The organism is uncultured Nonlabens sp., from assembly GCF_947495285.1.
GTDB lineage: Bacteria > Bacteroidota > Bacteroidia > Flavobacteriales > Flavobacteriaceae > Nonlabens.
In genome coordinates this window covers 1-57671 of sequence record NZ_CANLXZ010000014.1, presented here as the reverse complement: position 1 = coordinate 57671, position 57671 = coordinate 1, and the positions used below count along the sequence as shown (strand labels likewise).

The 57671-nt window shown below is 34.0% G+C and carries 58 protein-coding genes (1 of these 58 running past the window's edge); 21 read left to right on the top strand and 37 right to left on the bottom strand.

Features of this window, described 5'->3' with window-relative positions; genetic code table 11:
• The 3 genes from Q0838_RS07680 to Q0838_RS07670 all read left to right on the top strand — a co-directional run.
• Positions 1 to 1289, top strand: the 3' portion of a protein-coding gene (locus Q0838_RS07680; protein WP_298953070.1) for a nucleoside-diphosphate sugar epimerase/dehydratase. It extends 661 nt beyond the left edge of the window; the window shows 1289 of its 1950 coding nt (coding positions 662-1950); its start codon lies off the left edge, out of view; its stop codon occupies positions 1287 to 1289.
• A 141-nt stretch (positions 1290 to 1430) separates the two neighbouring features.
• The gene (locus Q0838_RS07675) at positions 1431 to 2087 is read left to right on the top strand and encodes a polysaccharide biosynthesis/export family protein (RefSeq protein ID WP_298953067.1); all 657 of its coding nucleotides are present in this window, start codon (positions 1431 to 1433) and stop codon (positions 2085 to 2087) included.
• Between the two features lie 3 nt (positions 2088 to 2090).
• Positions 2091 to 4499 carry a tyrosine-protein kinase family protein gene (locus tag Q0838_RS07670; RefSeq protein ID WP_298953065.1) on the top strand — a complete coding sequence of 803 codons (2409 nt, stop codon included), beginning with the start codon at positions 2091 to 2093 and terminating at the stop codon, positions 4497 to 4499.
• Between the two features lie 12 nt (positions 4500 to 4511).
• On the opposite strand, the gene Q0838_RS07665 is transcribed toward Q0838_RS07670, so the two are convergent.
• The 14 genes from Q0838_RS07665 to Q0838_RS14380 form a co-directional block, all read right to left on the bottom strand.
• Positions 4512 to 5249, bottom strand: coding sequence for a CpsB/CapC family capsule biosynthesis tyrosine phosphatase (locus Q0838_RS07665; RefSeq protein ID WP_298953062.1), 738 nt, complete (start codon positions 5247 to 5249; stop codon positions 4512 to 4514).
• 3 nt (positions 5250 to 5252) lie between these two features.
• A complete protein-coding gene (locus Q0838_RS07660; protein WP_298953060.1) occupies positions 5253 to 6635 on the bottom strand; it encodes a tetratricopeptide repeat protein in 1383 nt (460 codons plus the stop codon).
• A gap of 108 nt (positions 6636 to 6743) precedes the next feature.
• Positions 6744 to 7928: an aspartate aminotransferase family protein gene (locus tag Q0838_RS07655; RefSeq protein ID WP_298953058.1), complete on the bottom strand. Its 1185-nt coding sequence runs from the start codon at positions 7926 to 7928 to the stop codon at positions 6744 to 6746.
• Positions 7918 to 9618, bottom strand: coding sequence for an OstA-like protein (locus tag Q0838_RS07650; RefSeq protein ID WP_298953056.1), 1701 nt, complete (start codon positions 9616 to 9618; stop codon positions 7918 to 7920). Before Q0838_RS07650 ends, Q0838_RS07655 begins: the two co-directional genes overlap by 11 nt.
• A gap of 527 nt (positions 9619 to 10145) precedes the next feature.
• The gene (locus Q0838_RS07645; protein WP_298953055.1) at positions 10146 to 10910 is read right to left on the bottom strand and encodes a hypothetical protein; all 765 of its coding nucleotides are present in this window, start codon (positions 10908 to 10910) and stop codon (positions 10146 to 10148) included.
• Positions 10907 to 11140 carry a DUF6095 family protein gene (locus tag Q0838_RS07640; protein WP_298953053.1) on the bottom strand — a complete coding sequence of 78 codons (234 nt, stop codon included), beginning with the start codon at positions 11138 to 11140 and terminating at the stop codon, positions 10907 to 10909. Before Q0838_RS07640 ends, Q0838_RS07645 begins: the two co-directional genes overlap by 4 nt.
• A 4-nt stretch (positions 11141 to 11144) precedes the next feature.
• On the bottom strand, positions 11145 to 11960 hold the full coding sequence (gene murQ / locus Q0838_RS07635) for an N-acetylmuramic acid 6-phosphate etherase (RefSeq protein WP_298953051.1): 816 nt from the start codon (positions 11958 to 11960) through the stop codon (positions 11145 to 11147).
• Between the two features lie 41 nt (positions 11961 to 12001).
• Complete coding sequence (ribB, locus tag Q0838_RS07630) at positions 12002 to 13150, bottom strand: 3,4-dihydroxy-2-butanone-4-phosphate synthase (RefSeq protein ID WP_298953049.1); 1149 nt, start codon at positions 13148 to 13150, stop codon at positions 12002 to 12004.
• A gap of 77 nt (positions 13151 to 13227) precedes the next feature.
• Entirely contained in the window at positions 13228 to 14670 is a 1443-nt protein-coding gene (locus tag Q0838_RS07625) for an LptF/LptG family permease (RefSeq protein ID WP_298953047.1), read from the bottom strand.
• 1 nt (position 14671) lies between these two features.
• Positions 14672 to 15316 carry an outer membrane lipoprotein carrier protein LolA gene (locus Q0838_RS07620; RefSeq protein WP_298953046.1) on the bottom strand — a complete coding sequence of 215 codons (645 nt, stop codon included), beginning with the start codon at positions 15314 to 15316 and terminating at the stop codon, positions 14672 to 14674.
• Positions 15317 to 15325: 9 nt separating this feature from the next.
• Positions 15326 to 17776 (bottom strand): DNA translocase FtsK, encoded by a 2451-nt coding sequence (locus tag Q0838_RS07615; protein ID WP_298953044.1) that lies wholly within the window; start codon positions 17774 to 17776, stop codon positions 15326 to 15328.
• A 101-nt stretch (positions 17777 to 17877) separates the two neighbouring features.
• Complete coding sequence (locus Q0838_RS07610) at positions 17878 to 18255, bottom strand: diacylglycerol kinase family protein (RefSeq protein ID WP_298953040.1); 378 nt, start codon at positions 18253 to 18255, stop codon at positions 17878 to 17880.
• Positions 18256 to 18756, bottom strand: coding sequence for a thiol peroxidase (tpx, locus tag Q0838_RS07605; protein WP_298953037.1), 501 nt, complete (start codon positions 18754 to 18756; stop codon positions 18256 to 18258).
• Positions 18757 to 18822: 66 nt separating this feature from the next.
• Positions 18823 to 19275, bottom strand: coding sequence for a cytochrome c (locus Q0838_RS14380; protein ID WP_366942031.1), 453 nt, complete (start codon positions 19273 to 19275; stop codon positions 18823 to 18825).
• A gap of 166 nt (positions 19276 to 19441) precedes the next feature.
• On the opposite strand from Q0838_RS14380, the gene Q0838_RS07595 reads away from it, so the two are divergent.
• Positions 19442 to 20380: a hydrogen peroxide-inducible genes activator gene (locus Q0838_RS07595; protein WP_298953034.1), complete on the top strand. Its 939-nt coding sequence runs from the start codon at positions 19442 to 19444 to the stop codon at positions 20378 to 20380.
• Between the two features lie 85 nt (positions 20381 to 20465).
• On the opposite strand, the gene Q0838_RS07590 is transcribed toward Q0838_RS07595, so the two are convergent.
• The 3 genes from Q0838_RS07590 to holA all read right to left on the bottom strand — a co-directional run bounded on the left by Q0838_RS07590 (position 20466) and on the right by holA (position 22931).
• Positions 20466 to 20663 (bottom strand): hypothetical protein, encoded by a 198-nt coding sequence (locus Q0838_RS07590; protein WP_298953031.1) that lies wholly within the window; start codon positions 20661 to 20663, stop codon positions 20466 to 20468.
• 211 nt (positions 20664 to 20874) lie between these two features.
• On the bottom strand, positions 20875 to 21924 hold the full coding sequence (menA, locus tag Q0838_RS07585; RefSeq protein WP_298953028.1) for a 1,4-dihydroxy-2-naphthoate octaprenyltransferase: 1050 nt from the start codon (positions 21922 to 21924) through the stop codon (positions 20875 to 20877).
• On the bottom strand, positions 21924 to 22931 hold the full coding sequence (gene holA, locus Q0838_RS07580; protein WP_298953025.1) for a DNA polymerase III subunit delta: 1008 nt from the start codon (positions 22929 to 22931) through the stop codon (positions 21924 to 21926). The genes menA and holA overlap by 1 nt, the downstream gene beginning before the upstream one ends.
• 33 nt (positions 22932 to 22964) lie before the next feature.
• Here holA and Q0838_RS07575 point away from each other — a divergent pair, with 33 nt between their 5' ends.
• The 3 genes from Q0838_RS07575 (at position 22965) to Q0838_RS07565 (ending at position 25395) form a co-directional block, all read left to right on the top strand.
• Positions 22965 to 23411 (top strand): type I restriction enzyme HsdR N-terminal domain-containing protein, encoded by a 447-nt coding sequence (locus Q0838_RS07575; protein ID WP_298953022.1) that lies wholly within the window; start codon positions 22965 to 22967, stop codon positions 23409 to 23411.
• Complete coding sequence (locus Q0838_RS07570) at positions 23408 to 24418, top strand: glycosyltransferase family 2 protein (protein ID WP_298953020.1); 1011 nt, start codon at positions 23408 to 23410, stop codon at positions 24416 to 24418. The genes Q0838_RS07575 and Q0838_RS07570 overlap by 4 nt, the downstream gene beginning before the upstream one ends.
• Positions 24419 to 24504: 86 nt before the next feature.
• On the top strand, positions 24505 to 25395 hold the full coding sequence (locus tag Q0838_RS07565) for an OmpA family protein (RefSeq protein ID WP_298953017.1): 891 nt from the start codon (positions 24505 to 24507) through the stop codon (positions 25393 to 25395).
• 90 nt (positions 25396 to 25485) lie between these two features.
• Here the strand turns inward: Q0838_RS07565 and Q0838_RS07560 are convergent, their stop codons facing one another.
• Both Q0838_RS07560 and Q0838_RS07555 read right to left on the bottom strand, forming a co-directional pair.
• Positions 25486 to 26583, bottom strand: a complete 1098-nt coding sequence (locus Q0838_RS07560; RefSeq protein ID WP_298953014.1) for a serine hydrolase — start codon at positions 26581 to 26583, stop codon at positions 25486 to 25488.
• A gap of 121 nt (positions 26584 to 26704) precedes the next feature.
• Positions 26705 to 27328, bottom strand: coding sequence for a short-chain dehydrogenase (locus Q0838_RS07555; protein WP_298953011.1), 624 nt, complete (start codon positions 27326 to 27328; stop codon positions 26705 to 26707).
• A gap of 147 nt (positions 27329 to 27475) precedes the next feature.
• Here Q0838_RS07555 and Q0838_RS07550 point away from each other — a divergent pair, with 147 nt between their 5' ends.
• Positions 27476 to 29026 carry a DEAD/DEAH box helicase family protein gene (locus Q0838_RS07550; protein WP_298953008.1) on the top strand — a complete coding sequence of 517 codons (1551 nt, stop codon included), beginning with the start codon at positions 27476 to 27478 and terminating at the stop codon, positions 29024 to 29026.
• 74 nt (positions 29027 to 29100) lie between these two features.
• On the opposite strand, the gene Q0838_RS07545 is transcribed toward Q0838_RS07550, so the two are convergent.
• The 5 genes from Q0838_RS07545 to Q0838_RS07525 all read right to left on the bottom strand — a co-directional run bounded on the left by Q0838_RS07545 (position 29101) and on the right by Q0838_RS07525 (position 32698).
• A complete protein-coding gene (locus Q0838_RS07545; RefSeq protein ID WP_298953005.1) occupies positions 29101 to 29448 on the bottom strand; it encodes a hypothetical protein in 348 nt (115 codons plus the stop codon).
• 65 nt (positions 29449 to 29513) lie between these two features.
• The gene (locus Q0838_RS07540; protein ID WP_298953147.1) at positions 29514 to 30470 is read right to left on the bottom strand and encodes a M28 family metallopeptidase; all 957 of its coding nucleotides are present in this window, start codon (positions 30468 to 30470) and stop codon (positions 29514 to 29516) included.
• Positions 30471 to 30592: 122 nt separating this feature from the next.
• Positions 30593 to 31411 (bottom strand): carboxypeptidase-like regulatory domain-containing protein, encoded by an 819-nt coding sequence (locus Q0838_RS07535; protein WP_298953002.1) that lies wholly within the window; start codon positions 31409 to 31411, stop codon positions 30593 to 30595.
• 61 nt (positions 31412 to 31472) lie between these two features.
• Positions 31473 to 32051 (bottom strand): non-canonical purine NTP diphosphatase, encoded by a 579-nt coding sequence (locus Q0838_RS07530; RefSeq protein ID WP_298952999.1) that lies wholly within the window; start codon positions 32049 to 32051, stop codon positions 31473 to 31475.
• A 2-nt stretch (positions 32052 to 32053) separates the two neighbouring features.
• Positions 32054 to 32698 (bottom strand): esterase, encoded by a 645-nt coding sequence (locus Q0838_RS07525; RefSeq protein WP_298952996.1) that lies wholly within the window; start codon positions 32696 to 32698, stop codon positions 32054 to 32056.
• Between the two features lie 35 nt (positions 32699 to 32733).
• Here Q0838_RS07525 and Q0838_RS07520 point away from each other — a divergent pair, with 35 nt between their 5' ends.
• From Q0838_RS07520 to Q0838_RS07505, 4 genes are all read left to right on the top strand, one after another.
• A complete protein-coding gene (locus Q0838_RS07520; protein WP_298952993.1) occupies positions 32734 to 33147 on the top strand; it encodes a hotdog fold thioesterase in 414 nt (137 codons plus the stop codon).
• A gap of 30 nt (positions 33148 to 33177) precedes the next feature.
• A complete protein-coding gene (locus Q0838_RS07515) occupies positions 33178 to 34221 on the top strand; it encodes an isochorismate synthase (RefSeq protein ID WP_298952991.1) in 1044 nt (347 codons plus the stop codon).
• Between the two features lie 570 nt (positions 34222 to 34791).
• Positions 34792 to 36462, top strand: a complete 1671-nt coding sequence (gene menD, locus Q0838_RS07510; RefSeq protein ID WP_298952988.1) for a 2-succinyl-5-enolpyruvyl-6-hydroxy-3-cyclohexene-1-carboxylic-acid synthase — start codon at positions 34792 to 34794, stop codon at positions 36460 to 36462.
• A 64-nt stretch (positions 36463 to 36526) separates the two neighbouring features.
• Positions 36527 to 36862 carry a DUF2853 family protein gene (locus tag Q0838_RS07505; protein ID WP_298952985.1) on the top strand — a complete coding sequence of 112 codons (336 nt, stop codon included), beginning with the start codon at positions 36527 to 36529 and terminating at the stop codon, positions 36860 to 36862.
• Positions 36863 to 36917: 55 nt separating this feature from the next.
• Here the strand turns inward: Q0838_RS07505 and Q0838_RS07500 are convergent, their stop codons facing one another.
• The 4 genes from Q0838_RS07500 to Q0838_RS07485 form a co-directional block, all read right to left on the bottom strand.
• The gene (locus Q0838_RS07500) at positions 36918 to 37982 is read right to left on the bottom strand and encodes a hypothetical protein (protein ID WP_298952982.1); all 1065 of its coding nucleotides are present in this window, start codon (positions 37980 to 37982) and stop codon (positions 36918 to 36920) included.
• Entirely contained in the window at positions 37982 to 38416 is a 435-nt protein-coding gene (locus Q0838_RS07495; protein ID WP_298952979.1) for a cytochrome c, read from the bottom strand. Before Q0838_RS07495 ends, Q0838_RS07500 begins: the two co-directional genes overlap by 1 nt.
• A 129-nt stretch (positions 38417 to 38545) precedes the next feature.
• The gene (locus tag Q0838_RS07490) at positions 38546 to 39721 is read right to left on the bottom strand and encodes a PQQ-dependent sugar dehydrogenase (RefSeq protein ID WP_298952976.1); all 1176 of its coding nucleotides are present in this window, start codon (positions 39719 to 39721) and stop codon (positions 38546 to 38548) included.
• A gap of 192 nt (positions 39722 to 39913) precedes the next feature.
• The gene (locus Q0838_RS07485; protein WP_298952973.1) at positions 39914 to 40036 is read right to left on the bottom strand and encodes a hypothetical protein; all 123 of its coding nucleotides are present in this window, start codon (positions 40034 to 40036) and stop codon (positions 39914 to 39916) included.
• A 679-nt stretch (positions 40037 to 40715) separates the two neighbouring features.
• Here Q0838_RS07485 and Q0838_RS07480 point away from each other — a divergent pair.
• The 3 genes from Q0838_RS07480 (at position 40716) to Q0838_RS07470 (ending at position 43960) form a co-directional block, all read left to right on the top strand.
• On the top strand, positions 40716 to 41486 hold the full coding sequence (locus Q0838_RS07480) for a hypothetical protein (RefSeq protein ID WP_298952971.1): 771 nt from the start codon (positions 40716 to 40718) through the stop codon (positions 41484 to 41486).
• A 524-nt stretch (positions 41487 to 42010) separates the two neighbouring features.
• Positions 42011 to 43456: an aminotransferase class V-fold PLP-dependent enzyme gene (locus tag Q0838_RS07475; protein ID WP_298952968.1), complete on the top strand. Its 1446-nt coding sequence runs from the start codon at positions 42011 to 42013 to the stop codon at positions 43454 to 43456.
• A 132-nt stretch (positions 43457 to 43588) separates the two neighbouring features.
• On the top strand, positions 43589 to 43960 hold the full coding sequence (locus Q0838_RS07470) for a DoxX family protein (RefSeq protein WP_298952965.1): 372 nt from the start codon (positions 43589 to 43591) through the stop codon (positions 43958 to 43960).
• Here Q0838_RS07470 and Q0838_RS07465 read toward each other — a convergent pair.
• The 3 genes from Q0838_RS07465 to Q0838_RS07455 form a co-directional block, all read right to left on the bottom strand.
• On the bottom strand, positions 43957 to 44304 hold the full coding sequence (locus tag Q0838_RS07465; RefSeq protein ID WP_298952962.1) for a DoxX family protein: 348 nt from the start codon (positions 44302 to 44304) through the stop codon (positions 43957 to 43959). The two genes, Q0838_RS07470 and Q0838_RS07465, sit on opposite strands and share 4 nt — an antisense overlap.
• Before the next feature lie 302 nt (positions 44305 to 44606).
• On the bottom strand, positions 44607 to 45851 hold the full coding sequence (locus tag Q0838_RS07460) for a M48 family metallopeptidase (protein ID WP_298952960.1): 1245 nt from the start codon (positions 45849 to 45851) through the stop codon (positions 44607 to 44609).
• An 18-nt stretch (positions 45852 to 45869) separates the two neighbouring features.
• Entirely contained in the window at positions 45870 to 46685 is an 816-nt protein-coding gene (locus Q0838_RS07455; protein ID WP_298952957.1) for a TrmH family RNA methyltransferase, read from the bottom strand.
• Between the two features lie 60 nt (positions 46686 to 46745).
• Here Q0838_RS07455 and Q0838_RS07450 point away from each other — a divergent pair, with 60 nt between their 5' ends.
• Positions 46746 to 47147, top strand: coding sequence for a hotdog domain-containing protein (locus Q0838_RS07450; protein WP_298952954.1), 402 nt, complete (start codon positions 46746 to 46748; stop codon positions 47145 to 47147).
• 1 nt (position 47148) lies between these two features.
• Here the strand turns inward: Q0838_RS07450 and Q0838_RS07445 are convergent, their stop codons facing one another.
• Both Q0838_RS07445 and Q0838_RS07440 read right to left on the bottom strand, forming a co-directional pair.
• Positions 47149 to 47439, bottom strand: a complete 291-nt coding sequence (locus Q0838_RS07445) for a DUF3817 domain-containing protein (RefSeq protein WP_298952951.1) — start codon at positions 47437 to 47439, stop codon at positions 47149 to 47151.
• 1 nt (position 47440) lies between these two features.
• Positions 47441 to 48358 carry a mechanosensitive ion channel family protein gene (locus tag Q0838_RS07440; protein ID WP_298952948.1) on the bottom strand — a complete coding sequence of 306 codons (918 nt, stop codon included), beginning with the start codon at positions 48356 to 48358 and terminating at the stop codon, positions 47441 to 47443.
• Positions 48359 to 48457: 99 nt separating this feature from the next.
• Here Q0838_RS07440 and Q0838_RS07435 point away from each other — a divergent pair, with 99 nt between their 5' ends.
• Entirely contained in the window at positions 48458 to 49705 is a 1248-nt protein-coding gene (locus Q0838_RS07435) for an NAD(P)/FAD-dependent oxidoreductase (protein ID WP_298952946.1), read from the top strand.
• Between the two features lie 90 nt (positions 49706 to 49795).
• Here Q0838_RS07435 and ald read toward each other — a convergent pair whose 3' ends face one another.
• From ald to fumC, 4 genes are all read right to left on the bottom strand, one after another.
• Positions 49796 to 50884 carry an alanine dehydrogenase gene (gene ald / locus Q0838_RS07430; RefSeq protein ID WP_298952943.1) on the bottom strand — a complete coding sequence of 363 codons (1089 nt, stop codon included), beginning with the start codon at positions 50882 to 50884 and terminating at the stop codon, positions 49796 to 49798.
• A gap of 153 nt (positions 50885 to 51037) precedes the next feature.
• Entirely contained in the window at positions 51038 to 51520 is a 483-nt protein-coding gene (locus Q0838_RS07425; RefSeq protein ID WP_298952940.1) for a hypothetical protein, read from the bottom strand.
• Positions 51521 to 51542: 22 nt separating this feature from the next.
• On the bottom strand, positions 51543 to 52511 hold the full coding sequence (locus Q0838_RS07420; protein WP_298952937.1) for a hypothetical protein: 969 nt from the start codon (positions 52509 to 52511) through the stop codon (positions 51543 to 51545).
• Positions 52512 to 52810: 299 nt separating this feature from the next.
• Positions 52811 to 54205: a class II fumarate hydratase gene (gene fumC, locus Q0838_RS07415; protein ID WP_298952934.1), complete on the bottom strand. Its 1395-nt coding sequence runs from the start codon at positions 54203 to 54205 to the stop codon at positions 52811 to 52813.
• A 244-nt stretch (positions 54206 to 54449) separates the two neighbouring features.
• Between fumC and Q0838_RS07410 the strand changes: the two genes are divergently transcribed.
• The 4 genes from Q0838_RS07410 (at position 54450) to Q0838_RS07395 (ending at position 57498) form a co-directional block, all read left to right on the top strand.
• Positions 54450 to 54620: a hypothetical protein gene (locus tag Q0838_RS07410; protein WP_298952932.1), complete on the top strand. Its 171-nt coding sequence runs from the start codon at positions 54450 to 54452 to the stop codon at positions 54618 to 54620.
• A 511-nt stretch (positions 54621 to 55131) separates the two neighbouring features.
• The gene (locus Q0838_RS07405) at positions 55132 to 56097 is read left to right on the top strand and encodes a hypothetical protein (protein WP_298952931.1); all 966 of its coding nucleotides are present in this window, start codon (positions 55132 to 55134) and stop codon (positions 56095 to 56097) included.
• Positions 56098 to 56226: 129 nt separating this feature from the next.
• On the top strand, positions 56227 to 56964 hold the full coding sequence (locus tag Q0838_RS07400) for a YebC/PmpR family DNA-binding transcriptional regulator (protein ID WP_298952928.1): 738 nt from the start codon (positions 56227 to 56229) through the stop codon (positions 56962 to 56964).
• A gap of 156 nt (positions 56965 to 57120) precedes the next feature.
• Positions 57121 to 57498, top strand: a complete 378-nt coding sequence (locus Q0838_RS07395; RefSeq protein ID WP_298952925.1) for a LysM peptidoglycan-binding domain-containing protein — start codon at positions 57121 to 57123, stop codon at positions 57496 to 57498.
• The last annotated feature ends 173 nt before the right edge of the window (positions 57499 to 57671 follow it).

The following is a 57671-nucleotide window of genomic DNA, read 5'->3' as shown; positions in this document are numbered from 1 at the left end:
AATTTTATGATAAAATAGCACCTATGAAGGTGAATGGGCTTATTATTGCTGGTTCTCAATTATCTATATCTCAAAAAAATGAGCTGGTAGATAAAGCACTAGCAAATGATTTGAAAATTTTTAATGTTCCCGATATTACACAGTGGACAGATAAGGAAGATGTTAGTACAAAGATCAAAGAGATTCAGATAGAAGACCTCTTAGAAAGAGAGGCAATTGACCTCGATGACACACAGATTTCTAATTATCTAGAAGATAGAGTTGTCTTGATTACAGGTGGAGCAGGTTCTATAGGAAGTGAGATCGTAAGACAAGTTTCTGGTTATAATCCTAAGTGTGTATTGATATTAGATCAGGCAGAGTCTCCCTTATATGATCTAGAGTTAGAATTAAAGGAAAAGTTTCCTGCTATTTCTTATAAGTTTATCCTCGCAGATGTAAGGCGCAGTGAAAGACTGGAAAGAGTTTTTGAAGCAAATAATATCTCAGTTGTTTTTCATGCAGCGGCATATAAACATGTTCCTATGATTGAATCTAATCCTAGAGAAGCCGTGTTTGTAAATATATTAGGTACGGTTAATCTGGCTAACCTTGCAGTAAGTAAAGGAATAGATCGATTTGTAATGGTGAGTACAGATAAGGCTGTGAACCCAACAAATGTTATGGGAGCTAGTAAAAGAGCAGCAGAGATTTATGTACAGTCGCTTCAACAGCATTCTAATGGAAATACTAAATTTATTACAACAAGATTTGGTAATGTATTAGGCTCTAATGGATCTGTAATTCCTTACTTTAAAAAGCAAATAGAAAGTGGTGGGCCTGTTACCGTGACTCATCAAGATATTATTAGGTATTTCATGACTATACCAGAAGCGTGTCAACTAGTGTTGCAAGCAGGTACCATGGGTAATGGTGGTGAGATATTTGTATTTGATATGGGTAAGCCAGTCCGTATTATGGATCTTGCAGAGCGTATGATTAAATTATCAGGCTTTAAACCATATGATGAGATTGATATAAAAATAATAGGCTTGAGACCTGGTGAGAAATTATATGAAGAATTGTTAGGTGATAATTCTAAAACCTTACCGACACATCATCAAAAAATTATGATTGCTAAAGATGAGCCTTACGGTTATGAAAATGTCACTCGATATTTAAAAGAAATTGAAATAGCAACTCACGATTTCAATGATGATGCAGTAGTTATGAAAATTAAGCAAATGGTACCTGAATTTATTAGTAAAAACAGCGTGTTTGAATTGCTAGACAAGAAAGTGGAATTATAGAATTAAGTATCCTACAAAATGAAAAATATTTTAATTAAATTATCCTTAATATCGTTTTTTTTTACATTAGCAACGTCTTGTGTATCAAAGAGTAAGATATTATATGTTCAAGATATTGACTCTGCGTTGACTCAAAGAGAATTGAATTACGAATCTGTAATAAAAAAGGATGATATTCTTAGGATCATTGTGACTAGTGAGAATATGAAACTTGTACAGCCTTTTAATCAAGTAGTGAACCCAACGTCTACTAATGATTTGACTATCAATTCTCAAAATAAGCTTTTGGGCTACTTAGTGGACAACGATGGCGCTATTTCTTTTCCTTTATTAGGTAATATTACCGCTGCTGGGGTGAGCCGTAAAGATTTAACAGCTACTATTCAGAATAGATTGAGAGCAGAATATGTCAAGGACGCTACAGTAGATTTAAGAATTGTTAATTTTAAGATCACTGTATTAGGTGAAGTGACAAGACCAGGAAACTATAATTTTGATTATAACCGCATTACTTTACTTCAAGCTATAGGTATGGCTGGAGATTTAACTATTTATGGTAATAGAAATAGTGTTACTGTTTTAAGAGATGTAGATGGTGTTCAAAAAGTTCACAAATTAGATCTTACAAAATCTGATTTTATAGATTCAGAATATTATTATCTTCAGCAAAATGATGTGATCATTGTAGAGCCTAATAATGCACAAGTACAAGCAGCAGGTTTTAATAGAAATGCATCTCTTTACGTTTCAGTGGCATCAGTATTGCTATCATTAATAGTTATCCTTTCAAGAAATTAATTTATGAGTACTACAAATGTGGAGTCTAACCAGGCTCTTTCTCTCAAAGATCAGATCAATCAGTATTTAAGATATTGGCCATGGTTTATCATCAGTGTTTTTATCTTTTTATTATTAGGTTTTGTTTATTTGAGATATGCAAATAAAGAGTACGTCGCATCAACAAAAATCTTAATTAAGGACACTCAAAACGGTGGCGGTTTATCTGAGCTTTCTGCCCTTGGGGATATTGATGTTTTGGGTGGCTCTTTTAATACGGTAGAAAACGAGATAGAAATTTTAAACTCTAATAGGTTAATTAACGATGTAGTTTCTAATCTAGATTTAAATATAGTTTATACACGCTCTGGAAATATCAAGTCTACTAATATTTACAAGAACAGTCCTATAAAATTATCTTTATTAAACGATTCCTTACCTGTTGCAATTACCGAGTCTATAGATTTAATGCTTAGATATGTAGATGAAACTAAGTTTGAGATAAAATTCTTTGATGATTTAAATTATGTAACCCATGATTATGGAGCATCATTTAAATTGAATGACTTAAATTTATTAGTAGTACCAGATTTTGACCACTCTAGAGGTGCTTCTCGAGCTGATAGAATAAAAGATAAAAGCTGGAGTGACCTGTTAGTTGTAATTAAGCCGATTAACGATGTTACCAAATCCCTTAAATCTAAATTAAATATCTCTAAAACTGACAAAAGAGGTAGTGTTTTAGAAATTACTTTAGTAGATCCAGTAAAGGAAAAAGCTGAAGACATTTTAAATAATTTGGTTTCGGTATTCAATGAAGATGCTATAAAAGATAAGAATCAAGTTGCTCAAAATACAGCCCAGTTCATTGATGAGCGTCTTGCCGATATTCAAAAAGATCTTGATAGTTTAGAGCGTGGTATACAAACTTTTAAGACTACTGAGAAATTAACTGATCTAGTAGCTGAGTCTGCTCTGAATTTACAAGCTTCTGCAGGTATAACTAGAGAATTAATTGAATCTAAGACTCAATTAGAGATCGCTAGATTAATTAAGAATAAATTAGATAAAGAAGAATATGATTTTATACCTGAAAATATTGGTTTACAAAATCTAAATATTCAACAAGCGTCTTCTAGTTATAATTCTTTAGTCCAAGAATATAAAAGATATAAAGATAATGCAACTGCCGATAACCCTATACTCATACGCTTAAAAGATGAAATTGATAGCTTAAAATCTGCTATTCTTTTATCTCTTAACAATACTATCAATTCTATCGAGATTCAAAAACAAAGTCTGACTAGAGAATTAGGGTCTGTTTCTGGTAAAATATCTAATGTTCCTGAAAACGAGAGAATAGCTAGGTATATCGCAAGAGACAGGGAAGTTGTTGAAGCTATTTATTTATTATTAAACGAGAAGAAAGAAACTACAGCTATTTCTTTGGCAGTTACCGCGCCTAAGGCAAAAATTGTAGATTTTGCCCTGGCATCTAAAGACCCTGTATCACCTAAACCAAAGATTATTTATCTAGCGATGCTACTTATAGGTTTTATTCTACCTGGTGCTATTATCTATACAAGATCTATTTTTTATAATAAAATAGAGTCTAGAAATGATGTAGAGAGAGGATTACCTAATACTAATATACTAGGTGAAGTGCCTAAATTAGATAAAGATACTCTTGATTATATTATTCCTAATGATAGATCTATCTTAGCAGAGTCTTTTAGAATCATAAGGACTAACCTTCAATATAAGTTGAATGCTATAAATAATGATGGGACTAAAATCATTTTGGTAACTTCTACTATTAAGGGAGAAGGGAAAACACTTGTTTCTTATAATGTTTCTAATACTTTTGCCTACACTGGTAAAAAGGTGTTGCTTATAGGTGGCGATATTAGAAACCCACAATTACATAGATACTTACCTAATGTTTCTAAAAGAACAAAAGGAGTTACAGAATATCTTACAAATAATCAGCTGACTGTAAAAGAGCTGGCTATGACTTCTAAGGTAAATTCTAACCTCGATATTATTCTCTCTGGTGCTATACCACCTAATCCAGCTGAATTATGGATGCAGGATAGAACTAAAGAATTGTTTGAAGAAGCTAAGTCGCTGTACGATCTTGTTATTATTGATAGTGCACCTACCATATTGGTAACAGATACTTTGTTGATTAATAAATATGCTGATGTTACTACTTATGTAACTAGAGCAAACTATACAGACACCTCGTTATTAGAATTTGTAGCTGACACTATCGAAGATGGTAAATTAAGTAACGTAGCGGTAGTTGTAAATAACGTTAAGCTCGCTAACTTCGGTTATGGTAATAAGTATGGATATGCATATGGAGAAGAGAAGAAAACGTGGTGGGATCTCATTAAAAAGAAGTTCTCTAAAGGAAAATCTTTTGAATAAGACTTTCCTATTTTATAGATTAAATATGAGCTTGTGGTTTTCCACAAGCTTTTTTATTGAATCTACTTGATTTTTTTTAATCTTTATGCTCTTTATTTTTTCTAAATGAGATGGCTTGTGTGCGTCTGTTCCTATAAATTCATACATTCCTTTATCTAGAAGTGATTTTGCTTTTTGAAAAGAATCTTCTCCATAGTGTTCTGTTAGAGAAAGCAAGTTGAGTTGTAATTCAAATCCTCTAGATTTTAAATCTTTATAGGCACCTATAGAGGTGATATACCTATACCTCTCTGGATGTGCAAGTATAGGTTTCAGACCTTTTTGACACATTTTAAAGACCAGCTCTTCTAGATTATTAGGTTTTTGAAAATAGGATAACTCTGTCAGGATATAATTATTATGAAGGCATAAATAATTATTAGTATCAATTAGGTTGTCAAATTCACCATCCATCATGTACTCTGAAGCAGCAGAAATGATAAAATCTCTATGATTACTTGCCTCTAATTCTAGTTTGATTTGATTAAATTTTTCAATAATCCCATTTGAGTCGTTCCCATAATAATCTTCCATGGTATGAGGTGTTGCGATACAACCTTTAAAACCTAACTCCTTAAACCCACCTATCATTTCTAACGTTGTTTCTAGATCTTTTGATCCGTCATCTATGCCTGGTAGGATATGATTGTGAATATCTACAAGGTCTTCTAAGAAATCGACTAAAAAAACAGATTTGTTAAAGAAAAACATAATTTAATTATTTATTAATTTTTGAACATCAAGAAGCTGGTATTCATTTGGAAATAGCTCTTCTAGAATAGTTTTGTATTCCGCATTATTTTTTAAGGCGTTTTGTAAATGAAATTTCCCTTTTATTAAATCACCGCTTTTTAAATAAAGGCCAGCGATTCTGTAAAGAAGTCCTGCTTCTTGTGGATAAAATTCTAATCCATTTTCCACATTAATTATTGCGGTATCTAACTCACCTAATAATAGTAGAAGGTCACATCTATCAATCCATGTAGATAGTTCATAATTGCCTAATTCAATAGCTTTCTTGAAACCGTATTCTGCCTCTTCCATAAAATTGAGCCTTCTATTTATAGCAGCATACCTTGTCCAATACATAGCGTTGTCACTGTCTACTTCTGTTGCTTTTTCAATATAAATTAATGCTTTTTGAAAATCGAGACGTTGGGTATAAAAATTTACTATGGCTAACCATCCTTTATCTAGTAAAGGATCCTCTCTAACAGTTTCTTTAAAATAATGAATTGCTTTTTCATCTACGCCTAGTTTTTCAAAGCATTTACCTAATCGCAGGTAAGCAAATGATGTTGGGTCATCTAATTTTAAAGTGATTTGATAATTTTCTATGGCTTCATTATATCTTCCTAGTTTTTCAAGAACCTTTCCTTTTTCTAGATAAGCACCCACAAAATGATCGTCTGATATGATCGCAAATTCAAAAGCAGCTAGTGATTTCTCATACATTTTTATGTCAAAATATTGTTTGCCTACCTGGTGCCAGGCTACTTCACTATAAGGATTTTTATTTAAAAATAAATTTAAAAAATCGATAGCCTGTTGATGTTCTTGTAAAAAATCAAAACAATAAATGATGTTGTAAAGAGCAGAGTAATCTGTATCATCTAGCTCAAGACATTTCATAAAATTACTCTTTGCGTTAGAATAATCTTCTGTAAAAAGAAATTCCATCCCTATAAGATTATAAACATCTGCCTGATCGAGTGTTAAATCTAGAGCTATTTTAAGTAGATCTATTGCTTTATCGTGTCTTTCTGTTTTAGAATAAATATTAGCTTTTTGTATGTAAACCTCTGCATTTTGTGGATCTAACTCGAGTAGTTCATTAAGAACCTCTACTGCTTGAGAATATTGATCATCAAAAATATACATCTCTGCTTTGAATAGTTTCAAGTTTGTAGAAGATGGGTGCTGCGATATACCTAGACTTATCGCTTTGCGGGCTAGAACCATTTTTCCTTCATCAAGGTAATGTTCTATTATCTCTTCAAATTCTCCACTGTCAAAGAATCCAACTTCATTGGACTTTAACATGAGTTCAAACTTTTTTATGCTCAAACCTTCATCACCATTTAAATCAAAATGCATATATAGAATATTAAAAATTCTTGTTTTACTAAGTTCTTTATTTTTTCCAAATTATAGGATAGAACAAGATTTCTCTTGTCAACACCTTATAAACAGAGTTTTTTAGGGTTAATGGGGATAGAAGTTTTCAGTAACTTCTATTAGTGTTTTACAGGCAAATTCTATTTCTGAATTTGTTATAGTATACGGCGGCGTGATTCTTATAGCACGCTTTTCAAATAATAGCAAGAAAAAAATCACACCACGATTTCTACATTCATTCACTATTTGAGTCGTGAACTTATCATCGGGCAATAGGGCTATAAGCATGAGACCTTTGCCTCTTATTTCCTTAATGTTTTTATTGTTTAAGCTTTCGCGAAAGCGTAACTCTTTATCCAACATTTGTGACATATACCCACTATTTTCTATTTCATGTAACGTCGCTAGTGCGGCTGAGGCGATTACAGGATGTCCTCCAAAGGTGGTAATGTGCCCTAACATAGGAGCGTTAGTAAATTGTGCCATGTGTTCTTTACTGGCCGTTAATGCACCGATAGGAAGGCCTCCTGCGAGACCTTTTCCAGTCACGACTATATCTGGTACGATGTTTAATTGAGTGAAGTAAAACATGCTACCTGTACGGCCTATACCAGGTTGTATCTCGTCTATAATGAGCAGGGTGTTTGTTGCTTTACAGCGTTTACTTAGTTCTTGTGCCCATATTTTACTAGGTATTTTAAAGCCAGCACCTCCTTGAATACTTTCTATAATTACAGCTGCGGTATTTTCATTGATCTTCTTTAAATCTGGAAGGCAATTAAAATTGATATGTGATATACCTGGAAGTAAAGGTCTGAAGGGTGCTTTGCGCTCTTCAAAATCCATAAGACTCAGAGATCCTAATGTATTACCATGATAGGCGTTTCTCATGGCGATGACTTGAGATTTTCCAGTTACTTTGCGCGCTAGTTTTATAGCAGCTTCTATCGCTTCGGTTCCACTATTTACGAGATAAGTAGTTTCTAATGGATCTGGTAGGAGAGAGGCTAGTTTTTTACACAATAATACTGCTGGTTCTTGAGCATACTCTCCATAAACCATGACATGCATATATTGATCTACCTGTTTTTTTATAGCTTTTACAACGGCAGGGTGACAATGTCCTAATGGTAGCGCACTTACACCTGCAACCATATCTAAATACTTCTTACCAGTTTTATCATAGATGTAATTCCCTTTTGCACTAGATATTTCTATTCCAGGTGCATAAGGTGTGGTTTGTGCTTGGTATTTATAAAAATCATCCTTCATTTTCTTTCTCTTCCTTTATAGCATCAGGAGTATCTGTAGACCTGGTTTTAAGATCTTCTTCTTTTAATCTTGAGTTTTTATTGATATTAAATGGTGTTTCTTTTTTAAAGAAATCTTCTTCAATATCTGGTAATGGTATCCCTTGAATAGGGGTTAAAATAGGTTTAGGTTTATCCTTAAAAAGGTCTTCTTTTGATATTATTTTTTCATCGCCTCGCCATTTTAAACCTCTTAAGGTTCGCACGTTTTCAGGTAATTCTTCTGGAGGATATGTTTTATCGTCAGGATTATCATAATTTGTGATAATGGTCATTTCTTTATTTTCAAAAAGAATCTCCATTCTACCACTTGTACCTTTGTTTATACCTATCAATTCTTTTTTTTCATTACGAGAATAGATCAAATTTTCAACATTCTTGTTAATTTTAATTATTTCTAAATGACTAGAATCATTGAATTTACCAATAAGTTCTTTTCCTTTGATTTGATTAAAACCACCGCTGCTGCTATCTTGATCTACTATAAACGCATTATTAAAAACGTATAAACTGTCTAATCGTTCTGTTAAGGTATTGCTTTGAATGTGAATACTATCTCCTGTCATCTGACTTTTTCCATTCCACAATATAGGTTTAGTAATCATCTTAGTAAGTCCAGTTCTTTGCCTAGTTACTATGGAGTCACATTTACCACTTAAATTACTTTTGTATAGACGTACATCATAAAAACCTCTTACCATTCTATCATTTTCTGGACCAGTGACCATGAGTCTATCTGCGTGTATATAAACACTATCTTGATCTTGAATAGAAATAGCAACGGCTCTTTTAGTTATAAAGACAGAATCTTTTGCTCGATACACTTCTGCATAGTGTCCTTTAATTACAGATTTATTAATGGTGTCAGTTACCACGATGTTGTTTGTTGCACTAGCAAATGACCTACCGCGGTTAAAATAAAGACTATCTCCTTTTACTGTCCTATTGTTATAATCTATTCTAGAATTCTTTATAAAGTATCCCTCGTCATTTCTAGTGTCATAAAAACCTCTTTCACAATATACGGTGCTTGTTTTACTTGTAATCGTAGAAGGTCCATACATTTTACTATGTCCAGTGTCTGTATAGAAGTTAAGATGATTGCTATCTATTTTATACTCTGGATTTGTTACAGTCACATCATCTAGAAACTGATAACGTTTTTCTTTAATAAAATAGCGCCCGATCCTACTTTTTAATGTACTTGCGGTATCTTTTACAGTACCGCCGCTTCTGTAGTAAGCCTGTTGCTTTATACGGTTAAAGAATAGGGTATCTGTTTTAAGTGTTGTTTCTGGATTTCTCATAAAAACATTACCACTCGCAAAAGCGAGTTGTGAAGTACCATTGTACTCAGCATATTCAGAGTTCATTTTTATAGAATCTCCTTGATGTATTTGAACGTTTCTAAATATTCTTATAAAATTATCTTTTTGATATAACACGGCTCGGTCACACCACATTTCTAAGCCTTTGTGTTGCACGTACACTTGTTTTCTACCGTTGCCAGAATAAATTACTGCACCAGGAAAAAGGTCTTCATTAATTTCTCTTAGGCCACCTGTTACATTAATTAAGGAATCATTTACCGTCTGTTGAGCAATAGAAAAATATGAAAGTGATATAAATATAAAGAAAAGAAGTTTTTTCAAGATAATGATTTTAGTGAGGTCAAAATTACAAAAATGCATCATGCTTTAACTAAACGTTTCTTCATAGATTAATTATATTATAAACAAATATAAAGTCTCTTTACTTAAGGGCGGTTTTAAGGTTGCATTAGTATTAAATCTATAAAATCTAACAGTAGTTATGCTTAAAGATGACTCCTTATCCAGTATTGTTTTTAAAGATATATTTTTTAGATACCTCTGTGTTAATAAAATGACTGTACTCTGGAGCACTATGTGTCTTAATATTTTTACTAGTGCTACTAAAGTTATAATGTCTTTAAATTAAAAACATAGAGATAGTTTTAAGTATATTGATTTATTGAGTTAGTCATTAATTAAGGTGCATGTGATTTTGATAATCAAATGATCAAACCCTATTTTGTTGTAGAATCATTAAAAACTATATATCTTAAAAGTCTTAAATTATGTGTAATACCTCAAGTACGCGCTGGAAAACAACGATAACAATTAGGGAACCATATTTTTTAGTGAATAACTTAATCCAGTTATTCAACCAGCCAGGTCAATTCAGTATTTGTTAAATCTTCTGTAGATAATTGAGTTGCTGCAATCACAGTTGTACCAGTAGAACTATTCTTTAAAGAAAGTACCTCATATTTTATTAAATTCCATCCTTCCTGAATTTCTAATTTGTAAGAATCTATTTTAGAGTAAATTTCATTACTGCCATCTTCAAAAAAGTTTTCTGACTTTTTTTCCCCACTTATAGAGATAGGACCTTTAGCATAAATGTAGTAATAGTTATGTCCTTTTTCTGGGGTAGCGTTATTTTTACCTACTGTATAGTTTACAAAGTTTTTACTAGAGCCTGCAAACAAATAATGAGTTTTGTCTAGTGATAAAACTTCAAATCTAAAGAACTTACCAGCATAGGCTATTAGTTCTTCCTTTCCAGTAAAATCTAAATCGTTTGCATTAGGAAAACAATCTAGTGCAGTAGTGAATTGTAAATTATATTCTGCCGTAGGAGATGAGTTGTAGGTGTTAAAGGAATTGTGTGTTATTACATCAAAATCTTGCGGTAGATCTATTTTAAAATTACCGTTTTTTGATATTTTACCGCCTATTATAGGGTCTACAAAATACCCCATAATGTTAATCTTACCACTTATACCTTCTGGATTACTTGCTTTTCCTTGAATAGATACTATTTCTTTTTTATTATTTTCTAGATTATTTTCTTCTTTTGCAGTTGTTTTACAGCTGCTTATTAAAATAAGAAAAGCTAGTAATAGGAGTCTCTTAATCATCTAGTTTTATTTGATTTAAACATAGAGTCTAATATGAGATTAATTCCTTGAAATATAAATAATACGGCTACTATTGCAAATGCTATTCCTGGCATCAAATAAATAATAGGATGTTCAGATCCTGCGCCTATATATATAAGTATAGGGCCAGCAAAAAGAAAAAGTACGCTAATAGCCAGTTTTTTTACCCCTTTACCTAAAATCTTTCTATCTGTAGATTTTTGTGACATAATATTAACAAATTCCTTGATTCTCTATAGCGCTTCTTACACTACCATGATCGATTAATAATTTTCTAGCAATTTCATAACCTGCCCCAGTCGCTTGCATAATCATGCGTGTACCGCGGTCTACTAGTTTATCGTTACTTAACTGCATGTCTACCATTTTATTACCCTTAACATGGCCTAATTGAATCATAACGCTAGTGCTAACCATGTTAAGAATCATTTTTTGTGCAGTACCAGCTTTCATTCTACTACTGCCAGTAATGAACTCTGGACCTACTATCACTGCTACAGGATGGGTGGCAACTTTATCTAGTGGGCTGCCTGGGTTACACGTAATACATCCTGTAGTTATTCCCATTTTATTACAAGTTTCTAGACCGCCTATAACATATGGAGTAGTACCGCTAGCGGCTATTCCTATAACCACATCTTTTGTTGTTATTTGATAGTTTTCTAGATCTTTAAAAGCTTGTTTTTCATCGTCTTCGGCATTTTCTACTGCTTTTCTAATTGCGGTATCACCTCCAGCGATTATACCGATGATTTTATCATAAGAAACGCCGAATGTAGGAGGGCACTCACTAGCGTCTAGTATGCCTAATCTACCACTAGTTCCTGCACCTATATAAAAAAGCCTGCCACCAGATTTCATTTTTGAAACAATTTCTATTACTAGTGATTCAATAAGTGGTATTACTTTTTTAACAGCTATAGCTACTATTTGATCTTGTTCATTAATACTACGTAATAACTCTCCAGCATTCATCTTTTCTAAATGATTGTAATGAGAATCTTGCTCTGTTATTTTATTAAAATCCATGATGTAGGTCTCGCTTTCGCGAAAGCGGTTTTTTAATTAATCTAATAAGAAATGGTATCCATGATTTCTAGACCATAGCCTATGATTCCTATGCGTTTACTCTGCTCAGAATTAGTCATTAACTTAATTTTTGTAATCTCTAAGTCATGAAGTATTTGCGCGCCTATTCCATAATCTTTATTGTCTAGATTACGTCTAGGGGCTTTAATACCACCGTTCTCTTGTAGGTCTTTGAGCTCTTCTAATCTACCTAGCATATTTTCTGGTTCAAACTGCTGGTTAATAAATACTATGGCACCTTTTCCTTCTTTATTTAATTGATCAAACATTGCGTCTATTTTCCTATCTGCATCGCTAGTTAGGGTAGAGAATAGGTCATTGTTCACCTGCGTAGAATTCATGCGTGTGAGAACGGTTTCATCATTTTTCCAATTACCTAGAGTAAGCGCTATATGTATTTGATCATTAGTGGTTTGTTGATAGGCACGCATGCGGTATTCTCCAAAACGTGTTTTTAACATAAAGTCTTCTTTCTTTACGATAAGACTATCGTGTTTCATTCTATAGGCAACTAGATCTTCTATAGAAACTAATTTGAGATTGTGTTTTTTTGCTACTTCTATTAATTGTGGTAGACGTGCCATGCTACCATCTTCATTCATAATCTCTACTATAAAACCTGCAGGTTCATGACCAGCAAGTCTTGCAAAATCGATAGCCGCCTCTGTATGTCCAGTTCTTCTTAATACACCGCCATCTTTGGCTTTAAGAGGGAAAATATGTCCAGGTTTACTTAAGTCGTGTGGTTGTGTGTTTTTATCAATAATCGCTTGTAGTGTTAAAGCTCTATCTCCAGCACTTATTCCTGTGGTAACACCGTGACCTCTTAAATCTACTGAAACGGTAAAAGCTGTTTCCATAGGGTCAGAATTATTTACTACCATCATGGCTAGATCTAGTTCTTTACATCTAGATGCGGTAATCGGTGCGCAAATTAATCCACGCCCATGTGTGGCCATAAAGTTTACTAATTCTGGTGTTGCAGATCTAGCGCTTGCAACAAAGTCACCCTCGTTCTCACGATTTTCATCATCTACAACTATAATGGCTTTACCATTTTTTATATCTTCTATTGCATCTTCTATGCGGTCTAATTGAAAGGTAGGAGTGGCTTTTTCTTGAGTAATCATAAGGAATAATTGATTTTAAAAAAAACATCTTAAATACGATTAATTAAGTATTTGAGACTTCCTTACAAAGATAATGATTAAGCTGTAGGGTAAGGAGATTTTGGGCGTTTTTTAAACTTTGAGAATAGCTTCTTAAAGCTAAATTCATTACTAAAGATACCTTGATCTGTGGTAGCTCTGTAGGTAAGATAGATACCTATAGGGAATAGAATAAATGTACTCATCCATGCACCTAACCAGGCAGGGAAAGCACCTTCGCTAGCTGCTTTTTCTGAAAAAATACCTATGAAGTGATAGGTTAAAAAGAATAAGGTAGCAATTACTAGTGGCAGTCCCATCCCGCCTTTTCTTATAATTGCACCTAGTGGAGCACCTATAAAGAATAGTATAATACAGGCTATACCTAAAACGTATTTTTTATGAATTTCTATTTCATGCTTTGCAAGTCTAGATGCTTCTCCTTTGATTTGTTTTTCTCTATTTTTTACTGCTGCTTTCTGGCTGCGTACTTTACTTAGTGCTACATCTAACGCTCTGCGCTGGTCAAATATTTTTAAGCTGGCTAGTAAATCCTGTGGATTCTCTTTAATAGTGTCTAATGCCACAGAGCGGTCCATAGTGCTAGGAGCCCATTTTCTGTGCTGGTTAGTTCTATATATTTTATAATTATTAGTAAGCGCGAGGGAGAAAGTGTCTATGCGATTGTAAAGCTCATTGATTTTAAGCATTCTATGATTATCGGTCACAGACTCATTATCTATATCTACTTTATTAAATTTAGACACATCTATATTTAAAGAATATTCTTTAAACTCTGTTTTAACAAATGGTGACGTCTTTGCTTTTCTATGTTCTGTAATAAAAAGATCTTCATAATAGTTACCGTCTTGTAAAACTAGTTGAATGATATTAGACTTTAAAGAACTTTTTAATTCTCCCTTTTTACTTTTAATAACGGTATAATTACCATTCTTCTTAGGATTCTTTTTATGGATTATGACGTCAGTTAAAAACTCACCGTTTTCTCCAGACTTTTTTCCTACTTTAATATTAATCTCTCCTAGTTGGTTAAACGTTCCCTGGCCTATGGCCATGGCAGGTTTCATTTTTGCAATGTTACCGCGCAGATTTCTTTGTTTAAAATATCCCCATGGAATTACAGAATTTGCAAATAAGAAAGAAGTGATTCCTATACCTAGAATTACAAAGGTCAGGGAGCGCATAGCGCGCTGCAGTGAAATCCCATTAGATTTCATAGCGGCAAATTCATAATTCTCAGCCATCTTCCCAAAAACTAATATAGCGGCTAGTAGCACGCTTAATGGTAATGCAATAGGAACGGCAACAGGGGTAGAGTAGTATAAAAATTTTGCAATAGTTATTACATCGAGATCTTTACCAGCTAGTTCTTTTATGTATAACCATATTGCTTGCAGGATTAGAATAAACATTAACACAATAAAGACGCTTAAAAACGTCTTTATGTATTGGCTTAATATGTATCGATCTAATATTTTCAATTTAGTTCATCTCTTGAATCAACCAGTTTTTATACTGATTTTTATCAAAGGTAAAAGAATTCTTAGGTAAAGGCTCATTAGTCTTTAAAGACTTTAATGTAAAAGTAGCTATCGTTCCAGAGTTTTCAGTAATAATAGCTTTGTAGATATGTTTTGTGTTAACATCTATACCTAACAAAACGTTCTTATATTCAGAATTTGATTTTATAGGAGTAAGTTTTATGAATTGTATTTTTCTACCACCTTCATTTTGTACGATGTCCCATTTTTTAGAATATCCTTTTTCATAAAAAGTAAGGATGTTAGATGGTGTGATCATTTGATTCCCGTCATTACTTACCTTAGAAATAGTCACTTCTTCATCTTCAGTGTTGACAGCATACTGCTTTGTACCATCAAATATATACGTAGTGCCTAGAAAATTTACATGATACTTTTCTCCAACTAGCTTTGCATCACCTTGCACATCCATATCTGTGCTAGTTTTAGAGTTTTTAAAATTACCTTTATAGGTAAATGATACATTTTTGTATGATTTGAATTTTTCTGCTACTTCACTTAATAATTTATCAGCTTTAGTATCCTGTGCTGTTGCGGTTTGCGCTAAAGCAAAAATCATAAAAATAGAAAGGAAATAATTTTTCATTATACTTATTTATTTGTTTTGTTCTTCGTTTAAAAATACTTCTAGAGACGCGAGATCTGGTATTAAAACCTGTCTCGCTTTACTGCCTTCAAATCCTCCTACTATACCAGCGGCTTCTAGTTGGTCTATAATTCTACCAGCACGATTGTAACCTAGTTTCAATTTGCGCTGTAATAAAGAGGCACTACCTTGTTGAGCAATAACTATTATTTCAGCGGCTTCTCTAAACTTAGCATCTCTCTCGTCTATGTTATTATCAATACTCGTGCCACCATCTTCACCTACATATTCTGGTAAAATATGTGCATCAGGATATGCTTTTTGATTACCTATAAAGTCGGTTATTTTTTCTACTTCTGGTGTGTCAACAAATGCGCATTGTATACGTATTAACTCGTTTCCAGCGGTATAAAGCATGTCTCCACGACCTATTAACTGGTCTGCACCACCACTATCTAGAATGGTACGAGAATCGACTTTTTGCATTACCCTAAAAGAAATACGCGCCGGGAAGTTAGCCTTAATCATACCGGTAATAACGTTTACAGATGGACGCTGTGTTGCGATAATCAAGTGAATACCTATGGCACGCGCTAGTTGTGCTAGTCTAGCGATAGGTGTTTCTACCTCTTTACCTGCGGTCATGATTAAATCGGCAAATTCATCTACTACCAGAACTATATAAGGTAGAAATTTGTGACCATTTGCAGGGTTTAACTTCCTAGCTTTAAACTTTGCATTATATTCCTTTAAGTTACGGCACATGGCATCTTTAAGAATATCATATCGTTGATCCATCTCGATACACAAACTGTTTAAGGTGTTAATCACCTTAGAATTGTCTGTGATGATGGCGTCTTCACTATCGGGCAATTTTGCTAGATAATGACGTTCTATTTTGTTAAATAAAGTAAGTTCTACCTTTTTAGGGTCTACTAGAACAAATTTAACCTCAGCAGGATGCTTAGAGTATAGTAGAGAGGTAAGAATAGCATTTAGCCCAACCGATTTACCTTGTCCTGTTGCTCCAGCCATAAGTAGGTGAGGCATTTTTGCAAGGTCCACGACAAAGGTCTCGTTAGATATAGTTTTACCAAATGCGATAGGTAATTCCATCTCGGCATTTTGAAACTTAGGAGATGCCACCACAGATCTCATCGATACTATAGACGGATTCTGGTTAGGAACCTCTATACCTATTGTTCCTTTTCCTGGTATAGGGGCGATAATACGTATACCTAATGCGGCTAGAGATAAAGCGATATCATCTTCTAGGTTTTTAATTTTTGAAATACGTATTCCTGCCTCAGGTACTATTTCATATAGGGTGACAGTAGGTCCTACCGTGGCACTTATTTTTGCAATACCTATTTTATAATTCTTAAGAGTTTCTACAATGCGGTCTTTATTAGCCTGTAACTCTTCCTCATTTATAGTGATCGTTTTACCTTTAGTATAATCCTTTAATAGATCTAGAGGTGGAAACCTGAAATTACTTAACTCTAAAGTAGGATCAAATTCTCCAAAATCTTCTACTAATTTATTTGCTTTATTATCGATTACCTCTTCCTCATCTAGCGTTTGCTCGATTTCCATTCCTATGTCATTCTCATCCTTAGGAGCGACAACCTTCTTTGCAACAGGTTCTGGGATAGTTTCTTCTTCTGTCACGGTGACCTGCATATCATTGCTTAACAGGCTTGCATTAGTTTTAGGCTCTTCTGTCAGGTGACCGGTGGTATTATTTACCTTTTGAGTAGGAGCGCCCTCTATAGTGGCTTTTTTCCAATCGCTTTCCTCGTCTGTAGTTTCTATATTTTCAAAACCTTCTTTAACCTCAATAGCTTTTTTAGAAAAATAAGCAGATATTAATTCTGGTGTTAGTTTAAGTCTTAAAACCACATAAACTATGGCTATAAAAAACATCACAAGAATAGCGCCTAATAAGCCTAAATAGTCTTGTAAAAAATCATTTAATTCATAACCTACTTTACCGCCTAGCAGCGCACTAGTATTGTGAAAAAACCCTAAAAAGATAGATAGCCAGAGCATTAATAATAATCCCCAGAACCATAGATTAGATATTCGCTTTCGCGAAAGCGAAAACACATTATCACCAGTTGCAAATAAAAATATTCCAGAGATTATGGTTAGAACTGAGATAGAAAATGAAGGGATACCAAATCCTTTATAAACAAAAGTATGTCCTAGCCATGCGCCTAACTGGCTTATCCAGTTCTTAGTCTGTGTGCTACGGCTACCTAATTCTACCAGTACACTTTGATCTTGTGCGCCAGTGAATAAATAAGACATAAAAGAAAAAAGCAGTAATAAACCTACTACTATTAGTGCGCTCCCTGCGATTACCTCTTGTAATCTATTGAGCTTTAAATTAGGTAGCTGGAATGGTTTACTTGCCTTTGCAGTAGTTTTCTTAGATGTTGTTTTTTTACGAGCCATGTAGGATAGTGAACGAGCAAAAATAAGAATATTGCACGGTAATAGTATAACACATTTAACTTGATTGTTAACAGTGGTGATTTATCCTTTTAAAACTGCTATTAATTAAACAAGGCAACGAGGTAAGGAATGTAAATAATCCCGCCTACAATGGTAGAAGCGATGGCAGTAATTACTACTGCACCAGCGGCTATATCCTTAATATGACCTATTTTTTCATGAAAATCTGGATGAATAAAATCTGCAATAGCCTCTGCAGTGGTGTTCATGCCTTCTAGTCCCATAATAAGTCCTATACACAAGGTTTGAGCAATCCACTGGGTCGCGGTAATATTAAAATAAAAGCCAGCAATAGTCATAATTATGGCTATTGCGGCTTGTACTTGTATGCTGGCTTCTGTTTTTATAAGGATAACAGCGCCTTTTAGGGCATATCCTATGGCTTTACATCTACCGATAATAAATTTTGATGCACTCAATTATAATAATGTTTTAAGCGCAGCAAGATAGTTAGGTTCGTCTGCAATTTCAGGAACTTGTTCATTATAAATTACTTTTCCTTCTTCATTAAGAACAACTACTGCTCTAGAATGAAAACCAGAAAGTGGTCCAGAAGTCATAGTAAGTCCATAGTCGTTACCAAATGCACCGTCTAATACATCGCTTAAATTTTCTACATTTTCTAGTCCTTCATCACTTGCAAAACGTTTTTGTGCAAAAGGTGTATCTCTAGAAATACATAAAACCGCAGTGTTATCTAACTCTGTAGCTCTTTTATTAAAATTCTTTACAGATGTTGCACAAACGTCAGTATCTATACTAGGGAAAATGTTGAGTACCACACGTTTTCCTTTATAATCATTTAAAGAAGCCTCAGATAGGTCTGCCTTTTTAAGTTTAAAATTTGGTGCTTTTGATCCTACTTCTGGTAGTGAACCACTGGTAGAAATCTCGCTGCCTCCTATAGTAATAGTTGCCATGTTTTTTATTTATTAATTAAGATGATAAAGTTACAATTTACCTAACTATGCTATATGAATGTCTTGTTAATTCTTAGAAGATTCTACATAATCTAGAATAGCATCTATATCTTGTGTAGTTAGATGGGGAAAAGAATTCATACTGGTCTGATTGTATTGCTTATATAAAGCAACTGCTTGTGCATCTCCAGATTTTATAAGTCCTGTGCTATTAGTAATCCATTTGTAAAGCCATTCTTTTTCATAACGATCTGTCACACCGTATAATGCTGGTCCTATGGCTTTTTTTAAAAGTTTATGACATGCTGCACAATTAGCATTAAAAAGCGATTTACCTTTTTTTTGTTGTTCAGTTAAAACTGTTTTAGGCACTATATCTATAATCTGTTCTTGTGATTCTTGCGTGGAATAAGTAGGTTCTTGTCCAGATATAATAAATGCTGTGCTAAATATCACAACGATCATGGCGAGTACGAGCGCACAAATGGTAGCTAGGGTTCTTGATAATTCTTTAAACATAGTGGTCTGAATTTAAGAAGGTTATTGTTGTTGGTCTCGCTTTTGCGAAAGCGGAACAACCTACATCATAAAGATAATTCTCAAAGTTGATTTGCTAAATAAAATAGATCGATATCGTAATAGATTTATCAAATGACATTACTTATTTTTGTTTAAAATATCTATCATGACCATCACTCAGTTAAAATATGTTCTTGCTGTTGCTCAATATCAAAATTTTACTAAAGCAGCAGATAAGGTTTTTGTAACACAGCCTACATTAAGTATGCAAATACAGAAGCTGGAAGATGAACTGGATGTTCAAATATTTGATAGAAGTAAAAAGCCTATCGAGCTTACAGAAACTGGTAAGAAAATTGTCAACCAGGCGCGTAATATAGTTAATGAAAGTGACCGTATTCAAGACATAGTAGATCAAGAAAAGGGTTTTATAGGTGGCGAGTTTAAAATAGGAGTCATACCTACAGTAATGCCTACGTTGTTGCCTATGTTTCTGGCTAATTTTGTAAATAAATATCCTAAAGTAAAACTGCGCATAGAAGAGCTTACTACAGAGAGTATTATGGATAGCCTGCTAGATGGTAGTATAGATGCTGCGATTGCTGCGACTCCTTTAAAAAATGACCTTATAAAAGAAAGAGTTCTTTATTATGAACCATTTGTAGCATATGATCCTAGATTATCTGGTAAGCCTAAATCAAAAATTAAGGTAGACGAGATTAATGTAGATGACTTGCTTCTATTAGAAGACGGGCACTGTTTTAAGGACAGTATTCTTAATTTATGTCGTAATTCTAGAGATACAGATGGAGAGCGTTTTATGTTAGAGAGCGGTAGTTTTGAAACCCTAATAAAACTAGCTGATGAAGGTTTAGGAATGACCTTATTACCGTATCTTAATACTATGGATTTACCAGAGCATAAAAAGGAAAACCTGAGATTTTTTGAAGACCCTTCTCCTGCTCGTGAGGTGAGTCTCATTTTTCATAAAAGCGAGTTGAAGATGCAGATTATAGAAGCCTTACAGAATGTAATAACGGGAGTTATTAAAGGTGCTATTGCTTTTCAAAACGTGCAGATAGTAAGTCCTATATCTGGTAAATAAACCTCGATGTAAAATATAAATAAAGGCTAGATAATTCATCTAAATATGAAGTATCTAGCCTTTTTAAGTTTTAATAAATAATCGTTTATTCCTTTAATAAAGGTACGCAAGTTTGCAACTCTGGATTTTGTAATACCAGCTGTTTGATCCAGATTTCTAGTTCTACTATTTCAAAAGGTAATAGACGATCAACTGCTTTTTGTAATTCCTTGCAAAATAGAATTGGGTTGAAACTTACTTTCTCGAGTATTGTTTTGGTATACTCAAACATAGCTCTAGCCATAATTTTCAAGATTTTTAGTTAAAGTAGTTTTGTTGAATAAGTATCTTTTTAATTTCCTTAAAGATACGTTTTTATACTATTATACTGAGAATTGTAAATGTTAATTTTATTTTAAATTTTAAATTTAAGGTGGGTTATTTAACTGCTCTAATAGGAATAATAGGCTATATATGTTAAAATACAGCGTTAATTCACTCTTAAAGCTTTGTGATTATAGTGAACTTACTATGCATAAAATCGCAAACAAAAATGTAGAAAGAGCTACTTTCTTCAACTCAGGATCGAGTAGAGCAGGAGAAGTTGTTCTTTTTACTTTAAATAAATGAATAAATAAAGGAATGAAAGCTAGAAGTGGTAAAAAAGCTATTAAATAATAATTTTCATTTGCTAGTTTCCATTTCATGTTGTTGTCGGCTGCAAAAATTTGAATATTGTAAGAATAAACAGTTATATAAACTGCACATATAAATGCTAAAATTACAAACGCATAATGCAACAACTTAGCCTTAGCAAGTCCCATTTTTACCACAATCGTATTCTTACCAGCTTTCTTATCGCTCTCTATATCTCTCATGTTATTGAGATTGAGGACAGCAACACTTAGTAAACCCACTGTGATAGAAGGGAAAATCATTTCCCAGTCTAGACTCTTAGTAATTAGAAAATAAATACCCATAACACTTACAGGGCCAAAAAATATAAAAACAAACACATCGCCCAGACCACGATAGCCATAAGCGTTATCGCCTACGGTATATTTAATCGCTGCCCAAATGGCGGCAATACCTAAAACTAAAAAGAATAGAGAGATTAATAACTTTCCAACTCCTAGGCTTACATATATAAGAAATATGGCGCTTATTAAAGTTAGAACAGCAGTTATTACCATAGCTCGTTTCATCTCTTTGGGAGAAATGATACCGCTTTGTAAAGCGCGCATAGGTCCTATGCGGTCTTCGTTATCTGTTCCTTTTACACCATCGCCATAATCGTTTGCAAAATTAGAAAGGACTTGGAATCCAAGAGTGGTTATTAAAGCTAGAACTGGAATGATGTAATTAAATTCAAAGTTAAAAGCGTCTATCAGTTTTGTTAAACCAGTTTTTTCAATGCTAGAATTCTGGTAGCTCACTGCATAAGTACTCCAATAATCTATCCTTTGATAAGCAAACGCACTTCCTACAAGAATACCACTTATACTCAATGGTAAGGTCCTCAATCTCGCAGCGCTTATCCAGGCTTTTAATTTTGTACTCGCCATTATTTAGACATAATATTTACTATTGCTTCTTTTAATAAATCGTGATGATTTGCCTGATGTGTTCCTACACCTTTTGATTTTACATCCATATCTCTAATTAGTTTTATGGCGCGACTGCAGTATTTCATAGGGTAATTCTTTGCAGCAGTGATAATTTCTTGAACAAAAAACGGATTCACACCAGCAGCCTTTGCTACCGCTTGTGGATTTTTGTCCTTTATAGTATGCACCTTTAATAGCTGAGTAAAAAAACTGTACAACTGTGCGGTAGTCAGCACCAGCGGATTATCCTTAGGGTTATCTGCAAAATAGTTGATAATTTTATGAACCTTTACCACATCACGCATTCCCATGGCTTTGCGCAATTCAAAATTATTGTAATCCTTAGAAATACCTATGTTGTCCTCGATGACTTGTGGTGTAATAGGTCGGTCTTTAGAATGTACTATCGCGAGTTTAGAAAGTTCGTTATTTATTTTTCCTAGATCAGTTCCTAGAAATTCGACTAACATTCTAGTCGCATTAGGATCTATTTGATATCCCATTTCTTTTAAACGACCAGTTACAAAAGCAGGTACTTTATTTTCATAAAGAGGTTTGCTTTCCATGTAAACTGCGTGTTTCTTAAGCAATTTTGTAATCTTGCTGCGTCCGTCTGGTGTCTTGTATTTATAAGCAAAAACAAGAATAGTAGTCGTTTGCGGTTGCTCAATGTAACTTTCTAGTTGTGCTAGTTGCTTAGTTAAATGCTGTGCTTCTTTAACTATAATGACCTGATGCTCTGACATCATAGGGAAACGCTTTGCATTTTCTAAAACCTCGGCCATGGTAGAATCTTTACCATAAATAACCGTCTGATTAAAGCCTTTTTCACCTTCGTCTAATACGTGGTCCTCTATATAATCACTTACTTGATCTATAAAATAGGGCTCGCTACCGCATAAAAAGTATACAGGAGCATATCGCTTTTGTTTTAAATCGGCTATAATCTTTGTAGCATCACTCATCGAGAGCTGTTATGGTTTTTGTAATATTGCGCTATGAAGCCATTGCGACTACCAGCTGGAAATTTCAGAGTCAAAAGTACTGAAAAAGGACGTGCTATCTTTGACCAGATCAGGAAAAAATTTGTGATCTTGACACCAGAAGAATGGGTACGGCAACATGTTGTTTTGTTTTTGCTTTCGCGAAAGCGAATACCTAAAAATCTCCTTAACGTAGAAAAGCAATTAATTATAGCAGGAACTTCAAAGCGCTATGATATTTTAAGTTACAATACAGACGGTTCTATACATCTCATAGTGGAGTGCAAGGCGCCAGAGGTGAGAATAGATCAATCTGTTTTTGATCAAATTGCCCGTTATAATCTGGCAGTAAAAGCACAATATTTAATGGTGACTAATGGTATAGACCATTACTTTTGTACGATGGATTATGAAAAAGAAACCTATAACTTTATAACAGATTTACCACAATATAATTTATGAAAATAGGAATAGTCATATTGAACTGGAATGGAGTAGACCTGCTCAAGACCTATTTACCTAGCGTGGTAGAACACAGTAAAGATCACGTTATTTACCTAGCAGATAATGCTTCTATAGACGCTTCTATAAAATGGACACAATCTACTTATCCAGAAGTTAAAATAATTGCGATGGATGAAAATCGCGGTTATGCCGGTGGATATAATGTCGCCTTGAAAAGTGTGAAAGAAGAGGTAGTCTGTTTGTTAAATAGTGATGTCGCTGTAACTGCAGGCTGGTGTGACGTGATTGCAAATAGGTTTCACACAGACAGCAGTCTAGCTGCGTGTCAGCCTAAAATATTAGACCATAAACGCAAAGATTACTTTGAATATGCTGGCGCGGCAGGTGGATTTTTAGATCGTTATGCTTATCCTTACTGTAGAGGTCGCGTTTTTGATACTGTAGAAAAGGATTTAGGGCAGTATAATGATTCAATAAATCTGCATTGGGCGAGTGGAGCGTGTTTATTTTTGAGACTCAGTTCTTATAAAGAAGTAGACGGGCTGGACGAAGATTATTTTGCACATCAAGAAGAGATAGATTTATGCTGGAGATTGCGCCATGCAGGTTATACAGTAAGTTATGAGCCAGAGTCTGTGGTGTATCATCTAGGTGGTGGCACACTGGCAACACTTAATCCACGCAAGACTTTTTATAATTTTAGAAATAGTTTATATAATATTTTTAAAAATGAGCGTTCTAGTTTTTGGGTTTGGATATTGATAGTTAGAATGGTGCTCGATGGTGTTACTGCTTTTAAATTTTTAATAGAATTTAAATTAGCTCATTTTATGGCTGTTCTTAAGGCTCATTTTCATTTCTACTTGATGTTGAGATCTCTATTTAAAAAGAGAAAAACAGTAGGGCAGATGGTGAATAATAATAATGCTCAAAATTCTCAATTAAGTGTTGTTTATCAGTACTTTATAAAAGGTGATAAGCAATATAGTAATAACTTTAAATAACTTAAATCATTGTTAATGATCATGTACAACCGTTGATTATCATTAGTTTTGAATCTCTAATAAACAATTTCAATCTTACTTTTAAAATGAAGAAAATATTCTTAATGTTGCTAGCAGGTGGACTTTTAGTGTCATGCGCATCTAAAAAAGATCTGGAAGCAGCACTCGCAAAACAGCAAGAAACTAAAGAACTTTTAGATACTGCTACAGTTAAGTTAAATGCGTGTATTTCTGATGAAAAAGCATCACAAGCTAGATTAGAAGTGCTTAAAGACCAGATAGCTACTTTAAAGAATTCTAACAGCGCACTATTAAATAATCAAGGTGAGTTAGTAACATTATCTGCACAAGGTAGCCGTAATTTAGAACGCTCCTTAGAAAGTATCAAAGAAAAAGATCTACAAATCAAATCTTTAAACGATGCAATCACAAAGAAAGACAGTGTGACACTAGCACTGGTTACTAGTTTAAAAAGCTCTCTAGGTAATTTACAGGATGAGGATATTAATGTAAACGTAGAAAAAGGTGTGGTTTACATATCTATTTCTGATAAATTATTGTTCTCTAGCGGTAGTGATAGAATTAATAACAATGCAAAAGTGGTTTTAGGTAAAGTTGCAAAAGTAGTTAACGATAAGCCAGAAATAGACATCATGGTAGAAGGTCACACAGATAATCAGGCCATATCATCTGCAAAGTTTGCTGATAACTGGGCGTTAAGTACAGCTAGAGCAACTGCAGTAACTAGAGTCTTACAAGAAGAATTTAGTGTAGCGCCAGAGCGCATGACTGCAGCAGGTAGATCTTATTATGTGCCAGTAGCAACTAATGAGACTGCAGAGGGACGTTCTAAAAATAGACGTACTAGAATCGTTGTACTTCCTAAGTTAGACCAATTTTTTGATATGGTAGAAAAAGGAATGGAAGAAGCAAAAGAAAATGCTAAGAAAGAAACTGAAATGGAGATTAAGAACTAACTAGTTCTTAATCTGTGAGATTAATATAAAACACCTACGTAAGTAGGTGTTTTTTTTATTAAATATTTCATGGTGAGTAGTCTTTTTTACTTATTGATTACTCATGTTTTTGTTTTTAAGTAGTACCTTTATTAAATCGTTAGCGACCTGAAATGTATAAGGATCTACAAATTGATTTGAAAAAACAATAACCATATCTCCATTGTTTGGGTCATAAAAATCTTGCAGAGCAAACGAGAAATTATCACCAGCATGCCCATAGTACTTATAATTATGTTTAGTACTTTTAGTAATTTGAATTCCTAATCCATATTCAGAGTTAGTATCTACCATTAGGTCGACGTATTCTTGTTTTAAAAATGTCTTTTTTTCAAATAAATGCACAAAGAATTTTTGTAAATCTATTAATGTGGACGCAATGCCGCCAGCAGCGTAACAGTAATACTGATAGTACTTATAATTTATCTGATCAGTGTAATCTACACCGTCAAACATAGGGTGAGCAGCATTAGTAATAGCAGGTGAATAATAAGGATAACTTTGCACCATATTTGATGGATTGAAAATACGCTCTTTTAAAAGTGTGTGATAACTCTTATTTGTAGTAGCCTCTAATATATAGCCTAATAGAATAAAATTTGTGTTAGTGTAATGGTACTTTTTACCAGGTTCAAATATGGGTTGAGGTATTTTATCAAAGAGGTTGTTATTATTGTACTCAAAATAGGGATTGAGTAATGATTCATTTGCTAATGTGTCTATTAAAACCTCGCCTAAACCGCTTTCATGTCTAAGTAATTGTTCTATGTTTATGTTAAGGTCTACATTTTCATTTTTTACTAATGATGGAGGGAAAAAATGAAATAAAGAATCTGATAAAGAAATATTATTTCTCTCGATTTCTTGCATTATTAATACAGCCGTGAATAATTTACTCATACTTCCTATATTAAAAACCTTATCAGGAGTCATTAGAGTAGAATCTCCAGCAATACCTATCGCATAGGTCTCGGTCATATTATTGTGCTTTACTAATGCCGCTATCCCAAAGCGCTTTTCTTTAAGAGAGTCCTGGTATTTATCAAGAACGGTTGGAATAATTAGGTCTTGTGATGTTGTAGAGTTTATTTTTTTTGATTTACAGCTTAAAATTAATATTAAAATGACGGCACATAGATATTTATTCATTTAATCAAACTTTAAATTAAGCTCTAAACTTAATTGATTTATGATTTAAAAGAACATCTTTTAAGGAACGATTTAAAATATTTTTATCCCGCTGTCGCGAGTGCAAAACTATAATCTAACCCTAAACCAAAGAAAATATCGCCGCACCATAAAGAGCAAAACGTATAAAACGCAGCACACCTACAAGGGCCCATTTTCTAACAGGATAGCGCAACATACCAGCAACTAGACTAGCCATAGAAAAAGGAAGCGGTAATAAAGCACCTACTGCTATAAGCACTCCACCCCATTTTCTAGCCATAACAAGTTGCTTTGCCATTTTAACTTCTAGGTAATTATGTAAACTAGGTATTTTTAAAGCTCTTCTTCCTATCCAGTAGGACGTAAAACCACCTAAATAAGAAAATAATGCGATAAGAAATAAATTAAGTGCTGGAGTATCCGTCTCGCCAGCCCATGCTATAAATAATTCTGGTGGGATTAATCCTAGAACAGTTTCTGATATATAGAAAAAACTTAAAACACCATAATCAGGTAACATTTCTACAGCCAGCTCTAATAAACTCATTAAACCGCCATCTACAGTAAAATGAACAACGGCTAGAATCGCAACCACCACTAAAACTGGAGGCATAGACTTCTTGATACTATCGACCACAAACTTATAAAAGCCAGTAAGCTTATAGTATTTATGAGCGCGATCTGGTTGAAACCATGTTTTTTTCTTAGTCGTTGAGTGTTCCACTTATCCGAATTTTTTTTTGGAAGACAAAATTACTACTAAAAGCTATTTTATCAAGTTAAAATCTTATCAATTAAAATTATCTAAGATTCTTAACAGCAAACAAAGGACAATAACCTTAAAAAAGCAGTATTTTTGCAAATCTTAAAAATGAAATCCAGAGTAATGACGATGAAAAAAGAAAGTAAGATTAAATCTCTATACGATTATCAAGAACGCGATCTGGGAGCGATATTTGATCGTATAAATAATCAAAAAGACGATTATAACCTTTTATATCAGTTACCTACAGGTGGAGGGAAGACAGTAGTCTTTTCTGAAATTGTACGCAGGTATATAAGAGAAAAAGGTAAGAAAGTTGTTATTCTTACACACCGTATCGAGTTGTGTAAGCAAACGTCAAAAATGCTTAATGGTTTTGGTGTAAAGAACAAAGTGATAAATTCTAAGGTAAAAGAACTAGATGATCAGAAGGATTATGAATGTTTTGTTGCTATGGTAGAGACCTTGAATAACCGTATTCAGGATGATAAACTAGAACTAGATGATATAGGCCTGGTAATTATTGATGAGGCGCATTATAATAGTTTTAGAAAACTATTTAAGTACTTTGACCATTGTTTTATGCTAGGTGTAACAGCGACGCCTTTAAGTTCTAACTTTAAGTTGCCTATGAAGGATAACTATAGAGAGCTTATAGTAGGTAATAGCATTACATCACTAGTAGAAAAAGGATTTCTTGCACAAGCAGTAACCCATACTTATGACGTAGGTCTAAGTGGTCTAACTATAGGTATGAATGGTGATTATACGGTAAAATCAAGTGAGAAACTTTATACGGCAACTACCATGCAGGATAAACTGATCCAGTCGTATAATGAAGTAGCAAAAGGTAAAAAGACGCTTATCTTTAATAATGGTATTAGAACCAGTATCGAGGTAGAGGACACCTTCAGACGTGCGGGAATAGAAATAAGACACCTGGATAATACTAATACTAAGGAAGAGCGTAAAGAGATTCTAAGATGGTTTAAAGAAAAACCAGACGCCGTTTTAACCTCAGTAAGTATTTTAACTACAGGTTTTGATGAGCCTAGTGTAGAGTGTATCGTTTTAAATAGAGCGACAAAGTCACTGACTCTTTATTATCAAATGATAGGTCGTGGTTCTCGTGTTCTTAAGGATAAAAAAGAATTCCAAATAATTGATTTAGGAAACAATGTTGCTCGTTTTGGTTTATGGAATGAACCTGTAGACTGGCAGCAAGTGTTTAGGTCTCCAGATTTCTATGTGGAGAACATTGTGTCTGACGAAGAGATAGAACGCAACTTTGTTTATACCTTACCAGATTCTACAAAAGCAGAATTTCCTAATACTACAGAGTTTACCTTTGATATAAAAGGAGCCTATAAACGTATTACCAAAGAAAACCGCAAGTCTAAAGATGTACTCGACGAGTCTATCGCACAACACGTGCAGTGGTGTGTAGAGAATAGTGAAGACGTTTTTGACGCTCGTATTTTAGCAAAATTACTGAAAGAAGATATTAAAGATCGTATTAGACGTTATGCATACTGTATTATCAATAATACTAACAACTATAAGGATTGGTTAGAAGAAGATTATTACCGTCGTCTTAGGATGTCTATACAGCAAGAATTTGCAGGGATCGAGGCCGCAGCAGAATCAGATTCAGAATAATAGTATTTATTATATCGCTTTCGCGAAAGCGGAACACATATCAATAAAAGGTGCGATGTAAATCGTGCCTTTTTTTATGCCACATATATCATCCAGAAAAATAAATTTAAAATTAATAGAAGTGTCATAAGACATTTAAGAAATGGACTTTTATTTCTTTTAGAGATCACTTCTTTTTGTTGTTTGAACGTACGTAGTTGGAGTAAATCTACTTCAGGGTGATCTATAATCGATTTAGGATTCCAGAATAAGAGTAATCCCACGATAAAGCTAATAGAACTTCTATATGTGAAATGGATCGTTACTTCTGTTTTGGGTAATCCTTTTAAGAAGCCGATAAATAAAACAGCGGTATAAAGAGCGCAGATCATCAAGAATAAGCCTGCGATAAATGTAACTATTTTGTGTATCCAGTATAACATGATTTAAAATGAAAAAGCGCTAACCTAAAAGTTAACGCTTTGTGTTGTATCAACTATAATACTTCTTATTTATCTGTAAGTGCAGGTCTTTTATCTGCATTTGCCACATCCCATGCGGTTGCAAATATCAATTGAGTTCTTCTTTGATATAATTTGTATTCAATTTTATCAGGAGTATCAGTTGCTTTGTGATAATCTTCATGAGTACCGTTAAAATAGAAAATTACAGGAACATCATTCTTTGCAAAATTGTAATGATCACTACGGTAGTAAAAACGATTAGGGTCGTTTTTACCATTATACGTGTAATCTAGTCTTATATTAACAGATTTCTTGTTTGCTGCCTCAGAGATATCGTGTAGGTCTTGAGAGAGCATGTCACTACCTATTAAGTAAACATAATCAGGACTAGCCTTTTGAGCAGGATCTATTCTACCTATCATATCTATATTAAGATCTGCAATGGTGTTTTCCATAGGGTAAATAGGGTTATTTGCATAATACTTACTTCCTTTAAGACCTATTTCTTCTCCAGTTACATGAAGAAAAAGAATCGATCTTTTAGGACCATAACCATCATTTGCAGCTTGTTTAAAAGCTTCGGCTATTTCTAATAATGCTATGGTTCCACTACCATCATCATCAGCGCCATTAAAAACTTTTCCATCCTCCATACCTATATGATCTAGGTGAGCAGAGATGACAAGGATCTCATCAGGAAATTCAGTTCCTTCTATAAAAGCTAGCACATTTTCTGAAGAAAGCTCTGGTTTACCAAATGCTTTTCCAGGTACGATTTGAAAATAATCTCCATTCTCTCCACCACCAGCAACGCCCATTTTTTTGTACTGCTCTCTTAGGTAGTTTACAGCTCTTTTCTGACCTGGACTACCAGTAGCGCGGCCTTCCATTTCATCACTTGCATAAAAATAGAGTTGTTCCTTTAACTCCTCTTCGGTAATCGTGTTTGCATATGACATGACGTCTACATGCGAGTAATCTTTAACGGTTTTTCCAGACATAGCAGCAGCACCGTCTTTTCCAGGTTCGCCGTCTTTTCCTTTCATGTTAATACAGCTTGTTAAAAGGGTAGCTGCAAGAGTATAAGATAATAGGTGTTTGTAATTCACAAGTTTGATTTTGGTTATTTTTTATTTTTGTCTTTAGAGGTTTTCAATATCTTATATTCTTCATAACACTCGCTGATAGCATCTAGTATTTGAAGATCATTTGCAGTTTCAATAAACTGCTTAGAATATTGACAATTTCTTAGGATTCCATCTATGTCAACTTTATCTAGTTGAAGTAAGTTCATCAGAGTCTCTCTGTCGTATTTACTTTGTAGTAAGTTTCTAATCTCGTCTTGTTGTTTTACCTGTCTTAGCTTACGCATAGATTTTCCTTTTTTACCAAAGGTGTTGTACAAGAAGTCTGCTGGGTTAAATACACTTTCTAGAACATTTGTTATAGCGCCAGGCTCACTGTCACCAGCTTCATATCCTTTAGGGAGACCATTTATCTTATATCTTCTAGTAGCATAAATAGGAGCACGCTTTGCGTCTATTTCTAAGAAACCAGTAAGAGAAGTCTCTGTAACGGTTACCTCTTCTAGTGCGATACCTTTTTCTGTCATGGAAATAGTAACATCTCCATATTTTAACCAGTCCTCTGTAACGCGTACATTAATGGTTTCAAAACCTAAATAAGAAAAATATAAGGTATCATTTACCTGGGCAGCTACTTTAAACAGTCCTTCCTTAGTTGTGATCGTACCTTTTATCTGATTTAAGTTAACGATATTAACGTTCTCAAGAACGGTATTATCTCTTGCGTTAAGAACCTTTCCCTTTACCATGCCAGATATGGGAGAAGTAGTTTTGCTTTCTGATTTTTCTTCTTGAGCAGTACTAAGTGAAATACTTAAAGTAAAACAGAAGAGTAGGATGTAGTGTTGTAATTTCATATGTTATGACCTAAGCTGGGCTAAATTAAGTTAATGTGCTTATTTAAAGTGGATTTATAATTTAATTAACTTCTTTTAAGTAGTCTATGAGCTTTCTAAGAGCCTTTGCTCTATGACTTATAGCGCCTTTTTCTGTCAGAGTCATTTCTGCAAAGGATTTTTCATAACCGTCTGGCTGGAAAATAGGGTCGTAGCCAAAACCTTTTGAACCACTTCTCTCTAATAAAATAGAGCCTTCACAAACCCCTTCAAAGAGAGTTTGATTATTATTCAAATCTAAGGCAATAGCAGTGACAAAGCGTGCCGATCTATTGTTATTGTTTGTTAACTTTTTAAGCAATAAATCCATGTTGTCTTCGCTGCTTTTTTGTTCACCTGCATATCTAGCGCTGTACACTCCAGGTTCTCCATCTAGCGCTTTAACTAGCAGTCCAGTGTCGTCTGCAAAAATGGGTTGTTGAAATCTGTTCTTTAAATACTCCACCTTTTGAATGGCGTTACCAGCAATTGTACCAGATGTTTCTGGTATGTCTTCATCAAAACCTAGATCTTCTAAGCTTATAAGTTTGATATAAGAAGGCATTAACACTTGTACTTCTTTTAATTTATTCTGATTATGTGTAGCAAAGATAATTTCCATGACTATAGGCTTTTAGCAATTTCTAAAATAAGTGGTACGTGTACCACATGTTTAATTTCTGGTTGGTATAACTCACATTTTGTACCAAAGAGGAGTTCTATCTTTTTACTTTCCCTTTCTATTATTTCTTCATTAGAATATTCGTCTAGCGTGCCTGCTATGTGAATGAATCTAGAACAGGTGTCTCTAAAATGCTTGCCATCACTAGCGTCTAGTTCTGCTGGGATGCTACCACTGTGCATGATTAGAGCTTTAATTTTATGGTGGTAAGATTTTAAAAATCGAGTAGCGATAGAGACCCCTTGAGAGTATCCCATTAATAAAACACGAGGATCACCTATAAGATTTTCAGTTTTCAATACTTCATGAACATAGTTGAGGTTGTTACCCATTTCTTGAGTAGTATCCACCTTTGTTAACCAGCAGGCACCTACATGTTTAAAGCCTTTACCTATATAAAATTTAGACGGAGCTTGTAATACGATCACGTAGTTCTCTTGAGGGTCTAAGCTCTCAAAATAACGCTTAAAATAGGTAGCTAGATAACCCAATCCATGAAAGCATATCCAGATATTCTTAGTCTTATCTGTTAATTCAAAAAGTGTCTCATAAGAATTAGTATGTGTATAGGAAACTGTTTTTACCATTTTTTCTATCAGTATGACTTATTTTTGGTAAATATATGGACAAAGAAGAGATACTACAGCGTTGTAATGCTATTTGCCGCAATACACTCATGGATACATTAGACATCGATTTTATTGATGTAGGAGAAGATTTTTTAACAGCTAGAATGCCAGTGACGCCCAGAGTGCACCAGCCAGATGGAGTGTTGCATGGAGGTGCAAGTGTTGCTCTGGCAGAGAGTGTAGGTAGTGCTGCTAGTTATATGTTTTTAGACACAGATAATTTTGCGATAAGAGGTCTAGAAATAAGTGCAAACCACACGCGATCTAAGAAAGATGGACACGTGTTTGCAACGGCTCGTTTTTTACATAAAGGAAGGACGACACAACTCTGGGAAATTAAAATTACAGACGAAGAAGATAGGCTTATTTCTATATGTAAATTAACCACCATAGCTCTCAAAAAATAACACTTTTCCCCACCTTTATTACTATACCGCTTGCGCGAAAATTTACTCTCATACACGGCTTTGCTTCTTAAAAAAGAACTACCTTTCTTGTTAATTAGACAGGTGAATAGCGATACCGTGCGCATACTCTCACAACGAGATCAAAAATGGCATAAAAGCGCACCTGACAACATGACTTATGGTGTTTTTTCAAGATTTCAAAAATCAGAAGACCAGGTTTTTATAATAGCTCAAGATGATAAAAGCTTTACTTATAAAAAAGCCAATTCTACGCCTAGAGAATTTTTAAAGGCAGTACGTTTTGTAGAGGTCGAGGAGCAAAAAAGGTATACAAATTTAGTGGCAAAGGCGGTTCTTAGATTAAAAGAATCTAGTTTGAAAAAAGTCGTTCTTTCGCGCAAGCAATCTTTTCAAAATTCAAAATCAGATACAGAGATTTTAACTGATTTACTGGATGCATATCCAGCAGCAAATTGTTATTTTTTTTATCATCCCAAAGTAGGTAAGTGGCTAGGTGCAACACCAGAAGTTTTAATCCAAATAGATGGTGTAAAACTTAAAACAATGTCTCTAGCAGGCACGGCTCTTTATAAAGAAGATGAAGTGCATATTTGGGGTAAGAAAGAGTTAGAAGAACAACGGTTAGTTACCGATTTTATAGTTCATAGCTTAAAAGAAAGTGGCGCTGATAACATTCAAAAGTCAGAGGTTAAAACGGTGCGCGCTGGTAAACTTATTCATTTAAGAACAGATATCACTGCCACGGTAAATCTACAGGATAAGAATTTATATATTGATGCATTGCACCCTACACCTGCAGTATGTGGTATGCCTAGAAATGTGGCTCTAGATTTTATCAATAAGAACGAGAACTATGATCGTTCTTTCTACACTGGTTATTTAGGTATGGTAGATAAAGAGAGTGCGAGTTATTTTGTCAACTTGAGATGTATGGAGCTGCACGATGATCAAGTAGATATCTATGTAGGTGGCGGCATTACAGCATTGAGTGATCCAAATGCAGAGTTTGAGGAAACGCTTAACAAGCTATCCACTATGAAAAAGTTAGTATAAACCGTGCTGTTAAAGAATGCTTCTAAACGCGGTTCGTAACAGTGTCGTTTTAAAATCTACTACCTGTCTTTGTTCATTACGACTTTCATTTAATGATCTAATGTGTAGTTTATAGCTGCTCTTATAGAAGACTTTATAAAACTGTAGACTGGTAGAATCCTACAAACGTATAAAAAACAAGATATTTAATTATAATCATAGTTAGGGCTGGTTTAATAGAGCTTCAACTTAGTTATTTTTAATGAAATAAACTAGAGCAAATTTCTAAATCTTGTATTTGAACTTTTAATACTCAGTATAATATAGATAAAAGACAATGGTATAGCTGAGTAGTAACGGACTAAGTGATTGATCGATGGTAGAGACTATGTTCAATGTTATTATCTCTGCATATCACTTGTTTAAAAGTATCTTTTGAGCTCATTTCTTACACAATAAGGGCATATGTAGATGTAGAAACGCTGGATGCATGGGATTTTGTTAAGGTTTTAAAAATAGGAATTTAATTTTATGAGAAGAAGCTGTTAAGACTGTTGTATGCGGCGGCTGGCATCTTTACCTTTGTTATATATGTATCCAGAAATTCTACATGCCCAGCAGGTTATACTTCTTTTTAAAGAAAGAGGTGTTAAAAATATTGTTATCTCTCCAGGTTCTAGAAATGCGCCTTTAACAATAGGTTTTTCAGAAAACGACTATTTTAATTGTTACAGTATTGTAGATGAGCGTTGTGCAGCTCATGTGGCATTAGGTATGGCGCAACAGTTACAAGAACCTGTAGCTGTATTATGTACTAGCGGTAGTGCGCTTTTAAATTACTACCCTGCGGTTACTGAGGCTTTTTATTCTGAAATCCCTTTAATAGTTCTTAGTGCAGACCGCCCGCCTCATAAAATCGATATAGGTGACGGACAGACTATAAGACAGCAAGGTGTGTATGCAAATCATATATTATATGATACCCAGTTAGAGATGTTGTCATCCATCGATAACCAGGAAAGTATTGCGACTAACGAGCGATTAATTAATAAAGCCATAAACACCGCGATTTCTCAAAATGGACCTGTACATATTAATATACCATTTGAAGAACCGCTATATAACAAAGTAGAAAAACCTGCTCTGGAGGTAAAGGTTATCGACTTATTAAAGAATGAATCTAGCGAGATACCAGATAGTTTTATAGAACAGTGGAAGAGTGCTCATAGGAAACTGGTCATTCTCGCGACGTTAAATCCGCCGGTGTTTGATAAAGCAGACTTAGATATACTTACCAGCGACCCTAGTGTTCTTGTAATGAGTGAGGTGAGTAGTAATGTAGTTCATGAAAAGGTAATATGGGGAATAGACACCTTAATTGCTCCCATAGAAAAAGAAGATGAGCAGATAAAAGAACTGCAACCAGACCTAGTGATTACTATAGGCGGTATGATTGTTTCTAAAAAGATTAAACAATACCTAAGACGTTTTGAGACTAAGGTGCATTATCATGTCGGTAAAAGACGTGCATACGATACGTTTTTTAAACTAGCTGGACATATTAAGGTAAAACCACATAAATGGGTGCAACAGCTACCTAAGGACTATATAGATAGTAATTATCAAGATAGATGGTTGTCACATTTTAAAAACTACTTACTTAAAAGGCAGGATTACTTTGCACAAATGCCGTGGTCAGATTTTAAAACTTTTGAATTAATTTTTCCCAGTTTACCAGATAATATAGTACTACAGTTAGGTAACAGCAGTACCATAAGGTATGCACAGTTATTCCATATGAACGCCACGCATACTGTTTTTTCTAATCGAGGTACGAGTGGTATAGATGGTAGTACAAGTACTGCGATAGGAGCGGCTATGGCTAGCGATAGACCAGTAGTTTTTATAACAGGAGATCTTAGTTTTTTCTATGATTCTAATGCATTGTGGAATAATTACATTCCTAATAATTTTAAAATTATAGTCATAAATAACTCTGGTGGTGGGATATTCAGGATTTTACCAGGTCATAAAGAGACTGACGAGTTTCAGACTTATTTTGAAACTCAACATGATTTAACGGCAGCGCATCTTTGTAAAATGCATGGCGTGAATTATCAAAGTGTTAGTGAGGAGTCCGCTTTTGCAAAAGCGTGCAAACTATTCTTTTCTAGAGATAAAGAACCACAATTGTTAGAAGTATTTACACCTAGACGGATAAATGACGCTGTTCTTCTAGATTATTTTAAATTTTTAAAATAGAATTTAACTTATTATCTTTAAATCATACTTTTAACTTAATAACTAACACTTCAAGATAAACATTATGAGTAAATTTGATGAAAGAGTAGAGAAATACATAGCAGCATACAAAGAAAAAGTAGGCGGTAAGCTAGATGAAGAACTTCTTAGAAAAGTAACAAAGGGTTTAGGTCCATCTATTTACAATAAAGATGCTGAAACGGTAAGTGCTGAAAAGACAGAAATGGAACGTGTAGTAAAAAACTACCTTGAGAAAAAATTAGGACTCTCTGGAGATGATCTTATGGCCTCTGTAGAAGCTGTAATTGAGAAGTATGGTAAAAGTGAGCGTGCTAAGTATCGCGCTATTATTTATTACATGCTTTGTGTACACCACGGTAAAGAATCTATCTACAGCTAGAACTAGATATAATTATATAGTAAAAATCCCATCTCTTGAAAAGAGATGGGATTTTTTAGTTTTTGAAGTACTTTAACTTGTGCTCGATTCTACTAAATAATTGATTATTTAAATAATGGAGCTCTTCAATGCAATTATTTTGATTGTCATATTTGAATAAAGTTTTAGTTATTACCGTATCTCTAGCTGGTTCCCATCTAGTATATTTTTCAGATCTTAATAAATCATTTTCATAGTTATACTCATTAATTTCAAACCTCTTACTCTCATTATCACGATATTCTTTGAATATTAATCGATCATACTCATTATACTTGAAAACAAACTTCTTCAATATAGCGGTGCTATCTTTATTATAGAATACGTGATCCACTTCTTGTTTTTTTTTATTGAGATATAATTTAGATTTAAATGTTGTCGGTAAGACTGAATCATAAAATTTCTCATACCTAATAGTAGAAACAGGTATATGATTTTTATCATAATTTATTTGTAGAGATTCTGCTAATCTTAATGGATTACCCCAATATTGTTCCCATCCTATAAACTTTTGTTCTTCATCAAAATTGAAACTGATGTAAGATGTAATACTATTATCACCTTCATGATCAGAATCCTTAGTTTTAAATTTAGTCTCCTTTAAATATTCAAAACGTTTTATCGAGGTGGGAATAGAGTCTTGTTTATTATCAAAATACTTAATCGCAGTAATTCTATCTAGTTCATCCCAAGTAAATACTTTTTTTTTATTACCAGATTCTATGATTCCTAAGTTAACTGTCTCAAAACTTTCAGGATAATGGTATTTGAAAATAGTTATTGTAGTATCTATTTCTATAGGCCAATTATTTCCTTTTCTATAAGTTAGGTAGCCTTTATCATTAAACTTTATGGAGTAGTATTTTTTTGGGATAGAGTCTTTTAGTGTCAAGCTTCTAGGATAATCGTATACCTCTAGACAATAGGAATCTCTACTTTTTACCTTACCATTTAAATTATAAGACTTTAAATCTTCCCAATGATTATCCTCATAATATCCATAAGGCAGTTGCTTATTATCAATCTTTTCCTCACAAGAAATAAAAGCAAATAGGATAAAGAGGAAAAGAAGGTATTTCATCACTTCTCCACAGCCTTAACCTCTTCTTCTGTCACCATATCTCCGGTGTTCCAGGTCTGTATGGCATAGTTCATAACATCTGCTACTTCTTTATCATCCAGTCCTAATGGTAGCATGACACTGTTATATGCAGCACCATTAACGATAATTTCCCTTCTAAGACCATATTTTACTGCATGTATACTAGCTATACGTTTGTTAGTTAACCAGTCAGATGGGTTAAGTGGTGGGAACGCGCCAGGGACACCTTTACCAGTAGGCATGTGACAGGTAACACACAACTCACCGTAGATATCTTCTCCACGTTTTACGCTTTTTTCTAGTGGTGTTTGTGGTGTAGTGTCTACGTTATTACTGCCTAATGTAGATGTTCTTTTATCATTACCACAGCTAGTTATAGCAATGGCTAGTAGTAATAGATATACGTATTTCATAATGGTTTTCTTGATGTTTAAAAATACAATTCCATTTGTAAATGGAAAGGTTTAAAAGGCACAATTTTTATAGACTCAAAAGATTTATTTATCTGACCATACCTTTAAATGGATTACATAAAATGTAAATTACTTTGTGATTTTAAAAATACCTTTTCCTTCTACACTTATATAAATAAAACCATCTGGCCCTATTTTTACATTGCGTAGACGTCCTATACCATCTACTAGTTTTTCTCTTTTTGTAACTGCATTATCATTTACATAAAGCATTTCTAAGTATTGAAACTTTAAAGAACCTACTAGGTAATTTCCATTCCAGTCGCCATAAGAAGCGTTATCTAGAATAGCAAAACCACTAGGTGCAATACTAGGTACCCAATAATAGAAAGGTTGTTCCATTCCTTGCTTAGCAGTACTTTCGGCAAATTTCCCACCGCCATAATTCTCACCATAGCTTATTACTGGCCAGCCATAATTGCGGCCAGGTTTGACAAAATTTATCTCGTCGCCACCTTGTGGTCCATGTTCATGACTCACTATTTTACCTGTTTTAGGATGTACAGTCATCCCTTGCGGATTCCTATTTCCATAAGTAAAAGCGGCAGTTTTTGCACCAGCGATATCTATAAAAGGGTTATCAGCAGGCACGCTGCCATCGTCATGCAGTCTGTATATTTTACCACCATCGCGTCTCAAATCCTGCGGATTCATATCACGCTCGCCACGCTCACCTATAGAAAAGTATAAATAACCATCACTATCCCAAGCAAATCGAGAGCCAAAATGCTGTCCTTTTCTAGTATTAGGAGTTGCTTTGTAAAGTACTTTTAAATCTTTTAATTGATCATTTTTAAGAACAGCCGTTGCGATAGCCGTGTTCCCGCCAGGTCCTTCACCTTCTGCACTTGCATAAGAAATGTAAATGCGCTTATTTTTATTAAATTCTGGATGTGTTATTACATCGAGTAAACCACCCTGACCACGCAAATAGACCTCAGGTAAACCAGTGATTTCTCTAGAATTTGTACCATCATATCGATAGAGCTTTCCTTCTTTTTCTGTGTAGATAAGATCGCCATTAGGCAACCAGGTCATTCCCCAGGCATTGTTTAAATTCTCAATTACAGGTGTAACTGTGTACTTTTTTTGATCTTCAATAAGTGGTATTTGTTGATTGCTATTGCTAGTTATAATGGCGCCATTATTAGACTGTACAGCCACCACTGCTTTATTTGATTTAGAATCATTTTTACAGCTTAAAATAAGGGTGACAAATAGCAGAAGAGGGAAGAGAAGTTTCATAATCAGTAATTTGGCTTAAAAATAATTGTTACCAGTTGGTTAAACGTTAATAAAAGTAAAAATCCCTTAGCGTTAACTAAGGGATTCAATTATTTTTTGTGTTTTTGAGAAGTCTATAAGGCAAAGTAAAAAGATGTAAGAAGGCTAATTCATAATTATCTAAATGTCTTTGCGGTTTCATGCTGCCTAGTGTTAAAAAAAGGTACTTGTTGCTTCCATACTTTCATCAAAAGGGTTATTCTCATCTATAGACCTATTTCTAGATAGGACAGGAAAGTCAGGGTTAAGCTTCCATGTTTTTTGTGAAATAATCATAATAAAAGTTTTAAGAGTTGAGGTTTTAATTATCTATAACGACGTCTAGAGTTCCAGGAATCAGAAAAAGTAATTGCATTGCTTGTTCTGTTAGTAGTCTGTTGGTTTCCGTTTAAAAATCCTGTAGATGTTTTCATAAAATTGTTGTTTTGTGGTTCTATCTAATAGACGACTTTCTTTTCCAGTTGTTACAGTAAAATAAATTTAAAATCTGAATTTATTTTTAATATTATGTAATTCAGTATTTTACATTACTAATATTTTTAGCAATTAAATTAAAAAGCGATTATTTTTAGTAAATGATCGCTTTGATTGTGTTTGTTTCGCTTTCGCGAAAGCGGAAAAAATTCCATTGATAACTCTATATTAAGAATGATTAGGTAATTGATAAATAGTACTTACTGCTTCTCTTTTTTGCTTGTCAGGAATCATTTGAGATACTTGTTTTATTCAGAAAACCTTTAAACATCGCATCATATACATGAAAATTTCACTCTTCTGTGGCTAACAGTATGACTAAGTTTTAAACCTTTTGATTCTGTTATTTATAGAATGAGAAATCTAAAATAGTTTTGTACTTTCACCTTTATACTGTGAATCAAAATAATAGAATACCTATGGCATGGTTCACTCTCATTATAACATAGGTATAGGTAAACAAATATTTTAATAAGAATAAATGGAAAATAATACAATTATCGTTGACATAGAAGACACTGTAGATGTATCAAATAAACTAGATATTGTTTTAAAGAATCTCGATGAATTATGTGAAACAGCTCAAAAAAATGAAGGGCTTAGATTTGGGAAATATCATGAAAATAATTTTGTAGAATATGAGATTAATCTTCATAGAGATATGCCGTCATATAGCGAGCTAGTCTTCTTCTTAAGTGCAGTAAAGGACGGTAAGAATATAGATAAAATCAAAAAATTTGTTCAGGATATAATGCAAAGAAATCTAGTTAAAAAAACCTGGCTAGATGATGAAATGCCTATGGGGTTAAATGCTTCTTTTGCTCTTGCATATACTGATAAAAAATATATTTCTAATTTTATTGACTTTTTGAGAACCTGTGATATGAATCATGAGGTGTATCAAGCTGTATTTATAGAACTTTTAGAAAAAAAATGGAAAACCTGTCATGAAATATTGGGGCTACTTGCTGCTCGATCAAATAGTATTGCAGGACAATGGGGAATAGAAGGACATGAAAAACTTGAATTATCTGCTGGACAAAAGAAACATTATTTGCAGTGCTTACTTCAAGATACTTTGTTCTCTATAAATATAGATACAGATTTGCTAATTGAAGCTTGTGAAACACTGGGTGTATTAATTGATGAAAATAAATTTAATTCTTTGTTTATAAACCGTGGTCCTTTCTCTAATCCAAGATTTGAAATGAAAGATATTCCTTATCTAGTTGAAGAAATATCCTTTAATTAAATCTAACATATTAAGCCTTTATTAAAAGGTAGAACCGACCTAAGGATATCCATTTGGAGCATCAAATATGGAAACTCTAGCTTATTATGACCCAATTATATATGACGACTAATATTATCAAGACAAAAAAAGGATTGAAAATAAAACAGCATCAGAGTTAAATGGCATAATATTAAATTATGAGGAATTAAATTTCAAATATAATTTTGAAATTGAAATGAAAGAATAACTACCATCAACATGGTGTAGAAAACATAGCTAGTAAGTACTAAACAGAAAGGTTTGTGCAAATTTATAAAGTCCGCCTAATTTTTAATTTGACTATTAAAATGGAATCATCAATGTCATAAGAAAATTTCATTTTTAAGAACAATAATCTAATCTAGATTTACAAAAAATGATAATCCATAGATCTATTTTTTGATTTGTTGAGAAAGCGCATGATTTTAGGATTTATGCTATTTTCTTGCTTCTTGTATAAGCTATTACTTGTAATTTTGCAGCTTTAAAAGGGAGCAGCACAGATGGATAATTTGCATAAATTAGAATTAAGTAAAGAAGAGATGAGAGCCTACGGTTATAAGGTGATCGATACTCTAGTAGAACATTTTACAACACAAAATGATAAAAGTCCGGTGGCGATAGCTAGTCGTAAGGAGATGGACGATATCTTTCAAGAAGATGTACCTAATTTACCTAGCGATCCAGACCAGATTCTGGACTTTGTTACCCAGCATGTATTGCCCAATAGCAACATCGTTTCTCACCCTAAATCGTATTCCTTTGTTCCAGGACCTAGCAATTATGTAAGCGTTATGGCAGACACACTAGCGACAGGTTTCAATATATTTTCTGGCGGTTGGGCGGCATCTCCAGCTGCGGCAGAGTTAGAGATAGTTACCATGAACTGGTTGCTTAAATTGTTTAAATTTCCTGCAAAAAAAGGTGGAGGTATATTCACCAGCGGTGGTTCTATGGCAAATCTTACCGCACTAGTAACCGCAAGAAGACAAATGTGTGGAGACGACTTTTCTAAAGCCGTTATCTACATGTCTGACCAGGCTCATTCTTCTAACGTAAAAGCGATACGTGTCATCGGTTTTAATAAAGAACAAATACGCATTATTCCCACAGATGGAGAGTTTAAAATGGCTCTTAATAAACTTAAAAATGCAATTTCTAAAGATCGTTTAAGAGGTTTACATCCCTTTTGCATTATCGCATCTGCTGGTACTACTAACACCGGTACGGTAGATCCACTAGAAGAAATAGGCATAATCTGTAAGGAAGAAAAACTGTGGTTTCATATCGATGGAGCTTATGGTGGTGCAGCGATCTTATCTCAAAAAGGCAGCAAGGCGTTAAAAGGAATAGAAAAAGCAGATTCTCTTACCATAGATCCCCATAAATGGCTGTATCAACCCTATGAAATGGGATGTTTATTAGTGCGTAAAAGTAAGTGGTTGCACGATACATTTGTAGAAAAACCAGAATATTTAAGAGATATAGAAGGAAACACTTCAGAGATTAATTTCTACGACCACGGTATCCAACTTACCAGACGTTTCAGAGCGCTTAAGTTTTATATGTCTTTAAAAACATTTGGATTAGAGGCGTTTAGAAAAGCTGTGAGTCATAATATTAACATAGCCGAAGATGTAGAAACCATGCTCAGAAAAAGCAGTAAATGGGAAGTCGTTTCTCCTGCCACTCTTGCTATTATTAACTTCAGGTACAACCCAATAGATCTAGATTTAAGTAACGCACGCATAGATGCTCTTAATCAAGAAATTTCTAAACGTATTATAGAATCTAAAGAATCTTTATTAGTCACCACAGTGCTTAATAATCAGGTAGTATTGCGCATGTGCTTGATAAATCCGCGTACTACTATGGATCATATCATGGAGACCTTTACCGCATGTGAAGAATTTGCCCATGTTATACTACAAGAACAGTCTGTTAAATAAATTATAGATAGTAAGTGTTCCGCTTTCGCGAAAGCGGACTCAGAATACAATATCCTGTTAAAGAAATACTTATTAAGATTATATTGTAATAACTTCTTAATTTAATAATTATTTTTGAGTAAAATAACAACCATGGAATTTATAGAAATCACAGAGATATTCATCAAATTAATAGTCGGTTTAAGTATACTAAAAGTGTGGCTTATTAATCGCGATAAGGCAACACCATGGCGTGGTGGAAATGCCAGTAGCATGCAAGAAGAATTTGCTGCATATGGTCTATCAAAAAATGCGATGATTATAGTAGGTACACTGAAATGTTTATTTGCAGTACTTCTCTTAACCTCCATCTATTTTAAATCGGTAGAATTTACTGGCGCTATAGGTATCGCTTTTCTTATGTTAGGAGCTATTACTATGCATGTTAAGATTAGTGACCCTATTAAAAAATCGATACCAGCAGCGATATTTTTACTATTATCTATAGCGATAATATTTATTTAGAGCAAGTCTATAAATTTATAGCAAATAATACTACAAAGTACCATAAAGATTAAAGCCGGTGACGATTTATAGATGCCGTCTTTGATTTTTACACGTACTATAAAACCAGCCAGCATCAATAAACTTAACCCTGCAGAGGCCATTATACCTATATACGTATTAAAAATTCCAACTATTAAACCAGTGGCACCTATAAGTTGAAGGACACCAGTTAATAAGCGTTGCAACATACTTAAACCGAATCTGGTAAATTCTAATCTCATGTGTGATGAGAACAGACAAGTAATGCCAAAGAAGAAGAATGAAACGATGGTAAAATAGAGTAGGAGATCAAATGTTTTCATAATATGAATGTATGGCAATTCCCAACATCATACCGTTAATTATTTGTTGAAATTAAGAATATTATTTCACACTATTTCTAGTAAAAAGTTAGTAGACTAGGAATAGTGCGTTAAGATTCAATGAAATATCAAGGAGTGCTATATACGATATAGGGAAATAGCACCGTATTAGGATCTATTTAAATAGGTAAATAAAAGCACCGCACAATCTTTAGGACTAATTATTGGGATACTGCGCGATAGGACCGCTTTATCTTAAACTAAGTAAAATAGCTTTTTTAGTGTTAATAATATGGAATTATTTAATAAACCCTATCGCTTTTCATGGCAGCGATACGTTGTGATAAACTAGGGTGAGAATAATAAAACCATACATAAGCAGGATGCGGTGTTAGATTACTCAAACTAGTTTTAGACAGTGTTTTTAAACCGCTTATTAAGGGCTCTTTTTTATAAGTACTCTTTGCATAATAATCTGCTTGATATTCAAATTTTCTTGAAAGCAAACTCATTATTATACTCGTTAATCTAGAAATAGGAGAATATAATAATCCGAATGCGATTAAACCTATATGAAAAGAAGGAACTGCAACACCTAGAGCCTCAGAAAGTAGGTTGTTATCTACAAATATAGAAAATAACCACAGGGTAAAACCAGTAATGAGCGTGCCTGCAATAAGATTATAAATAATATGTTTTCTTTTATAATGACCTACTTCATGAGCGAGTACAGCTACTATTTCTTCTTCGGTTAATTGTTCTATTAAGGTGTCGTACAAGGTGACACGTTTCTCACTACCGAAACCGCTGAAATAAGCGTTAGCCTTAGTAGACCTTTTACTACCATCTATGACAAAAATTTTGTCTAGTTGAAACCCTACCGTAGCAGCATACTGGCTTATTTTATTTTTTAAATCGCCATCTTCTAGCGGTGATTGTTTATTGAATAGAGGAACAAATAATTTTGCATAAAACATATTCATAAACAATGATATGAAAAATATCAATATCCATACATACCACCAGAAATTATCACCAGCCCAGTTGTAACATAGAATAATTAAAGATAGAATAGCGCCGCCTAAAACGGCAGTAAGTACATAACCCTTTAATTTATCGAGAATAAACGTTTTACTAGTGGTTTTATTAAAGCCAAATTTTTCTTCTATTACAAATGTAGAGTAGATGGAAAAAGGCAGCGATATGATCTCACTCGCTAGCATGATGATTCCAAAAAATAATAAAGCCACAACGATTTCATTTTGTGCATAAAATCGTGCCATCTCATCGAGTAGGGCAAAACCTTTAAAAAATAAAAACAACAGCATACTTATAAAGGAAAAGGTGCTGGATAACAAGCTAAATTTAAAATTGGTCTTTTTATATTCTTGAGATTTATCATACTCAGCAGCATCATAAACATCACTAAGTTCTTGTGGTACAGGCTTTGAATACCATGTGTAGTTAAGAAAACCTAAAATACGTTCTAATAAGAAATCAAAAATTAGAATTCCTAGAATGATGTAAAATACGGTAGATGGTGTCATAAAAGTAAGCTTAAAATCTTATTTAAAATCTCTTTGTCTCTTTGCCTCAAAAATCATGATTGCTGCACTTACAGAGACATTCATAGAATCTATCTCGCCAGACATAGGTATAATAATGTTAGCCTTTGCAGCGGCTCTCATTTCTTCAGATAGTCCAGTGGCTTCAGTTCCTACGGCTATAGCGCTAGCATTTCTATAATCTATGCGGTCATAGCGCTCGCTACTTTGTAAAGTAGCGGCATATAAATCGATATTTTTATCTCTTAAAAAACCTATCAACTCTTCTGTACTGCACACGGCAGTAGGAACGGTAAATAGACAGCCCACACTAGATCGTATGACATTAGGATTATAAAGATCTGCTGTAGGGTTTGTGATGATTACAGCGTCTATTTGAGCAGCATCTGCAGTTCTTAATAGAGCGCCTAGATTACCAGGTTTCTCTGTAGATTCGGCAATAAGGATTAAGGGTGTATCTGTTAGTTCTAGATCTTTTAAGTGTTGGCGTTTAGCTTTTGCTATAGCGATACAACCTTCTGTACCACTGCGATAAGCTATTTTTTCATAGATTTCTTGCGATACAGAAATAATTTCTGGGGACTGATCGATCGCTAATTTTGAGTACACATCTTGCGCGGTAAATGTGCTAGAATTGAGAAGAATAGCGCCGCAAACTAAGATGTGCTCTATGATAAATTCACCTCTCGCAGCCAGCAAAATCTCTCGCTGTCCCTCTATGATAAAAAGGCCTTCTTTTTTACGAGCTTTACTTTTACGTTGCAATTGTTCTACATGTCGTATAACGGTATTATTAGGACTAGAGATGTGTTTCATAATACAAAAATAGGTTTTTAACTTAGATCAAATGTATCTTTGAAAATAAACCTATATAATATGAGATTTCATACAAGAAAATGGATAAAGCCCGAAGATTTAAATCCTAATGGTACGCTTTTCGGCGGTAGACTATTAGAATGGATTGATGAGGAGGCCGCACTATACGCGATCATACAGATCGAGAATCAAAAAGTAGTTACTAAGTATATGAGTGAAATCAACTTTGTCGCCAGTGCAAAAACAGGAGATATTATAGAGATAGGACTAGAGGTAAATAAATTTGGTAAAAGCTCTATCGACTTAAAATGTATCGTGCGCAATAAAATGACCTATGACACCATTATAACCATTGAGAATATAATATTAGTAAATCTAGGAGAAGACGGTAAGCCTCTTCCACACGGTAAAACAGAGGTAGAATACCAGAGTGAGCGTATGAAAAAGAAAGGCTTTGCTTAAATTAAGCCTTTTTAAGTTTTTCTTCTAGGTACGTTTCTTCCATCCAGAAAGTTCCAAACGGCACTACAGACATGACTAGAACTATGAGTAGTGTTTTAAAATTCCACTTAATAATCTGGCTTACTACTATAGCCACGACTACATAACTAAGGAAAAGGAAACCATGTGCCATTCCCATAATCATATTAGGTAATAAAATACCGCCTAGATATTTAAGAGGCATGGTTATAAATAGGATGAATAAAAAGGAGTAACCTTCTGCTAGAGCTAGATATTTAAATGTTTTAAGCATATTATTTAAAGCGTTTATCTTGAAGTGACAAAGGTAGTTCAGAATCACGACCATAAAGCTTGATTTCCTGAATATCTGCCGGTAAATAGAACCCTTTTCTCATTAAAGCTCTCTTTACATTTCCTATTACGCGACCACGCGTGGTGTTTGCCACGCGTCCAAAGTCTAAGGTATCTACCCAAAAGTACACCTTAAGATTTACGGTGCTAGTCGCTAGTTCATCTTCTACGACATAACTCACATGATCTTTATCTGTCACAACTTTAGGGTCTGCGTTTAAGGCATCCATGATGCTCTGTTTTGCCTCTTGTATATCATCGTCATAATCTACACCTACCACAAAGTCCCAGCGGTAAAAACCGTCTTCAGTATAATTAGTTACTGGTTGTGTAATCACATCAGAATTAGGAATGTAAACATCTTTACCATCAAAAGTTTTTAGTTTAGTATATCTAAATTCTAGTGCTTTTATACGACCAAAGTTAGTTCCTATCTCCACTGTATCATTTACGTCAAATGGCCTGTTGAAACTGAGAATTACACCAGCTATAAAATTTTGACCTATATCTTTAAAAGCAAACCCTAGAACTACGGCACCAGCACCAGCGGTTGCAAGAATACCAGCGCTTATATCTCCTAATCCAGCTGCTTTTAACGCGAGCATAGCAAAAATGATGATAAAAACAAAGCGTATCGCCTTACCTAGAAAACGACTCATCAATGGATCTTTAGTTCTATGTATAACGCTAGAGGTGGTAATTCTACCTAAAAAGCTAGCTATTAAAACGCCTAATGTGATAATAGACAGGCCTAGAGCTAGTTGCGGTAAGAAATCAAGAAAATTTTCATAATAAGAATAAGTAGTGCTGGTGATTCTGTCAGAAATAGAAATATCTTCTATTTGTTCTTTTAATGGCATAAACTTGATTTTATAGTAAAGATAGCCTGTAGTAAAATTCTTTTTGTTAAGCATTAATTAAATCCTTTACATTATAAAACTCTATACTATTTTTGCACCATGAAGGATAATCAACCACACATTACCATTATAGGCGCTGGAGTAAGCGGCCTCACCGCAGCCGTTACATTACAAAACGCTGGTTATAAAGCAACTGTTTACGATTCAAATGCATTTGTAGGTGGTCGTGTAAGCAGCGATGTTTCTATGGGATTAATACTAGATCACGGTTTTCAAGTGATGTTAGACGCTTATCCTGCGGTGAATGAATTCCTAGATACTGAGGCTTTAAAATTACGTAAATTTGTTCCAGGTTCTGTCATATTTAAAGACGGTAAAACGCATAAAATAGGCGATCCTACGAGAGATAGCAGTTTTTTATGGAGTACAATTACAGCCGGTGTCGGATCATTAAAAGATAAATGGTTGGTGTTCTCGCTTTCGCGAAAGCTGAAACAAAAATCAATACAAGATATATTTAATACTCCAGAGACTACTACAAAAATCTACCTAGAGAATTATGGATTTTCTAATAAGATGATAGCTAGTTTCTTTACTCCTTTTTATACAGGCATATTTCTAGAGGCAGATCTTGCAACGAGCAGTCGCATGTTTGAATACGTCTTTAAAATGTTTACAGAAGGAAATGCAACGATACCTGCAGGCGGTATTAAAGCTATACCAGAACAACTAGCTGCTCAATTACCTCAAGATTCTATACATCTTCATAAAAAGGTAACAGCCGTGGTAGGTAATGAGATCTCTCTAGAGAATGGAGAGAAAATAAAGGCTGATTATACCATAGTGGCTACACAAGCAGGAGATTTAATTTCTAATTTACCAGATGAAAACATGTCATGGCATGAGGTTACTGTTCTGTATTTTGAAACTGATCATGCTGGTTTAGATCAATCTATCATAGGTTTAATAGCAAATGATGATGTGCTGATTAATAATTTTCATTTTTTAAATGATGTTTTTGATAATCATAGAAATATCATAAGTGTTTCTGTGATTAAAAAACATAATTTATCTGAGCAGCAACTTATAGAGCGTGTGGTAAAAGAGTTAAGAGAAGAGACTCAAATTAAGGCAAATGAATTGGTAAAATTGTACCATATTAAGAAAGCATTACCCCAACTAGATTCATTAAATTACTGTATGAGTCCGTCAGAAACACAGCTTACCGATCATGTTTTTCTAGCGGGAGATCAATTAAGTAATGGGTCACTTAACGCAGCGATGTTAAATGGTAAAGCTGCTGCAAATGCAGTAATAAGCAAGATAGAAGGAAGTGTGATTTTATAATTTTAAAACGGTAAATAGGGGTATTTATCTATTTACCGTTTTCTATTTTTCTATCTTTAGTTACCTTTTCAAATTTTTTTAAGATAAGTGTTAGTTATAATTAAAGGCTTCTTTAATTTCTTGATAAACAATAGTTCCAGATATGATATTCAATCCTTTTTTAAGACTAGGGTAAGAGTCGCATGCTTTTTCCCAGCCTAGATTTGCTATTTTTAAAACGTAAGGTAAAGTAACGTTAGTTAATGCCATGGTAGAGGTAAAAGGTACTGCACCAGGCATGTTTGCAACAGAGTAATGAACCACGTCATCTATAATATACACAGGATCTTCATGAGTAGTAGGTCTGGTAGTTTCTACACAGCCACCTTGATCTACCGCTACATCTACGATAACAGTTCCTGGTCGCATTTCTTTGAGCATGTCGCGTGTGATGAGGTTAGGCGCTTTGGCACCTTTAAGTAAAACGCCACCTATGATTAAATCATGAGTTTTAATGTGTTTTCTAATATTAAACTCGTTAGAAAATTCAGTAACCACGTGTGGAGGCATGACGTCATTTACATAGCGTAAACGTTTCATGTTGATATCTAACATGGTGACATGTGCGCCTAGTCCTGCTGCCATTTTTGCAGCTTGTATACCTACTATTCCAGCACCTAAAACTAGTACTTTACCAGGTGCTACTCCAGGAACACCACCTAAAAGAACGCCACGACCTTTGACCGGTTTTTCTAAGTATTTTGCACCTTGTTGAATGGCTAGTCTACCAGCTACCTCTGACATAGGAGTTAATAATGGTAGTGTGCCGTCTGTATCTTCTACAGTTTCATAAGCTATGCAAATAGCTTTTGCCTTAATCATGGCCTTAGTTAACGGCTCACTAGAGGCAAAGTGGAAATAGGTAAAAAGTATTTGGCCTTCTTGAATTAAATCGTATTCCTCAGCAATAGGTTCTTTTACTTTTACAATCATTTCACTAATTGCATACACCTCACCGATGGAATCTAAGATAAGTGCACCTGCTTTTAAGTAATCAGAATTTAAAAAGCCGCTGCCTTCTCCAGCATTAGATTGCACATAAACGGTGTGTTTCTTTTTAACCAATTCATAAACGCCGCCAGGTGTCATACCGACCCTGCTTTCATTGTTTTTAATCTCTTTAGGAATACCGACAATCATTTTTTTTAAACTTTAAGTTACGAGCGTAATTTGTAACTTTGTTGCATATAATGAAAGTAATACCCTTATAATTTTAGGGGTAATTTTATTAAACTTAGTTTTATTTAAGGGTTTACCCTTATTTTTTAGGGTGTATTTTGATTGATGGTATTTTTATTGTTTTAATAAAGCTTTTCTCTTTTGGTACATGGTTAATACCTCGCTGGAATCCCAGTCATCTCTTTCTGTCTTTCCATGACCTAGAGACATGATGGTTTTTACAGCGCCGTTTTCTAAGAAATATTCACAGTTCCATTCTATAGCGTCTGATGTGTTTATAAAACTAATTTCTTTTTCTTGTGCATAGCGCAATAGTCCATCTACTTCATAATACGTTTCTATAAAAGTGGTGTTATTCTTTTTAGATTCTATTTTAAATATTCTTTTATTATCAAACTCATAAATATTCCATTTTTCATTCTTTTTGACGATATCATAATCCATGGAATTTTCAAAAGAGGTGAGTGTTTTATTATAATTAGTTTGAAACTCATTAGTTACTTTTTCTCTAAATTGATCTTCAGTAAGTTGTGAGCTTTGTGCGTTACTTGTTTGAACAGCTATGATTACTAGAAGGGTAAAAATTAATTTTTTCATGGTGGTTGGGTTGTTTAATGGATTAATCTTCAATAGGAATATTTTTATCTATACAGTATTTTTCTATTTCTGTATCTATTTCAAAATATGAATCACAAAACTCATCGAGTTCTTTTTCAGTTGATTTGTAATATCTTTCTTGCGCTGTCATTAATCGATCGGTTTGCTCTATAAACTGTTCAAACTCTTTATTTATTTTACAGAGCTTATCAATTGTTTTAAAATCAAGATCTCTATAGTTAGCTGGGAATAGAATTTTACTTTGGTAGGGATTTGCGTTTAGTTCAATAATTCCTATACCAAATGATTGATTTAACCTCTCCATTTCATCTGATAAACTGTCACTAAATTCATAAGCTACGAGATAGCCATAGTTAGCCCAACTAGAATTAGAAACAGCTTGAAAATATGCTTTTTTTAATTCTGAATCTGAATTAATCTCTTTTTTTAGTTCATAAGAACTTAATTTAAAAGTATCTACTCTGTTTATTGATTTCAAAAAATTTTGACTAACCTTAGTTTGTAAGTTTAAAAGTTTAACTCCTATCATATCTGGATGTGTCCATATTTGATTAGAATCTTTTCCATTTTTTGAGTGTTCGTGAAAAATTGTTTTAGAATAAATTTTTGTGTTTTTGAGATAACTACTCAATAGTTTATGTAAGTCTCTTTCTGTGTATGTTTTTACTTTGCTTTTATTTATTTTAATAGGAGAAGTGTCAGTTGATCTGGATAAAATCTCTATCTCGATTTCTTGTTCATTTTTAGTTAAGTAATATGAATAAGTTCCTCCTGATTGTTTTAAGCGTTTAACTCTGGTATCTCCATTCCTGATAAGATCTCCTAATAAGGCAGATATGGTTGCAGGTGGTGTTTTTGCTGATCCAAAATGATAATAATTTTTATTAATTATATGATCGTGAATTTCCATATAATTAGTTAATCCATTTATGTCTTCTAAACTTTTTAAAATTGCTTCTTTAACCGTCATGCGTGTTTTGTAAAGTTGGTAGTGGTATTGTTTTAATGCGAGTTAATGTAAGAATAAAAAACTTTTTGTTTGATACACCATTCCTAAATTATTCAATTCTTAAAGTAACAATAATTCCTCATGCAATTTAAATAAATTTCCTATCTCTTATTTACGGTTTCTCTTAATGAGGTGAATAAATTAGAAGGTTAGGGTAGTGGTGGTGTGTGTCTATCTTTGGCGAAAGCGAAACCGAACCACATAAAAAAAGCCGCTTCATGAATTGAAGCGGCTTTTAACTGTTTTAAGTAAGACAGATATTATCTGTGACCTACCATGTCTTCTGGTTTTACCCATAGGTCAAATTCCTCGGACGTTACATATTCTAGAGCTAGGGCAGCAGCCTTAAGGGTAGTTCCCTCTTCGTGTGCTTTGTTAGCAATTTCGGCAGCTTTATAGTATCCTATTTTAGTGTTTAAAGCAGTTACTAGCATTAATGAGTTGTCTAGTAAGGACTTGATTGTTTCTTTGTTAGGCTCGATTCCTACGGCACAATTCTCGTCAAAACTTCTACACGCGTCACCTATTAACTGTGCGCTTTCTAGAACTGCAGCAGCCATAACTGGTTTAAATACGTTTAATTCAAAGTGACCTTGCATACCACCTACAGTAACTGTTGTGTCGTTACCCATAACGCGAGCACATACCATAGTAATAGCCTCTGCCTGAGTAGGGTTTACTTTACCTGGCATGATAGAGCTACCTGGCTCGTTTGCAGGGATGATTAACTCACCGATACCGCTACGTGGTCCACTTGCGAGCATTCTTATATCGTGGGCGATTTTATTAAGTGATACAGCTATTTGTTTTAAAGCGCCGTGAGTCTCTACTAGAGCGTCGTGTGCTGCTAGTGCTTCAAATTTATTGTGTGCTGTTATAAAAGGCAATTCTGTAAATTTTGCGATATATTCTGCTACTTTTACATCATAACCTAATGGTGTATTTAATCCTGTACCTACGGCAGTACCACCTAGTGCGAGCTGACTTAAATGTGCTAGTGTGTTTTCTAGCGCGATGATCCCATGGTCCAGTTGAGAAACGTAACCAGAAAATTCCTGTCCTAGTGTTAATGGTGTGGCATCCATAAGGTGCGTACGACCTATTTTTACCACATCAGTAAATTCTATAGATTTGTTGTGTAATGTGTTGCGCAGTTGCTTGATGCCTGGAATGGTGTTTTCTACCACTTTCTTATAACAGGCGATGTGCATTCCTGTAGGGAAGGTATCGTTAGAGGACTGTGATTTATTCACGTCGTCATTAGGCTGTATGGTTTTCTCGCCTTCACCTATTGTTTTACCAGCTAGTTGGTGTGCGCGGTTTGCGATTACCTCATTCACATTCATATTAGACTGTGTGCCAGAACCTGTTTGCCATATTACCAGTGGGAACTGGTCGTCGTGTTTACCCTCTAGAATCTCGTCACAAACTTGTGCAATAAGATCGCGCTTCTCTGTAGTGAGAACACCTAGATCACAGTTAGTATAAGCAGCGGCTTTTTTAAGGTAGGCAAAACCGTATACGATCTCTAGTGGCATGCTACCTGCAGCACCTATTTTAAAATTCATGCGAGAACGCTGTGTTTGCGCACCCCAAAGTTTATCTGCAGGGACTTCTACCTGTCCCATGGTATCTTTTTCTATTCTATATTCCATTGTGGTCGAATTTTTCACAAATATAAAACCTGAGTGTTGTTTTACCATCTCCATATAGATAATAATAACAAGTAGACTGGAGGTGCCGCCTGCGCAAAAACAGAATTACAAAGGCTCTAACCTGACTTACTTCTTGTAATTAATAGAATAAGAGCTGTTATAAACAGCTTTTTGTTAATAAATGCAGTGTAGTTTTTTCATAATTAAGTTCAAGTCTTTATCTTTGCATCAAACAAGAGATACCATGTTCGATTTTGATCAATATTTAGGCTTTTTAGCATTTTTAGGAATTCTTACTTTAGGATTTTGGTTAATGATATTTTTAACAGCATTTGTAATTCCTTATTGGATTACAGGATCATTGTTAGAAAAGAGAAAATTAAAGAAAGAAGCAAAGCTTAAAGAAGAGAAGTAATTTTCTTCATAGCATCGCATTATATATGACCGTCTGGAAATTTCTAGGCGGTTTTTTTATGGCCTGTTTTTAGAGTTTGAGAAATTTTCTGTTTGCCAGTCTTTATGGTTCTAGAAAATGAATTGTCATTATTTTTTTAGGAATATGAGATGTTAGAAAGCTACCTTTGAGGCTTAGGGACAGATTTCTGTAAAATTGCATGTATCTCAGTTCTACAGTGTAATAAAGGAGTTTTTATATTATGGGAGTCTTTTTTCTGCTGTCGGTTTTTTTTATCTTAAGAGCCAGCGCTATTGTTTTTAAATAAGGAATTTACACCATTTTTAACTATTTAGTTTAATTTTGATAAACGGTTTTTGTGGTGTTCTCGCTTTCGCGAAAGCGAAACTGAAATCCAACAGCGTATTATCTGTATAGAAGTTGCTAGATGAAAATCATATCATGGCATTAGAAGGCTTAACTGCTTTTCTATGTTTATAATTTATTCTATTAATTATTGTAAAAACACTTCATGAGATTCTTTATAAAATCTATTTTTAATTTAAGTTACATCTTTGTATTGCTGGTTTTTATGGCAAACGATGTAAGAGCTCAAAATTTTAATGATGCAAATTCCTACCTGACCTTTATAGATAGTCAAAATGAAAAGGTAGTCACCAGTGTATGGAATTATATGCAAGTGTATACTTTTTCTAAGGATGATATCGCCATAAAAGGAAGGCGTAAACAACTAGAAAATACCATACGTAAGAGTATGGTTAAGGTAAACAAAATAAAAGCATTTGATCCAGATTTAAAACGAGCCATGATTAATTATCTAGAAGGTAATCTTGCTATCGTAAAAGAAGATTTACTGGTGCTCTTAAAGAGCAAAGATGCTGGTAAGGTGGTTACAAATCAATTGCAAATTATACAAAATATAAGAAAAGCAGTTTATAAATTAAGAGCCGACTATAATGATGCGATCGCTGTTTATGGAGATAAACACGATTTAATTATAAAAGAAAATACTAGTGAACTGGCCCATAATATGAAACAAACTATTATGGTTTATGATTATTATAATGAGCTGCAACTGGCTTTTTCTAATTTGCAACAGGTGGAGAGAAATTTCTGGCAGGGATTAAATGAAAAAGATATTGCTAGCTATCGCAATGCTGTAGTAAATTTAAAATCAAAACTGTATGATACTCTACAATTAGAAAAATTTAACTCTTATAGTCTAGATGATAATTTATATAACGCACTAGTTAAGTATAATGAAAAACTACATACACAAGTAACTGTAGATCTTAAACCTATAGAACTTATTAAAGAAGATGCCCAGACTGGCTCTAGAGAGAATATTATGGCAAAAACAGAGGCGTATAATGCCGCTATCCATGATGCTAATGTATGGCGAAAACATTTTTACAAAGAGTGGAGAGAGATAAGCACCACTTTTTTACAGAGTCACGTACCTTATGATGTAGAATAACCATGTTCATTTTTTTTAAAATAACTGTCCTTATTATATATAAGAATTAAAAAGTGGCTTTTTAATATTTATGGTTGTAAACATAGCTGCAAGATTTTATCTTTACATCTTATTAAAAATTGAAGAGAAATGGGTAGAGCATTTGAATTTCGCAAGGCGCGTAAAATGAAAAGATGGAGTGCAATGTCTAAAGCCTTTACTAGGATAGGTAAAGATATAGTTATTGCTGTAAAAGAAGGTGGGCCAGATCCAGATTCTAATTCTCGACTGCGTGCTGTAATACAAAATGCTAAGGCGGTAAACATGCCTAAGGTAAATGTAGAGCGTGCGATTAAAAAAGCAACTGATAAGGATACAGCAAATTTTGAGACGGTACTCTTTGAAGGTTATGCACCGCATGGTATCGCGGTACTGGTAGAAACGTCTACAGATAATAATAATAGGACGGTTGCAAATGTGCGCAGTCATTTTACAAAAAGTGATGGTAACTTAGGTACATCAGGATCTGTAGAATTCATGTTTGACCATAAGTGTCATTTTAGAATCCCTGCCGAAGGTCAAGACTTAGAAGAACTAGAGCTAGAGTTAATAGACTTCGGTGCTGAAGAGTTGTTCTTTGATGAGAAGGATGAGGAAGACAACAACTCTGTAGATGGTATCATGATTTATGGCGATTTTCAAAATTATGGTACGCTACAAAAAGGACTGGAAGAACTGAATATAGAAATCTTAAGCTCAGATTTTGAATATATTTCTACTATAGAAAAAGAAGTGACCGCAGAGCAACGTGCTGACATCGATAAACTTCTCGATAAACTAGATGAGGATGATGACGTGAATAACGTCTATACTACTATGAAAGAGTAAGAGAGGTAATGTCTATGTTGCCTAAGTTGAATCCTTATTTATAATTGAGGCGTCTTTCTGGTATTTTATCGATGTAATTCTATTTATGGTCGTAAATTTAGAAATAACAATTAATATCCTTAACTTTAGCATTATTAACTAAAACAAAAATTTATAATGGTAAAAGCAAAATATCAAAGTGTACTAGATTTAGGAGAGCAACTAAATATTAAAGATGGTGATGTACAAGTAAATGGCGATAAAATTGAAATAAGAGGTGTAGCAGCAACTCCATATGATAAGGACTTATTATGGGACGAGATCAAAAAGGTAGGTGGTGATAATCCAGCAGATCTTATGGCAGATATTAAAGTTGCCGATGATTCTATCTACACTAAGCATACGGTTAAAAGTGGTGAGTCGTTAAGTCTTATTGCAAAGCATTACTTTAAAGATCCTATGAAGTATAAGCAAATCTTTGAAGCAAATAACGGTTTATTAGATAATCCAGATGTGATACACCCAGGTCAGGAACTAGTTATTCCTAATCTATAAAGATTTAATTTTACAATCTACTTTATACTTAACCTCGCTTTTGCGAGGTTTTTTTATGCGCTTTTTTAATAGGTGTATAATTTTAGGAAATGTTTAATACCAATTTACTTTTGAAAAGTCTCTATGAAAGCATTTTTATAATGATGATTACTAGTTATTGATTTTATGGTCTG

Coding starts and splice junctions, on each gene's coding strand:
- Q0838_RS07490 (WP_298952976.1), bottom strand. CDS start 39,721: ATGAAACTTCTCTTCCCTCTTCTGCTATTTGTCACCCTTATTTTAAGC.
- Q0838_RS07660 (WP_298953060.1), bottom strand. CDS start 6,635: ATGCATTTTGATTTAAATGGTGATGAAGGTTTGAGCATAAAAAAGTTT.
- Q0838_RS07645 (WP_298953055.1), bottom strand. CDS start 10,910: ATGATTAAGAGACTCCTATTACTAGCTTTTCTTATTTTAATAAGCAGC.
- Q0838_RS07655 (WP_298953058.1), bottom strand. CDS start 7,928: ATGAAGGATGATTTTTATAAATACCAAGCACAAACCACACCTTATGCA.
- Q0838_RS07570 (WP_298953020.1), top strand. CDS start 23,408: ATGAAAATAGGAATAGTCATATTGAACTGGAATGGAGTAGACCTGCTC.
- Q0838_RS07450 (WP_298952954.1), top strand. CDS start 46,746: ATGAGATTTCATACAAGAAAATGGATAAAGCCCGAAGATTTAAATCCT.
- Q0838_RS07395 (WP_298952925.1), top strand. CDS start 57,121: ATGGTAAAAGCAAAATATCAAAGTGTACTAGATTTAGGAGAGCAACTA.
- Q0838_RS07495 (WP_298952979.1), bottom strand. CDS start 38,416: ATGAAATACGTATATCTATTACTACTAGCCATTGCTATAACTAGCTGT.
- Q0838_RS07535 (WP_298953002.1), bottom strand. CDS start 31,411: ATGAAATTACAACACTACATCCTACTCTTCTGTTTTACTTTAAGTATT.
- Q0838_RS07565 (WP_298953017.1), top strand. CDS start 24,505: ATGAAGAAAATATTCTTAATGTTGCTAGCAGGTGGACTTTTAGTGTCA.
- murQ (WP_298953051.1), bottom strand. CDS start 11,960: ATGGATTTTAATAAAATAACAGAGCAAGATTCTCATTACAATCATTTA.
- holA (WP_298953025.1), bottom strand. CDS start 22,931: ATGAGTGATGCTACAAAGATTATAGCCGATTTAAAACAAAAGCGATAT.
- Q0838_RS07595 (WP_298953034.1), top strand. CDS start 19,442: ATGACCATCACTCAGTTAAAATATGTTCTTGCTGTTGCTCAATATCAA.
- Q0838_RS07470 (WP_298952965.1), top strand. CDS start 43,589: ATGGAATTTATAGAAATCACAGAGATATTCATCAAATTAATAGTCGGT.
- Q0838_RS07420 (WP_298952937.1), bottom strand. CDS start 52,511: ATGACGGTTAAAGAAGCAATTTTAAAAAGTTTAGAAGACATAAATGGA.
- Q0838_RS07590 (WP_298953031.1), bottom strand. CDS start 20,663: ATGGCTAGAGCTATGTTTGAGTATACCAAAACAATACTCGAGAAAGTA.
- Q0838_RS07520 (WP_298952993.1), top strand. CDS start 32,734: ATGGACAAAGAAGAGATACTACAGCGTTGTAATGCTATTTGCCGCAAT.
- ald (WP_298952943.1), bottom strand. CDS start 50,884: ATGATTGTCGGTATTCCTAAAGAGATTAAAAACAATGAAAGCAGGGTC.
- Q0838_RS07500 (WP_298952982.1), bottom strand. CDS start 37,982: ATGAAATACCTTCTTTTCCTCTTTATCCTATTTGCTTTTATTTCTTGT.
- Q0838_RS07440 (WP_298952948.1), bottom strand. CDS start 48,358: ATGCCATTAAAAGAACAAATAGAAGATATTTCTATTTCTGACAGAATC.
- Q0838_RS07560 (WP_298953014.1), bottom strand. CDS start 26,583: ATGAATAAATATCTATGTGCCGTCATTTTAATATTAATTTTAAGCTGT.
- Q0838_RS07425 (WP_298952940.1), bottom strand. CDS start 51,520: ATGAAAAAATTAATTTTTACCCTTCTAGTAATCATAGCTGTTCAAACA.
- ribB (WP_298953049.1), bottom strand. CDS start 13,150: ATGATTACTCAAGAAAAAGCCACTCCTACCTTTCAATTAGACCGCATA.
- Q0838_RS07435 (WP_298952946.1), top strand. CDS start 48,458: ATGAAGGATAATCAACCACACATTACCATTATAGGCGCTGGAGTAAGC.
- Q0838_RS07575 (WP_298953022.1), top strand. CDS start 22,965: ATGAAGCCATTGCGACTACCAGCTGGAAATTTCAGAGTCAAAAGTACT.
- Q0838_RS07405 (WP_298952931.1), top strand. CDS start 55,132: ATGAGATTCTTTATAAAATCTATTTTTAATTTAAGTTACATCTTTGTA.
- Q0838_RS07620 (WP_298953046.1), bottom strand. CDS start 15,316: ATGAAAAATTATTTCCTTTCTATTTTTATGATTTTTGCTTTAGCGCAA.
- Q0838_RS07505 (WP_298952985.1), top strand. CDS start 36,527: ATGAGTAAATTTGATGAAAGAGTAGAGAAATACATAGCAGCATACAAA.
- Q0838_RS07530 (WP_298952999.1), bottom strand. CDS start 32,051: ATGGAAATTATCTTTGCTACACATAATCAGAATAAATTAAAAGAAGTA.
- menD (WP_298952988.1), top strand. CDS start 34,792: ATGTATCCAGAAATTCTACATGCCCAGCAGGTTATACTTCTTTTTAAA.
- Q0838_RS07480 (WP_298952971.1), top strand. CDS start 40,716: ATGGAAAATAATACAATTATCGTTGACATAGAAGACACTGTAGATGTA.
- Q0838_RS07670 (WP_298953065.1), top strand. CDS start 2,091: ATGAGTACTACAAATGTGGAGTCTAACCAGGCTCTTTCTCTCAAAGAT.
- Q0838_RS07525 (WP_298952996.1), bottom strand. CDS start 32,698: ATGGTAAAAACAGTTTCCTATACACATACTAATTCTTATGAGACACTT.
- Q0838_RS07465 (WP_298952962.1), bottom strand. CDS start 44,304: ATGAAAACATTTGATCTCCTACTCTATTTTACCATCGTTTCATTCTTC.
- Q0838_RS07550 (WP_298953008.1), top strand. CDS start 27,476: ATGAAATCCAGAGTAATGACGATGAAAAAAGAAAGTAAGATTAAATCT.
- Q0838_RS14380 (WP_366942031.1), bottom strand. CDS start 19,275: ATGTTTAAAGAATTATCAAGAACCCTAGCTACCATTTGTGCGCTCGTA.
- Q0838_RS07640 (WP_298953053.1), bottom strand. CDS start 11,140: ATGTCACAAAAATCTACAGATAGAAAGATTTTAGGTAAAGGGGTAAAA.
- Q0838_RS07410 (WP_298952932.1), top strand. CDS start 54,450: ATGTTCGATTTTGATCAATATTTAGGCTTTTTAGCATTTTTAGGAATT.
- Q0838_RS07545 (WP_298953005.1), bottom strand. CDS start 29,448: ATGTTATACTGGATACACAAAATAGTTACATTTATCGCAGGCTTATTC.
- Q0838_RS07665 (WP_298953062.1), bottom strand. CDS start 5,249: ATGTTTTTCTTTAACAAATCTGTTTTTTTAGTCGATTTCTTAGAAGAC.
- Q0838_RS07460 (WP_298952960.1), bottom strand. CDS start 45,851: ATGACACCATCTACCGTATTTTACATCATTCTAGGAATTCTAATTTTT.
- Q0838_RS07455 (WP_298952957.1), bottom strand. CDS start 46,685: ATGAAACACATCTCTAGTCCTAATAATACCGTTATACGACATGTAGAA.
- Q0838_RS07475 (WP_298952968.1), top strand. CDS start 42,011: ATGGATAATTTGCATAAATTAGAATTAAGTAAAGAAGAGATGAGAGCC.
- Q0838_RS07540 (WP_298953147.1), bottom strand. CDS start 30,470: ATGTCTGGAAAAACCGTTAAAGATTACTCGCATGTAGACGTCATGTCA.
- Q0838_RS07615 (WP_298953044.1), bottom strand. CDS start 17,776: ATGGCTCGTAAAAAAACAACATCTAAGAAAACTACTGCAAAGGCAAGT.
- Q0838_RS07445 (WP_298952951.1), bottom strand. CDS start 47,439: ATGCTTAAAACATTTAAATATCTAGCTCTAGCAGAAGGTTACTCCTTT.
- Q0838_RS07485 (WP_298952973.1), bottom strand. CDS start 40,036: ATGATTATTTCACAAAAAACATGGAAGCTTAACCCTGACTTTCCTGTC.
- menA (WP_298953028.1), bottom strand. CDS start 21,924: ATGGCGAGTACAAAATTAAAAGCCTGGATAAGCGCTGCGAGATTGAGG.
- tpx (WP_298953037.1), bottom strand. CDS start 18,756: ATGGCAACTATTACTATAGGAGGCAGCGAGATTTCTACCAGTGGTTCA.
- Q0838_RS07400 (WP_298952928.1), top strand. CDS start 56,227: ATGGGTAGAGCATTTGAATTTCGCAAGGCGCGTAAAATGAAAAGATGG.
- fumC (WP_298952934.1), bottom strand. CDS start 54,205: ATGGAATATAGAATAGAAAAAGATACCATGGGACAGGTAGAAGTCCCT.